Source organism: Vibrio zhugei, from assembly GCF_003716875.1.
GTDB lineage: Bacteria > Pseudomonadota > Gammaproteobacteria > Enterobacterales > Vibrionaceae > Vibrio > Vibrio zhugei.
This window is the reverse complement of the sequence record NZ_CP033077.1, coordinates 57,672-115,342: the sequence shown is the minus strand read 5'-3', so window position 1 is coordinate 115,342 and position 57,671 is coordinate 57,672. Positions and strand designations below refer to the sequence as shown.

At 43.5% G+C, this 57,671-nt stretch carries 47 protein-coding genes and 4 pseudogenes (2 of these 51 cut by a window edge); 18 read left to right on the top strand and 33 right to left on the bottom strand.

Going from position 1 to position 57,671, the window contains the following annotated elements; genetic code table 11:
• The 6 genes from EAE30_RS00580 to EAE30_RS00555 all read right to left on the bottom strand — a co-directional run.
• A protein-coding gene (locus EAE30_RS00580) for an OmpA family protein (RefSeq protein ID WP_164711756.1) crosses the window boundary here: on the bottom strand, nt 1-520 show its 5' portion. 95 nt of this gene lie to the left of the window's left edge; 520 of the gene's 615 nt are visible here — the first part of the coding sequence; the start codon lies at nt 518-520; its stop codon lies off the left edge, out of view.
• Nucleotides 521-693: 173 nt separating this feature from the next.
• Nucleotides 694-1,317, bottom strand: coding sequence for a beta-phosphoglucomutase family hydrolase (locus tag EAE30_RS00575; protein WP_390258628.1), 624 nt, complete (start codon nt 1,315-1,317; stop codon nt 694-696).
• A 69-nt stretch (nt 1,318-1,386) separates the two neighbouring features.
• Nucleotides 1,387-1,932: a GNAT family N-acetyltransferase gene (locus tag EAE30_RS00570; protein ID WP_123014188.1), complete on the bottom strand. Its 546-nt coding sequence runs from the start codon at nt 1,930-1,932 to the stop codon at nt 1,387-1,389.
• A 205-nt stretch (nt 1,933-2,137) separates the two neighbouring features.
• Nucleotides 2,138-2,770, bottom strand: coding sequence for a response regulator (locus tag EAE30_RS00565; protein ID WP_164711755.1), 633 nt, complete (start codon nt 2,768-2,770; stop codon nt 2,138-2,140).
• Nucleotides 2,767-4,485: a nitrate/nitrite two-component system sensor histidine kinase NarQ gene (gene narQ / locus EAE30_RS00560; protein WP_123014186.1), complete on the bottom strand. Its 1,719-nt coding sequence runs from the start codon at nt 4,483-4,485 to the stop codon at nt 2,767-2,769. The genes EAE30_RS00565 and narQ overlap by 4 nt, the downstream gene beginning before the upstream one ends.
• Nucleotides 4,486-4,720: 235 nt before the next feature.
• On the bottom strand, nt 4,721-5,422 hold the full coding sequence (locus EAE30_RS00555; RefSeq protein ID WP_123014185.1) for an SH3 domain-containing protein: 702 nt from the start codon (nt 5,420-5,422) through the stop codon (nt 4,721-4,723).
• A 442-nt stretch (nt 5,423-5,864) separates the two neighbouring features.
• On the opposite strand from EAE30_RS00555, the gene glgC reads away from it, so the two are divergent.
• Nucleotides 5,865-7,082 (top strand): glucose-1-phosphate adenylyltransferase, encoded by a 1,218-nt coding sequence (gene glgC, locus EAE30_RS00550; protein ID WP_123014184.1) that lies wholly within the window; start codon nt 5,865-5,867, stop codon nt 7,080-7,082.
• A gap of 79 nt (nt 7,083-7,161) precedes the next feature.
• Here glgC and EAE30_RS00545 read toward each other — a convergent pair whose 3' ends face one another.
• Nucleotides 7,162-8,085, bottom strand: coding sequence for an AraC family transcriptional regulator (locus EAE30_RS00545; protein WP_123014183.1), 924 nt, complete (start codon nt 8,083-8,085; stop codon nt 7,162-7,164).
• Between the two features lie 180 nt (nt 8,086-8,265).
• On the opposite strand from EAE30_RS00545, the gene EAE30_RS00540 reads away from it, so the two are divergent.
• Nucleotides 8,266-9,414 (top strand): iron-containing alcohol dehydrogenase, encoded by a 1,149-nt coding sequence (locus tag EAE30_RS00540; RefSeq protein ID WP_123014182.1) that lies wholly within the window; start codon nt 8,266-8,268, stop codon nt 9,412-9,414.
• 257 nt (nt 9,415-9,671) lie between these two features.
• The gene (locus EAE30_RS00535; protein ID WP_123014181.1) at nt 9,672-10,127 is read left to right on the top strand and encodes a methylglyoxal synthase; all 456 of its coding nucleotides are present in this window, start codon (nt 9,672-9,674) and stop codon (nt 10,125-10,127) included.
• An 83-nt stretch (nt 10,128-10,210) separates the two neighbouring features.
• On the opposite strand, the gene EAE30_RS00530 is transcribed toward EAE30_RS00535, so the two are convergent.
• The 4 genes from EAE30_RS00530 to helD all read right to left on the bottom strand — a co-directional run bounded on the left by EAE30_RS00530 (nt 10,211) and on the right by helD (nt 15,905).
• Nucleotides 10,211-11,740 carry an RICIN domain-containing protein gene (locus EAE30_RS00530; RefSeq protein ID WP_164711754.1) on the bottom strand — a complete coding sequence of 510 codons (1,530 nt, stop codon included), beginning with the start codon at nt 11,738-11,740 and terminating at the stop codon, nt 10,211-10,213.
• A 71-nt stretch (nt 11,741-11,811) separates the two neighbouring features.
• On the bottom strand, nt 11,812-12,759 hold the full coding sequence (locus EAE30_RS00525; protein WP_123014179.1) for an IS30 family transposase: 948 nt from the start codon (nt 12,757-12,759) through the stop codon (nt 11,812-11,814).
• 455 nt (nt 12,760-13,214) lie between these two features.
• A complete protein-coding gene (gene pncA / locus EAE30_RS00520; RefSeq protein WP_123014178.1) occupies nt 13,215-13,832 on the bottom strand; it encodes a bifunctional nicotinamidase/pyrazinamidase in 618 nt (205 codons plus the stop codon).
• 9 nt (nt 13,833-13,841) lie between these two features.
• Nucleotides 13,842-15,905, bottom strand: coding sequence for a DNA helicase IV (helD, locus tag EAE30_RS00515; protein WP_123014957.1), 2,064 nt, complete (start codon nt 15,903-15,905; stop codon nt 13,842-13,844).
• A gap of 243 nt (nt 15,906-16,148) precedes the next feature.
• Between helD and yccS the strand changes: the two genes are divergently transcribed.
• The 4 genes from yccS to EAE30_RS00500 all read left to right on the top strand — a co-directional run bounded on the left by yccS (nt 16,149) and on the right by EAE30_RS00500 (nt 20,346).
• Entirely contained in the window at nt 16,149-18,347 is a 2,199-nt protein-coding gene (yccS, locus tag EAE30_RS00510) for a YccS family putative transporter (protein WP_123014177.1), read from the top strand.
• A 132-nt stretch (nt 18,348-18,479) separates the two neighbouring features.
• Nucleotides 18,480-18,605, top strand: a complete 126-nt coding sequence (locus tag EAE30_RS19105; RefSeq protein WP_261809193.1) for a hypothetical protein — start codon at nt 18,480-18,482, stop codon at nt 18,603-18,605.
• A 57-nt stretch (nt 18,606-18,662) separates the two neighbouring features.
• Complete coding sequence (locus EAE30_RS00505; RefSeq protein WP_123014176.1) at nt 18,663-18,977, top strand: hypothetical protein; 315 nt, start codon at nt 18,663-18,665, stop codon at nt 18,975-18,977.
• A 148-nt stretch (nt 18,978-19,125) separates the two neighbouring features.
• Nucleotides 19,126-20,346: a hydroxymethylglutaryl-CoA reductase gene (locus tag EAE30_RS00500; RefSeq protein ID WP_123014175.1), complete on the top strand. Its 1,221-nt coding sequence runs from the start codon at nt 19,126-19,128 to the stop codon at nt 20,344-20,346.
• On the opposite strand, the gene modC is transcribed toward EAE30_RS00500, so the two are convergent.
• Genes modC through modA form a run of 3 tightly spaced genes read right to left on the bottom strand, consistent with a single transcriptional unit; the run spans nt 20,343 to nt 22,941 of the window.
• Nucleotides 20,343-21,467, bottom strand: coding sequence for a molybdenum ABC transporter ATP-binding protein ModC (modC, locus tag EAE30_RS00495; RefSeq protein WP_123014174.1), 1,125 nt, complete (start codon nt 21,465-21,467; stop codon nt 20,343-20,345). The two genes, EAE30_RS00500 and modC, sit on opposite strands and share 4 nt — an antisense overlap.
• Complete coding sequence (modB, locus tag EAE30_RS00490) at nt 21,467-22,156, bottom strand: molybdate ABC transporter permease subunit (RefSeq protein WP_123014173.1); 690 nt, start codon at nt 22,154-22,156, stop codon at nt 21,467-21,469. The genes modC and modB overlap by 1 nt, the downstream gene beginning before the upstream one ends.
• Nucleotides 22,157-22,158: 2 nt before the next feature.
• On the bottom strand, nt 22,159-22,941 hold the full coding sequence (gene modA / locus EAE30_RS00485) for a molybdate ABC transporter substrate-binding protein (protein ID WP_123014172.1): 783 nt from the start codon (nt 22,939-22,941) through the stop codon (nt 22,159-22,161).
• 392 nt (nt 22,942-23,333) lie between these two features.
• Here modA and EAE30_RS00480 point away from each other — a divergent pair, with 392 nt between their 5' ends.
• The gene (locus tag EAE30_RS00480) at nt 23,334-23,858 is read left to right on the top strand and encodes a hypothetical protein (RefSeq protein WP_123014171.1); all 525 of its coding nucleotides are present in this window, start codon (nt 23,334-23,336) and stop codon (nt 23,856-23,858) included.
• Here EAE30_RS00480 and luxQ read toward each other — a convergent pair.
• The 3 genes and pseudogenes from luxQ to EAE30_RS00465 form a co-directional block, all read right to left on the bottom strand.
• Complete coding sequence (gene luxQ, locus EAE30_RS00475; protein ID WP_123014170.1) at nt 23,855-26,434, bottom strand: quorum-sensing autoinducer 2 sensor kinase/phosphatase LuxQ; 2,580 nt, start codon at nt 26,432-26,434, stop codon at nt 23,855-23,857. The two genes, EAE30_RS00480 and luxQ, sit on opposite strands and share 4 nt — an antisense overlap.
• A gap of 11 nt (nt 26,435-26,445) precedes the next feature.
• Nucleotides 26,446-27,549, bottom strand: coding sequence for a substrate-binding domain-containing protein (locus EAE30_RS00470; RefSeq protein WP_123014169.1), 1,104 nt, complete (start codon nt 27,547-27,549; stop codon nt 26,446-26,448).
• A 183-nt stretch (nt 27,550-27,732) separates the two neighbouring features.
• Nucleotides 27,733-27,909: pseudogene (locus EAE30_RS00465) on the bottom strand (conjugal transfer protein TraF); the annotation flags it as partial.
• A gap of 313 nt (nt 27,910-28,222) precedes the next feature.
• Here EAE30_RS00465 and tnpA point away from each other — a divergent pair.
• The 5 genes and pseudogenes from tnpA (at nt 28,223) to ltrA (ending at nt 32,645) form a co-directional block, all read left to right on the top strand.
• A pseudogene (tnpA, locus tag EAE30_RS00460) lies at nt 28,223-28,543 on the top strand (IS66 family insertion sequence element accessory protein TnpA).
• A complete protein-coding gene (tnpB, locus tag EAE30_RS00455) occupies nt 28,540-28,893 on the top strand; it encodes an IS66 family insertion sequence element accessory protein TnpB (RefSeq protein WP_164711753.1) in 354 nt (117 codons plus the stop codon). Before tnpA ends, tnpB begins: the two are co-directional and overlap by 4 nt.
• 59 nt (nt 28,894-28,952) lie before the next feature.
• Nucleotides 28,953-29,165 (top strand): annotated as a pseudogene (locus tag EAE30_RS00450) (IS66 family transposase); the annotation flags it as partial.
• A 237-nt stretch (nt 29,166-29,402) separates the two neighbouring features.
• Nucleotides 29,403-30,495 (top strand): IS3 family transposase gene (locus EAE30_RS00445; RefSeq protein ID WP_241967552.1). Its coding sequence is split into 2 segments (ribosomal slippage): nt 29,403-29,657 and nt 29,659-30,495, totalling 1,092 coding nucleotides; the frame shifts between segments, so codons are not numbered across the junction.
• A 677-nt stretch (nt 30,496-31,172) separates the two neighbouring features.
• On the top strand, nt 31,173-32,645 hold the full coding sequence (gene ltrA / locus EAE30_RS00440; protein WP_123014168.1) for a group II intron reverse transcriptase/maturase: 1,473 nt from the start codon (nt 31,173-31,175) through the stop codon (nt 32,643-32,645).
• A gap of 654 nt (nt 32,646-33,299) precedes the next feature.
• Here the strand turns inward: ltrA and EAE30_RS00430 are convergent.
• The 4 genes from EAE30_RS00430 to norR all read right to left on the bottom strand — a co-directional run bounded on the left by EAE30_RS00430 (nt 33,300) and on the right by norR (nt 38,102).
• Entirely contained in the window at nt 33,300-33,599 is a 300-nt protein-coding gene (locus tag EAE30_RS00430) for a nitrate- and nitrite sensing domain-containing protein (protein ID WP_123014167.1), read from the bottom strand.
• A 45-nt stretch (nt 33,600-33,644) separates the two neighbouring features.
• The gene (locus EAE30_RS00425) at nt 33,645-34,034 is read right to left on the bottom strand and encodes a SirB2 family protein (RefSeq protein WP_164711752.1); all 390 of its coding nucleotides are present in this window, start codon (nt 34,032-34,034) and stop codon (nt 33,645-33,647) included.
• Between the two features lie 73 nt (nt 34,035-34,107).
• Nucleotides 34,108-36,435, bottom strand: coding sequence for a nitric-oxide reductase large subunit (locus EAE30_RS00420; protein ID WP_199287024.1), 2,328 nt, complete (start codon nt 36,433-36,435; stop codon nt 34,108-34,110).
• A gap of 116 nt (nt 36,436-36,551) precedes the next feature.
• Nucleotides 36,552-38,102, bottom strand: coding sequence for a nitric oxide reductase transcriptional regulator NorR (gene norR, locus EAE30_RS00415; protein ID WP_123014955.1), 1,551 nt, complete (start codon nt 38,100-38,102; stop codon nt 36,552-36,554).
• Between the two features lie 198 nt (nt 38,103-38,300).
• Here norR and EAE30_RS00410 point away from each other — a divergent pair, with 198 nt between their 5' ends.
• The 4 genes from EAE30_RS00410 to EAE30_RS00395 all read left to right on the top strand — a co-directional run bounded on the left by EAE30_RS00410 (nt 38,301) and on the right by EAE30_RS00395 (nt 44,567).
• Complete coding sequence (locus EAE30_RS00410; RefSeq protein WP_123014165.1) at nt 38,301-39,074, top strand: ferredoxin--NADP reductase; 774 nt, start codon at nt 38,301-38,303, stop codon at nt 39,072-39,074.
• 320 nt (nt 39,075-39,394) lie between these two features.
• Nucleotides 39,395-40,012 carry a TetR/AcrR family transcriptional regulator gene (locus EAE30_RS00405; protein WP_123014164.1) on the top strand — a complete coding sequence of 206 codons (618 nt, stop codon included), beginning with the start codon at nt 39,395-39,397 and terminating at the stop codon, nt 40,010-40,012.
• 62 nt (nt 40,013-40,074) lie between these two features.
• Nucleotides 40,075-41,445: an efflux RND transporter periplasmic adaptor subunit gene (locus EAE30_RS00400; RefSeq protein ID WP_123014163.1), complete on the top strand. Its 1,371-nt coding sequence runs from the start codon at nt 40,075-40,077 to the stop codon at nt 41,443-41,445.
• On the top strand, nt 41,442-44,567 hold the full coding sequence (locus EAE30_RS00395) for an efflux RND transporter permease subunit (RefSeq protein ID WP_123014162.1): 3,126 nt from the start codon (nt 41,442-41,444) through the stop codon (nt 44,565-44,567). Before EAE30_RS00400 ends, EAE30_RS00395 begins: the two co-directional genes overlap by 4 nt.
• A 704-nt stretch (nt 44,568-45,271) precedes the next feature.
• Here EAE30_RS00395 and EAE30_RS00385 read toward each other — a convergent pair.
• The 9 genes and pseudogenes from EAE30_RS00385 to EAE30_RS00340 form a co-directional block, all read right to left on the bottom strand.
• Nucleotides 45,272-45,796: a hypothetical protein gene (locus EAE30_RS00385; RefSeq protein ID WP_123014160.1), complete on the bottom strand. Its 525-nt coding sequence runs from the start codon at nt 45,794-45,796 to the stop codon at nt 45,272-45,274.
• A 4-nt stretch (nt 45,797-45,800) separates the two neighbouring features.
• Nucleotides 45,801-46,265 (bottom strand): annotated as a pseudogene (locus tag EAE30_RS00380) (RNA polymerase sigma factor); the annotation flags it as partial.
• 174 nt (nt 46,266-46,439) lie between these two features.
• Nucleotides 46,440-47,033, bottom strand: coding sequence for a DUF6448 family protein (locus EAE30_RS00375; protein ID WP_123014158.1), 594 nt, complete (start codon nt 47,031-47,033; stop codon nt 46,440-46,442).
• 150 nt (nt 47,034-47,183) lie between these two features.
• Complete coding sequence (locus EAE30_RS00370) at nt 47,184-47,999, bottom strand: GGDEF domain-containing protein (RefSeq protein ID WP_123014157.1); 816 nt, start codon at nt 47,997-47,999, stop codon at nt 47,184-47,186.
• A 253-nt stretch (nt 48,000-48,252) separates the two neighbouring features.
• Nucleotides 48,253-49,419, bottom strand: coding sequence for a methyl-accepting chemotaxis protein (locus tag EAE30_RS00365; RefSeq protein ID WP_123014156.1), 1,167 nt, complete (start codon nt 49,417-49,419; stop codon nt 48,253-48,255).
• 25 nt (nt 49,420-49,444) lie between these two features.
• Nucleotides 49,445-50,176: an EAL domain-containing protein gene (locus EAE30_RS00360; RefSeq protein ID WP_123014155.1), complete on the bottom strand. Its 732-nt coding sequence runs from the start codon at nt 50,174-50,176 to the stop codon at nt 49,445-49,447.
• A gap of 113 nt (nt 50,177-50,289) precedes the next feature.
• Nucleotides 50,290-51,903, bottom strand: coding sequence for an IS1634 family transposase (locus tag EAE30_RS00355; RefSeq protein WP_123014954.1), 1,614 nt, complete (start codon nt 51,901-51,903; stop codon nt 50,290-50,292).
• A 651-nt stretch (nt 51,904-52,554) separates the two neighbouring features.
• Nucleotides 52,555-52,893 carry a TehB family protein gene (locus tag EAE30_RS00345; RefSeq protein ID WP_123014153.1) on the bottom strand — a complete coding sequence of 113 codons (339 nt, stop codon included), beginning with the start codon at nt 52,891-52,893 and terminating at the stop codon, nt 52,555-52,557.
• Between the two features lie 329 nt (nt 52,894-53,222).
• A complete protein-coding gene (locus EAE30_RS00340; RefSeq protein WP_123014152.1) occupies nt 53,223-53,957 on the bottom strand; it encodes a glutamine amidotransferase-related protein in 735 nt (244 codons plus the stop codon).
• 81 nt (nt 53,958-54,038) lie between these two features.
• Between EAE30_RS00340 and EAE30_RS00335 the strand changes: the two genes are divergently transcribed.
• The gene (locus EAE30_RS00335; protein WP_199287023.1) at nt 54,039-54,833 is read left to right on the top strand and encodes an AraC family transcriptional regulator; all 795 of its coding nucleotides are present in this window, start codon (nt 54,039-54,041) and stop codon (nt 54,831-54,833) included.
• Nucleotides 54,834-54,912: 79 nt separating this feature from the next.
• Here EAE30_RS00335 and EAE30_RS00330 read toward each other — a convergent pair whose 3' ends face one another.
• The 3 genes in view from EAE30_RS00330 to norV are tightly spaced (at most 49 nt apart) and all read right to left on the bottom strand, a layout consistent with a single transcriptional unit that may run on beyond the window.
• Nucleotides 54,913-55,467, bottom strand: a complete 555-nt coding sequence (locus EAE30_RS00330) for a class I SAM-dependent methyltransferase (protein ID WP_123014151.1) — start codon at nt 55,465-55,467, stop codon at nt 54,913-54,915.
• Between the two features lie 49 nt (nt 55,468-55,516).
• Nucleotides 55,517-56,659 (bottom strand): NADH:flavorubredoxin reductase NorW, encoded by a 1,143-nt coding sequence (gene norW / locus EAE30_RS00325; protein WP_123014150.1) that lies wholly within the window; start codon nt 56,657-56,659, stop codon nt 55,517-55,519.
• A protein-coding gene (gene norV, locus EAE30_RS00320) for an anaerobic nitric oxide reductase flavorubredoxin (protein WP_123014149.1) crosses the window boundary here: on the bottom strand, nt 56,659-57,671 show its 3' portion. The gene runs 451 nt beyond the window's last position; only the last 1,013 of its 1,464 coding nucleotides appear in the window; the start codon falls outside the window, past its right edge; it ends in the stop codon at nt 56,659-56,661. The genes norW and norV overlap by 1 nt, the downstream gene beginning before the upstream one ends.

Here is a 57,671-nt window from a genome sequence, read left to right as displayed (position 1 = left end):
AACCGCGCGTATAAATCGACGATCTTGCCACGCCATTTCGTTCTAATAAGCGTTGGATACGCTGAGCTCGGCGCTCAGATAAATTATCATTCAGCGCTTCAGTGCCGGTAATATCGGTATGCCCATTGATGACAACCGTGATTGACGGAAAACGGGACAGAAAGACACTCAAGCGAGCAATCCACGGATAGGATCCCATTTCAACCATTGCCGAGTTTAAACGAAAATAGATGGTGTCATTGACTTGCACCATCATCGACGACCCCGGTAAAACATCGTAGGCAATATCATTAGCACGCAAAAAGCCTATCAGTCGGTCGTAGTCAGAGTGGTAAGACAGTGCGACATCAGGTACCTTTTCCGGTTTTTCTGGTTGCCCCCAGTCAGGATTACGGACCGAGCTATTTGTCTGCGGGGCTTGATCCAACTTATCGTTGCGTATCAATTTGCCAAGTCCATCCAATGAACTAACACTACACCCACTCAATAATATCGATAGTATCAAGGCACCATACTTCATGTGATCGCTCATCAATGATTGAATTCTAAAAAGGTTATCGACTGATAAATCATAAACTTTATGTAAATAATCATAGCATTGATTACCCAATGTGGGATGTGCTCAGTCAGGTTGACCGCCATTTTGAGCCCCACTGCGGCGCCCTAGAATGCTCCCACATTGTTGAGGCCGTATCACTCCACGATGTGGGGTTCGGTTTTCGGGACGCGGTGCAGCACTAACCCCTCATCGGTCACCAGTATACAATCCATTCCACCAGCATGAGCGGCTTGCATTCCTAGCAGCGTATCTTCAAACACCACGCACTCTTCAGGTGATAAGTTCAGCTGAGCCGCCGCCGTTAAAAGGGTTTCAGGATGAGGTTTATGCTTGACCACATCCGTCGCAGTGACAAGTGCATCAAGCTTATCGAGTAACCCAGTACGATCCAATATGGCCAAAGCTAAAGTACGTTGACTGCCGGTCCCCACCGCTATCGGTTTACGTCCATAATTGGCCTCTAGTAGCTCATTGGTTGCACTGATGATTCTTGCCTGACTTTCTAATGTGGCAAAGTGATCCATTTTACATTGAGACACGGCTTTGGGATCTAAGTGTAAGTCGTAACGCTGATTAATCACATCAACAATCTTAATACTCGGCATTCCCCCCATACTGTTTAACCATGGGCCATCGTATGGGAAATCAAAGGTTCTCGCGGCATGCTCCCATGCGGCTAAATGAGCCGGCATAGTATCAACCAGCGTGCCATCCATATCAAAAATCAACCCAGCGTAGTCTTCTAAGTTTATTGTCATGTACCTGTTCATCCTTCTTATGAGCCTACCGCATCATTCCATGAAGTATGAGGCAATGCAATTCGCTCTTTATGCAGACATTGGCTCATCGATGGCTTTAGCAAGCTCGTCAGGAGACTCCCAAGTGTACACCCATTCATGGATGATGTTCCCGCAAGGTGAACGCCAATCTCGATCGAAATGGTGACTGCCACCAATATGGTCATAGAAATCCACGGCCTGATGATTTTTTTCCATCACTTCAAGATACACTCCTGACATCGGAAAAAACTGCTTAACCCAAGGTAACGAGTTCTGAATCAATAGCTTGCCCAAGCCTTGTCCGCGATGTGTCGGTGTAATATGAAGAGATTCGATAATCGTCCCTTTTTCAAAGTCATGATTACCAAATAAGCAGATAAAACCAAGCAATTCATGATCGTCCTCAACCAATAAGACATGTTGATTGAAGGGGGGATTAGTGAGGCGAGTCTGCCATATTAGCTGACGGTCTTCATCGACCTCCTGCTCTAGATACTCTTGTCCTAAGATATCGCGATAATATGTTTTCCAGCTCGTCGCATGCAGATGAGCAATGCGCTCGTAGTCTTGATATTGCGCTGTTCTAATGTCCATAGGTACGTCCTAATTACTTCCTGTAATTCATACACCTATTTATCTTATGCAAAACCACCCAAAACTCAAATCTCCACAAGCAATACGGCAGCAATACTGGTCAAAACACCGTTATGCTAGGCAAAGTCAGTTTACGTCAGAATAATATGCTGCTTATTACGATGCTTCCCCCTCGTAATTAAGCAGCACATTGGAGAGCTGCCAGTTACTTACGTTCACCATAGCGCTCTAAATAGAGGATCGTCGCGGCCGTTCTTGAAGGAACTTGGAGTTTTTTCAGCAAGCTTTTCATATGAACCTTGACCGTTGACTCAGAAATAAATAAGCGGTCTGCGATCTGTTTATTACGAAACCCTTTTGCTACTTCGCGTAATATTTGCCCTTCGCGCTCAGTCAACGATTCAAACACATCCGCTTGTTCACGACGGTTACTCAGATACTTCAAAACCACATCACTATAGGATTTATTACCATCCGCTGCATTTTTGAGTAGCTCGACCAGTTGCTCAGGCTCAGTATCTTTAAGCAAATAGCCATCCGCTCCAGCCCTGACCATCGCTTCAATATCTGCCACGTTATCCGATACAGTCAACACAACCACAATGGCACTGCAACCATCAGCCCGTAGAGCTTTCAAGGTATCAAGCCCTGAGAGCCCTTTCATATTCAAATCCAACAGGATCATATCCGGCTCATTAGATTGAGCCAAAGCAATGGCTTCGTCACCACTACTTGCTTCTTCGATAACGTCAAATTCAGGCTCAATGCTTAACAATTGCTGAATTCCCCGACGCATCAATGGATGATCATCCACCAGCATTATTTTGCATTTATTCAAGATAAGTCTCCTTTCTTATTGGCAGGATACGTAATAGACACTTTACATCCTTGATTAGGTTCAGAATCAATATGCAGCTCGCCCCCTAATCGTTGTGCACGCTCGTACATAATATTCATACCATAATGATTGACTTTTGATGGTGGCTCACTAAATCCAATACCATCATCTTCAATGAAGACAGTAATCATTCCATTCTCTTCACCACAATGTATCGCGATAGTCTTCGCCTGTGCATGCTTGATCGCATTGATTGTGACTTCTCGAATCAGTTGCACTAAATGGACCTGTTGCTGTGCACTGAGTTCAAATGACACCAGTAAATTATTGAGTGTAATTTCAGCACTGGTTCTTTCTCTGAGTTGGTTGACAACTTCACTCAGTGCCTGACCGAAGTTACTCTCTTTCAGAGTCAGACGAAACGTGGTGAGTAACTCTCTTAACTGCTTATAAGCATTGGATAAACCCGTATCGATCTCGGCAATCACTGGCGCTGCATTGGTCTGCATGGTATCAAGGTCCGTTGCTGACATTGAGCGCTTTAATAACGACACTTGTATTTTTAAATACGACAACGATTGTGCGAGCGAGTCGTGCAATTCACGCGCGATGGTCGCGCGCTCTTCCAATAGCAAGATCTGCTCCGATTGTTTTTGAGATTTTGCGTAATGAATCGCTTGCTCAAAGATATGCAGAAAGTTCTTAATCAACATCTTATCGGGACACGGCAGTCCTTCTTTCCAACGTAAGTAGCCTAATAACACCCCATCAACACTCAGCTCACGATGCAGCGAATAATCGGCGAACCGTTCCCCCCCATGCAAGGCCAACCCTTGGCCCCCCGCATCAATAATCTGCAACTCGGCACTGCTTACCCCTTCTACAGAGCAAAAATAATCCAAGATAACTTGAAAGTTTTCAACCGTTAACCGTGACGATGAGAGCTCTTGAGAAGAATGATACAACACTTGCAACGATTGATTGGCCATCCGCAAATGGCGGGTTTTTTCGTCTACCGCAATTTCCAGACCTTGATAAAGTTGGCCTAATTCATGGGCCATACCATTGAAGGTCACCATCAACTCACCCAACTCATTTTGAAAACGCGGGGTGAGACCCACATCGAATTTGCCTTCTTTGATTTTTTGACTCGCCTGAGCTAACTGTCTTAAAGGCTTAACAATTTCATTGCGTGTGTAACGCACCACAATTAAACATACCAAGATAACGCCACTTAAACACAAAGCCGCCACCCAGGCTAATGTCGTCAGTTTCTGCTCGTTGTAATGCTGTAATTTATACTCAAATTGTTCTATGTAACGAATATAAGGATCGACCTGCTCAGTCAAAGACACATTATGCTGTCGAATCAGTGTGTTTTTAATCGCCTTCCAGTCCAAAACGAGCTGACGGTAGTAGGCGCGAATATTGTCTGGAATCCACCATTTATCTAAGCGCCGCATTGTTTTGCCATATAACGTATGTTCAAAGTCCTCAATATGCTGCAAGGTATGAACATCGTTGGTTTTTACATCAATGGTAATACGATAGATTTGCGTACGTAATGAACTAGAGGCATTAATCATTTCTGCATCATTGAGAGATGATGCTAAGGTAAAAATAGAATAGCCAATAATAATCAAACTAAAGATGATGATTAAGGACATCCATTTTACAATAAAGCGGGTTACGGTGTGCTCCATCGGACGTAACAAATACCTCTCCTTAACTTTCTACTGAACAAGCCTAATACGCAGCATGACGGTCTACCTAACACTTTAGAATAGTATGATATAGATAGGCAATAATGGGTGGGTATAACAGAAATTAACACTGAAAAAAAAGGTTTTGTGATACAACACCAGTTATAGTCGCCAAATCTGCAACAAGCGGTCTGCCACACAGCCCATGATATTCGATCATGTCCATGCGGCGACTTTACCTAAACACTCACAATGACGGCTCTTTCGAGCGAAAAGTTTGACCATTGGAGGCATCTAAATAAATTTTATTGACGCGCCCTAACCCACCGCAGTACACAAAATAAATGTCTTTCCCTTCATAATATACAGACTTCACCCATCCACCTGTTTCTTCAAAGTCTTCTGGTTTACATTGCTTAGACGTCAGCAATGTATTGGTCACTTTAAAGAACATATCTTCATATTTTCCCAAATCATCTGAGCTATGGATATAATCGAGCACCGTTTTCTTGCGTTCTTTGGGAGTAATCACTGGTTTTTCCACGACCAGTCCCTGTAGCGGAATCCATTTTGCTTTAGGATCCTCTCCTTGCTTGTATACAAAGTACTCGGTTATCCGTCCCCATCCCGCACTTTTCTCTAATAAACTGACCTTATCGCCACGATATAATTGCCCCTCGATAAACGCCTGCTCATCGGGCTGACTGCGGATCGGTAGCGTTTTTGACGACACATAATAGTCCATCACTGGTTTAGAGGGCGGTGCCGTCGTCGCCGTCGTTTGCTCAACACGCGCCTTTGTCGGAGTAGCTGGCGGTGGCGTTTTCCCCAACAAAGCATTCAAACCAAGAACATCCCCATGGCTTGGTGCATAATAGAATAAGTAATAGCCAGCGCCCGCTGCTGTGATGCCCAAAAGCAGTAATACCAGCATGAGTAACTTTTTCATCCGGATTGATGCTCCAAACCCAAAAAACAGATGGTGAATACCATGAGTATTAGCAAGAATGCTGCCACTGTCTAAAAATAACGCTCAATATCACTCACACCTGCATAACTTTGTGAGAATAATCTCACTCTCCTTTCATGACGTCTTCTATCAACTATACTCAACAGGAAAAGGTATTTACATTGTAAATGCGATTGGTCTTAAGATTGGCTTATTTGGACTTGATCACAGAAGCACATTGAACGTTTCATCGTAAACTTCGATTGAATTTCTAATTTTGATAAAGCAATAACTTTTCTGAAAAACTCATCGTTTTGATTAGCATCATTTGATATAACTAAACTCCCACATCGCATTTTTATGCTGCGTGACGACGCCATTGCCTTCATCGCGAATGATGGCTTATTTGGGCAATATAGTCGATTTTTCATGGAGAAACTCAATGCAGGAAACTCTTACAGTCGTGTTAGCGGGAGGTGTCGGCTCTCGGCTCTCACCACTTACTGATGATCGAGCAAAACCCGCGGTACCCTTTGGCGGTAAATATCGCATCATCGACTTTACCCTTACCAACTGCTTGCACTCTGGTTTGCGCCAAATCTTAGTGTTAACTCAATATAAATCTCATTCCCTACAAAAACATTTACGTGACGGATGGTCCATTTTCAATCCTGAACTGCACGAATATGTCACCGTGGTACCACCACAGCAACGTAAAGGTGGCAAATGGTACGAAGGCACAGCGGATGCGTTATTTCATAATATGTGGCTATTGTCGCGCAGTGATGCACAATACGTGGTTGTGTTATCGGGCGATCATATCTATCGGATGGATTATGATGCCATGCTTCAGCAACATAAAGAGAGTCAGGCAGGACTGACAGTGGCCTGCATGGATGTCGCTCGCTCTGAAGCAAGCGCATTTGGCATTATTGCTGTCGATGACGACAATGTCGTGACGTCTTTTATTGAAAAACCCATCGACCCGCCTTCAATCCCCGGTCAACCCGATCGTAGCTTAGTCTCCATGGGGGTTTACATATTCAGCATGGATGTTCTCAAATCCGCGCTGCACCAAGATGCGGATAAGCTTAATTCTGAACATGATTTTGGTAAGAATATTATTCCGCAATTGATCCCCACCAATTCCGTATATGCGTATCGTTTTGGCGAACAAGGTAAAGGCCGAGTAAAACGCGACTGTTACTGGCGAGATGTGGGCACCATTGATTCTTACTATGATGCCAATATGGACTTATTAGAACCCGTGCCACCGTTGAATCTTTATCAGAAAAACTGGCCGATTCGCACTTACGAGCCGCAGTACCCACCCGCGCGTACCGTCTCATCGGCGACGGGGAACGAAGGCATTTTTATTAACTCGATGATTGCGAACGGTGTGGTCAATTCAGGAGGATCCGTTCACCATAGTGTGATCTCTTCAAACGTGCGTATCAATGATGGCGCGACCGTGATCGACAGCATTCTGTTTGAGGATGTGACCATCGGTGAAGGTTGCCAAATACAAAACTGTATTATCGATAAACATGTGAAGGTTCCTGATCATACGAAAATTGGCTTTGATCGAAAAACTGACGCCGAACGTTTTCATGTTTCAGATAAAGGTGTCGTCGTCATACCGGAAAGCTATCAGTTTTAATTTTAGCGTTTTGATTTAACGACGTTCCCTCATCATTCGTACCCGAGCAATAAGGCTCTGGGTACGATGATCACCGTGTTTACACGGGCTTCGCCGCCACACTGCTCACCGAGTCACTCAGCCCAACATGCCCCTTCGGCGTTTGATTAAAGTGCCGCTTAAATTCTCGGCTAAACTGAGAGGGACTCACATAGCCGACTTTCATCGCCGCTTCAGTAACGCGTACCCCTTCCACTTGAATCAATTGCTTGGCTTTATTCAAACGCACCTTTTTCAAATACTGTAAAGGCGATTCCATCGTGACCGCTCGAAATGCATGGTGAAACGCTGAGATACTCATATTCGACACTTCCGATAAGGCCTGAACGGACAATGGCTCATTATAGTGGCTATGGATCTTTGCGAGCGCTTTCGCAATTCGCGCATAGTGTCCTTCGTAGCGAGCCAGTTCAACCAAGACGTGTCCTTCCGTGCCAGTTAAGACACAAAAGAGAATGTCTTCAATTAACGACTGTCCTAGCACCTTCGCTTCTATAGGATGCAATAAAGCATGCATCATCCGCTGACAACTATTAAGCATGCGCTCATTCATTCTTACCGATTGAACGCCACACTGGCCTTTTTTCTGAGTCGGATATTCCATACCATGCTCATCTAACTGACTCACTAAACGCATCAATAGCGTATGCTCAATATGAATACTTAACCCCAGGATAGGTTCTTCTGGCGTCGCCAGAGATTCACATTCCAAGGGCATGGGCACTCCAGCGACCAGATAGTCATTGGCCCCATATGTCACGCGATGTTCGTTACCAATCGTAATCGTTTTGTAACCTTGACCAAGAATAATGATCCCAGATTCATAGACGAATGGGGTCTTGTTTGTCGAGTGCGTGGAGCGATAAAACCGAACCCCCGGCACTTCGGTATTCACCCCTCCCTCAAGATCATGTAACTGGTTTTGCTCTACGTAACGCTGCATTAAGCTCACTAAATCGCTCATCCGCTCACTTCTCCGCTGTAAAAAATCGATGCAATTTTGTAGAAATAGACAATAAAAATGGACAAATAGCGCTATTAAAATACATTAATCAACACTATTATGCACTCATAATATAACACAAGGTCGTTCAGACCTCGGTGAGACAATATCTTCCTTTCACTGAAACACTAGGAGCATGTCATGCAATTTTCTTATTCAAACCCAACACAAATTCATTTTGGACAGGGCCAAATTCAAACCATCGCCCAACAAATCCCACTCGATAGCAAAGTGTTAGTGATTTACGGTGGTGGCTCTATCAAGAAAAACGGTGTTTATGACCAAGTGGCCGAAGCGCTAAAAGAACATACATGGAAAGAGTTTTCAGGTGTTGAACCGAACCCAACGAAAGAAACCTTAGATAACGCCATCCAGATGGCTAAAGAACACAACATTAACTTCATTTTGGCCGTGGGTGGTGGTTCTGTTATCGATGGTTCTAAATTTGTCTCAGCCGCTGCCTGCTATGAAGGCGATAGCTGGGATATTATGATTGGTAAGCATACTGTAACGACTGCGCTACCGATTGGTGCTATTTTGACACTGCCTGCGACGGGTTCAGAATCCAACTCTGGCGCAGTAATTACCAAACGAGCGACGAATGACAAACTGCCATTCCATTCTAAAGCCGTACAACCTCTGTTCGCGGTTCTGGACCCAGAGGTAATGAAAACCTTACCGGAACGTCAACTGATCAACGGTATCGTCGATGCTTGGGTACACACTTGTGAGCAGTATTTAACCACGCCAACCTCAGCAAGAGTACAAGAAGGTTATGCCGAAACGCTACTGCGCACTCTGCTTGACCTTGGTCAGCGTTACGACAACCGTGACAACGACGAATGGCGCGCAAACTTAATGTGGTCGGCAAACCAAGCGCTGAATGGTCTGATTGGTACTGGTGTACCGCAAGATTGGGCAACCCATATGATTGGTCATGAGTTTACCGCACTATGGCAAGTTGACCACGGTCGTTCACTCGCTATCGTGCAACCATGGTTGCTACGTAACCAAATGGATGTAAAACGTGCGAAATTAGAACAAATGGGTCGCAACGTATTTGGTTTAGAAACCGGAGACGATTTGGCTGAGCGTACGATTCAAGCCATCGAAGCCTTCTACCACAGCCTTAACGTGGACACCCAATTTGCCGACCATGGCATGACACAGCCAGAAGCCGTCGACACGGTGGTTGGACAATTAGAAAAACACGGTATGACAGCATTAGGTGAACACAACGCCATTACGCTCACTCAGTCCCGTGAAATTTTAGAAAACGCCTTGGTTTAAGCAAACCACTCATGCAATGGGCACATCGTGTGCCCATTGCATTCATCCCCCCTCGTTCCTACCCATTCTTAACGATATTAACGCGTTATATCACTGATTTTTCCTATCAAATCCGCTACAATTTTCCGGATTAAATCGCAACCAACCTATGGTGCCAGCGCCGAGCTCTGCGTCTACTCAATAAGTGGACAATGTATCTGCATGTCATCTTAATATTGATGTTCGTTAGACCATAAAAATCAAATAGGAATTGAATTATGCACAAAACCACTCGCGTCATGAGTGCTCATAAGCACGTTGCCTTAGTGGCACACGATAACTATAAAACTGAATTATTGCGTTGGGTGGAAGAAAATAAACCCACGTTACAACAGCATTTTTTGTACGCGACCGGCACCACTGGAACCATGCTCAGTAAAGCAACTGGATTAGCCATTAAAAGTAAAATCAGTGGCCCAATGGGCGGTGACCAACAAGTCGGTGCGATGATCGCTGAGGGTAAAATCGATGTATTAATTTTCTTTTGGGATCCATTGAATGCGGTTCCTCATGATCCAGACGTCAAAGCCCTACTCCGTATTGCCAGTGTCTGGAATATCCCAGTTGCGACAAACAGAGCCAGTGCCACATTTATCTTTAACTCTGAATTAATCAACCAAGAAGTCGCGATCGAAATTCCCGATTATAAAGCGTATCTAGACGAGCGCGTCTAAATAAATCGACGTTCGCTCGCCAGACCTTACATAAAAAAGGCTCTTTGAATAAGAGCCTTTTATATCGAGTCACTAAACAATCATTATTGTGGACCCGTTTGACTATCAATCACACTACCGAGACTGTTCGGGTTTTGCAGTGCGTAGGGATAAAGATTGATATCTTGAAATACGCGATCACCACTGTCACGATGCGTATTCTGCGCTGACGATCCAACATAGGTATTACCCGAGGCTTGAATAAACCCTTCCCCTTCACGCCAATGTGGGCTTAACGCGTTTTCAAAATAATTATTTTCTACCAATGCTTGAGCTCCATGCGATACGCTGATGGAGAAATAAGTAATGTTTTTATAGTAATTATTAAAGATGTGCGCACGCGTATTCGGCCCGTACAATTTCGGGTTTCGACCGGCTGCATTGTCCCAGAAATTATGATGGAACGTCACCTGAGTATTTTTTACCAGATTGGTATACCAATGATGGTTCGCACACACTTGATTATTTTGTCCAAAGAAACGGTTCCAACTCACCGTTACGTTTTTACTGTTATCAAAGTCAATATGCCCATCACTGATGTTTCTAAACGATACATGGTCAATCCACACATGCGTACTGTTATCCACCAGCACCCCTTTCCCTGCCTCAACCAGCGCCGGGTTCACATCAAAGATGTTGAGGTTTTTGATAATCACATTCTTCGCGTTGTACACGACAAATGTGCCCCCTCGTAAACTGGAGTTCTTATTGCCGCCGATGACCGATTTATTGGACTTCACCATAATTCGAGTATCATTACGCTGAACCGTAAATGTTTGGTTGGTGTCACTATCCAGAGATGTACATGACGTATTGCCGACCGGAAGGCGGTACCAAAGCTTACCCGGATCATTCCACATGGCACAGTCTAGGCGACACGCTTGTACCGGACGTGGCGCAGTACGACAATCGATGGTTTTATTGGCGGGTATTTTAATCACTCGGCGACCATCCGTTCCCAATTCTCGTACAAGCGCGTCACACGTTTGCACTGTCACTTCCGGGCCGCCTTGCCCGCCAGTTGTGGTACTCAATCCGTCATTCCCTGGTTGATTGGCAAATCCTATTACGCCATTGGAGCCGCCACTGCCCGAACCACATTGCCCATCGACAGGGTTAAAATACCAACGCTGCGAACTTAAATTTGCATCATCATTTTGATAAACATTCGCACCGTTCTGACTCCCAGCCACGGTCAACGATTTAGCCGATACTTTACTTACAATTTTAAACGCCCCATCACTTTGAGGTTTCAATTCCCAACGCTGGGTATCGCCATTCCAATCATCATACGTATCAACATTGGCTCCGTTAGCCGTACAACTATTATAAACTTCGACCAATTTATTATTATAAACGGATTTCATTTCCCAATAGCCATCAGATTGTTTCGTAACAACAAATTTCTGGTTATTCGGTTTCCAATTTTCATAAGTAATCACATTTGGTGTCGCACTGGTATCATTGGTATTCACATCCAGAGCATGATTAGACCCTTTATTAATAATGTAATACGTTCCCCCAGAATTGGGCATTTGCGTACAATTCGCGGCCAACGTCGATGCGCTAGTCACAGCGAAAGTCACAGCAATGGTATATTTTAATACCCCCCGAATTCAACTGCGAAGTGCGACACTCTCCAATATCAAGAAGCTAAAGCCATCTCCTCAAATATAATGGCTGCCTGCTTGAAGCCTAAACACTTTCTCGGACGGTAATTTATCCGCGATAAAGCGAACTCTATATCGATGTCCGTCACTGTCGTTAGATCGGTTCCTTTCTTCACATATTGCCTTAAAAGACCGTTCGCATTCTCATTAGCACCACGCTCCCAAGAACTGTACGGATGAGCAAAGTACACATCAGCCTTTAATTCTTTTGCGATGGTTTCATGACCTGCAAACTCTCGCCCGTTATCTGCCGTAATGGTATGGACATGTTTCTTATAGGGCTTCAGTAGCTCTATTGTCGCTTTGGTGACATCATCCGCTGACTTAGATGGCACTTTCTTTACCACGTAAAATCGAGTCTTACGCTCTAAAATAGTCACCATTGCACCTGTACCATGCTTACCTAGCACAGTGTCGATTTCCCAGTCACCAAACCGCTCCTTACTGTCAACGATGCTTGGTCTATCATCAATCGAAACGGTATTTTTTATCGCTGGAGCTTTCTCTTGTTTACCTCGGCGATACCGCTTATGACCTTGTCTCAAGTGACGATATAACTTACCGCCCAAGCGTTTATCTTGAGCAACAAAGCGATAGATCCACTCATGACTGACAGATGCACCAATTTTCGTTAATACATTAGAAATCTGCTCTGGACTCCAATCTGTTTCTAAAAGAAGGCGGATAAAATCGACACGTTCCTTTGGTATTCGGTATTTACGTGCTGTTTTGCGCTTTTTGGTAGACGACATCTGGGCTTCGTTAGGGCAATAATGCTCTCCCTTCCGACCGCGTTTAAGCTCACGGTATACCGTCGAGCGGTGGCACTGAACTGTTTTAGCTATTTCAGGAACCGAAATTCCCCGTTCCAAAAGAGCAGAAATCTGGTATCTTCTGCCTTCGGTCAACTGTTGATAATTCATGGTAGTACTGCTTGTTTCTTTGGCGAGAAGAGCGTACCACTTTCAGCAGTTGGCTTCCTCTTCTACATATTTCCATGAATGTCGCACTTATTATCTGAAATCGGGCCTTACTTTGTTGGTTAATATCATAATGATTCCTATTCATTTCCATCCATATGAAAGCTTAGTATTCGTTGCCGATTAATAAGCATTTGATACTATTTTTCTGTATCAATGAATCATTGTAAGAAAACTATTTAACAATGCGCTGGCATAAGAATAAATTCGCTGCATTGCTCCCAACAAATAGTCAGCGATATTCAGAAATATTCATTTTCCTCCTATTCGATAATAAAAAACCATTATGGCGACTTTATCTCGATAATAGAGAATGCATCAGGCGATAAAAAGCCCATCTGACGGGTAAGCCAGATGGGCTTTTTAGTGCAATATTCGATGTGTTAGACGATAAACATTTAATTAAGGAGCTGTGAAGAAGTGATTAACTGACACCCCGCGGCTTTCATTTCAGCGCACGCTTTATCACAATCATCAGGCTGCATATTCACACCACGACAAGCATCGACCACGACCCACGTATTAAATCCAAGATCCACCGCGTCCAACGCGGTAAATTTGACGCAATAATCGGTCGCCAACCCAGTGATGTAGACATCGGTAATTCCCTGACTGGTGAGGTAATCAGCCAGACCTGTTTTTCCTAAGCGTTGATTATCGAAAAAGCCACTGTAGCTATCGACTTTGGGCTGTGTCCCTTTATGAACCACGTGGGTGATGGCATCGACATTGAGCCCTTCAATAAATTCGCTCCCGACACTGTACTGTACACAGTGATCCGGCCACATAATCTGTTGAATACCATCAAGATCAATGAAGCTACCGATATCCGTGTCATGAGTCGAGGCAAAACTACCATGGCCACTCGGATGCCAATCTTTGGTGGCAACCACATGTTCAAATTGTGGAATTAATTGATTGACCACCGGAATGATCTCATTGCCTTCTGCCACCGGTAACGCCCCAGTGGGAGAAAAATCATTTTGTATATCGACCAATATCAGCGCACGTTTCATTTCACTTCCTTATTTTTTATTCACAACCGGATAATCGCCGGTAATAAGCTCTTGAACAAAACTCGACCCCACACCGTTATGTGTGACCCAAACTTTGTCTTTCGCTCGCGTCAATGCCACATAGAAAAGTCGACGTTCTTCGGCAAACGGATACTCATCACCATGGTGATTGAGGGCATTGTCTAAATGCACATTTTTACTTTTCATTGGGAACTGAGTTTCATCAACTCCCACGACAATCACGTAGTCGGCCTCTTTCCCTTTGCTTGCATGACACGTCATGAAATGTAATTTTAAGGATAGATATTGATTTTGCCAGTCTTTGAGTAATTCAGGTTCGTGATAATGATTACGGCCTAAGAATAATACGGTTTTCAACCCATCGGCTTTGCGATTAAGTTGAGCGAGTACTTTCTCAATTTGACTGGTTGGCATCACATACACCGCTTTTTGTTTTTGTGATTTTTTACTGATTAACGGTTTCGGTATCTGGTTGGGGTTTTTCTGAATAAAAGCATTCGCAACCGCCCCAATTTGCTCATTAAAGCGATACGTTGTATCTAAGTAATGCACCGTCGAGTTAGGGAAATGGTCTTGGAACTGAGTGGTTAAATTGACGTTAGACCCGGTAAACTGATATATCGCTTGCCAATCGTCGCCTACTGCAAAAAGGTTGCAGGCTTGTGGACGTTGCTCACACAGTGCTTGCAACAAATCCAATCTTGCCGGAGAGATGTCTTGATACTCATCGACCATAATAAATTGCCATGCAGACGTGTATTTCGACTGATTCACATACTGAGTGGCACGGTTGATCATTAAGTTAAAATCGACCTGCCCTGACTCTTTGAGCATACGCTGCCACTCTTGATAACATGGCCAGCACAGATTGAGTTCACTGTTTAGGCGCGTGTAATCTGGATGATCAATTAAGCGTTCTTGAATCGTTTTTTTCTTCAATCCCATCTGACACAAGTTATCCAACTGTGATTCCAACCAAGCAATCAGCTTTGGGTTTTCCACTTGGCTGCCCAATTCATCATCCCCGGTCAAATAAGCAATCGGCCACTTAGACAGGTGTTTTTGCCAACGCTTAAAGTTGGTCGGTGTCATCCAATGACGTTTTAACCAGTCGATGCACCATGCGTGCTTCAGGTTAGGCTCGGCGGCCACAGGTGACAGCGTCACATCCTGTCCATCCACCTGTTTGAGAATGGTTAAACCAAGCTGATGGAAGGTATTGACCTGAACGCCACGGGCACGCTCACCAATACGTTGTTCAATGCGCTCCTGCATTTCTAAGGCCGCTTGTTTGCCAAAGGCAACCAGCAAAATATCCTCAGGGCGCGCTAAGCCACTGGCCAAGAGGTAGGCAATACGCGCCACCAGCACGCTCGTTTTCCCCGAGCCTGCACCAGCCAAGACTAAATTGTGGTCATCATTCAGCAAGACTGCTTTTTGCTGTGACTCGTTCAAAGGGGAAGATTCAATCTGTTCAAATAACGATTGCCATTGCGGCTTTTCCTGTTCAATCCACTCATCATTACGTTGGGCGAGCTGCGCTGAAGGTTCAACCAACCAAGGCATCATCTTCTGCATGGCCTGAGGAGCTCGTTGTTCGATTTCTTCCAACGTGATTTTCATGGCAGTCATGTCGTCATGCACTCTGCCAGCCCATTGGGTGATGAGAGAATGGGGTAAGAAAGACGACAGAGATAAAATGGATGACAGCTCTTGATGCCATTGGGGCACATAGTCGCTTAACTGCTGACATTGCTCGTGATGCCAAGCTTGATAGGCCGCCACCGCCTGCTCAGCCCAGTCACGACATTGTGGCCAAGGCAGACCTTGTACTAACCAAGAACGCTGCTCTCCATTACGTTCGTGTGCATAAAACTGTAGCGATCCCCACCATAGACCGTGATGCACTTTGACACACCCATTCCAAACTTGAAAAGGAATGTGTTCCTCCTCTTTTACGGAGGATAAAACGATGTGGTTTTTGTCTAACACAACTTCATAATATTCGTTGGTGATTAAAAATTGTGCTGTCTTAGATGCGCGCAGCTCCATGGGTGTCAACTCGTTGATTAAATTCGCGCTCATCATAGCGTAATCCCCATGTGGTTTGAAAACTTACTGTTAATATTTACCGCTCCCCTTTTGCTTCATCGTGACATTTTCCAGTAAACGCGCCCCAGCATCGCGATGTGATAAAGAGAAAAACACGATTTATTTGAGCGAACCCCCTCGTTACTCTATCACTTCTGGTACACTGTACGCTGACTATCAATGATAACGAAAAACAGAGATACAGTGATAAATATCAATCGTCTACGACTTTATTGGGCCAATAAAACGCTCAACTATTCCGCGTTAATTCTGATCACCTTACTCGGTGTGGTCATTCCATGTTGGTATTATCAATTAAATACCTTTGTCACACCTTTAATTTTAGGCGTGATCGCAGCGGCATTATCCGAGCGGGACGATAATTTTACAGGTCGACTCACTGCGATCCTGTTGACCTTAGTGTGTTTCGCCATCGCTGCCTTTTCAATTGAGTTATTATTCAACCGACCGCTTTGGTTTGGTATTGGCCTGTGCATATCAACGTTTGGCTTTACCATGCTCGGCTCGTTTGGCTCACGTTATGCCAGTATTGCTTTTGCGTCGTTGTTGCTCGCCGTCTACACCATGATTGGTGGAGCTCAGCCTCACAGTATTTGGTTCCAGCCGATTTTACTGTTAACCGGCGCAACCTGGTACTTCTTGGTGTCAATGATTTGGTATATGTTTTGGCCGATGCAAGTGATTCAGCACAACCTTGCGACGGTTTTCAACCAACTCGCTGTCTACCTCGACTCGAAAGCGGTCATGTTTCATCCTATTGCCGGTTACTCACCTCAGCCTCATCGCATCAATGAAGCGCAACTGAATGCGGCAACGGTCGCCTCGTTAAACCAATGTAAAGCGTTGTTTTTAACGCGAGCCAAGCGCGGTCATGTGGATAGCGCAAGCGATCGGTTTTTACGTATCTACTTTTTAGCGCAGGATATTCACGAGCGTGCCAGTTCGACCCACTATCGCTATCAGGAGCTGTCTGAGCATTTTTCACGCAGTGATATCTTATTCCGCTTTCGTTATTTATTGGAAAGCCAAGCGGCCGCCTGTCGTAAGGTGGCTGAATGTATTCGCTTGGGTCAAGATTACGAACACAATGGCGAGTCGCTCTCTGCGTTAGATGAATTACAATCGTCCATTACCTATCTCAAGCAGCAACAGAATAATGAGCAACGCTCACTCATCGCCCAGCTTGGTTACCTGTTTACCAACCTAGTGACCGTAGAAAAACTGCTGCACAATATTGGCTCGCCCTTTACCAACTCGCTCGATGAAGACACACTGCACGATACCGAACCGAGAACCTTCAAAACAATGTGGGCCAATTTGAAAGCCAATATGACGCCAGACTCAATGCTCTTTCGTCACGCCATTAGAATGTCTATCGCCTTAACACTGGGATATATCATTCAGCAGAGTTTTGACTTAAATCTTGGCTATTGGATTTTACTGACGACACTGTTTGTGTGTCAGCCCAACTACGTCGCCACTCGTCAAAAGATCATTTCACGTATCATTGGCACCATTGTTGGCCTGATCATTGGGACGATGTTACTGACCTTATTCCCCTCTCAAGAAAGTCAGTTGGCTTTTATCGTTATTGCCGGAGTCATGTTTTTCGCATTTCGTATTAATAATTATGGGTACGCCACAGGCTTTATTACCTTACTCGTGCTGTTCTGTTTCAGTCAGCTCGGACAAGGCTTTGCCGTCATTTTACCGCGCCTTATTGATACACTCATTGGCTGTGTCTTGGCGGTGACGGCGGTGGCGACGATCCTCCCTGATTGGCATTCAAAGCGCTTACATAAGGTGATGGCCGATGCGATTGAGAGCAATAAACATTATTTAGATCAAATCATTGGCCAATACCGTATCGGTAAAAAAGACACACTCAATTATCGAATTGCTCGTCGCAATGCCCATAACCAAGATGCCGCGCTTTCCGCTGCCGTGAACAACATGTTGGCAGAGCCGGGTCGTTTTCGCACCACGACCGATGAAAGCTTTCGCTTTTTGACTTTAAACCATGCATTACTGAGCTATATTTCGACACTTGGCGCGCACCGCACCCGTATTAGTGACCATGTACACACCTTGATTCTTAATGCGCACTCGTTGATTCATCAACATTTGGATGTGCTCTATCAACAATTGTTTAATCATTGTGAGCAAAGTGATATTACGCTCATCGATGATCTCGGCTTAGAGCAAAAGCTCGCGGAATGGCGAGACGAAGACGATGATAATGCACGCATGGTCTTGCAACAGTTACACCTCGTGTATCGTATGCTCCCAGAACTGCATTCTCTGGCTGACAAGCTTGCAGTACGAGTACAACATCCAGACCAATCGTCTTCTTTGTCATCACCTTTCGGCAAACACACTTAACGGTGAATTAGCGGAGCTTTTACAAAAATCGGACATTGATATTTCTTATCGTCGTAGTATCTACCCATAAAGTATAGGTGAATCGGAGATGGGACGATGTCCAGCACACAGTTTGAACATATCAAGGATCAGATGAAACAGCTGACACCTCAGCAACTTAAAGATTTACAAGGCATGATCAATTATCGATTAGACGATACACAACGAGATTTGTTGACCGAGGAAGAGCGACACCTCATCACAAGTTTGTTTCGTTAATCAGCTTGTATAACTGACCAACATTGGTTAAACTTTGTTCAACTAAGGTGGTGTAATATGGCAATTTCAGGTATCGGTTCGAATGGCTATGATATTATTCAGCGTTCACAACAGATGGCCGACAATGCCGCTCAAGCTATTCAGCAATCGCAGGCTAAGGATCCAATAAACGATCCGATGGCGTTTAACAAAGTCGATTTGTCTGAGCAGGGTAAAGCTCAAGCTGAGCAATCCATGAGAGACGAACCCACTCCCTCTCAAACGGATGCGCTGGTTGAACTCAATCAAGCTCAGAACTATAACCGAGCAGGCGTCTCTGTCGTTCAAAAAGAAAGAGACATGTTAGGCAGTATGCTCGATTTACGTGTTTAATACCTCATATCCATCGCGATTTGATAGGCGCCCGCCTCAGGGGCGCCTTTTTTATTCTCTGCAGAGACTGGTCGCGCCACCATATTACAAGTTGTGTTTGTGGTAAGCATTAGTACAATGCAGCGACAATGACTCACTGAACCTCTTCATGACTGATAATTTTTCGCATTTCTACCATCGCACTCGTTCTGCCCATGCCACTCAAGAGAGACGCTCGCCTGCTCTACCGGCAAGTGGGCGCTTGACACCCGAGTTAGTTAATAAACGTTGGCAACACTTTGCTTTGCCTGAAGCACAAGCCGCCCTGCTCGATCCTATCACCGAAGAAACCATGCATTCTTACACTAAGAACATCGAGCATTTCATTGGAACGGTCAAACTCCCAGTTGGCATCGCTGGACCAATACTTGTTAATGGTCAACACGCACAAGCAGAATTTTGTATTCCGCTCGCCACCACAGAAGCTGCGTTGGTGTCTTCCTACCACCGAGGCTGTCGCTTGATTACCGCGGCAGGCGGCGCTAGCACCCTAGTATTACAGGAAGGGGTCACCAGAACGCCTGGGTTTGCCTTTGCCTGCTTAGCGGATGCCGCAAGATTTATTGGTTGGGTGTCTGAACACGTCGCTGACTTAAAATCGGTCGCCGAAAGCACCACTCAACACGGACAATTACAAGACATCGAAGTGGAGATGGAAGGCAACCATGTGTATCTGGTTTTTCAGTTCTTTACCGAAGATGCCAGCGGACAAAATATGGTGACCATCGCGACACAGGCCGCGTTCGATTACGTCATGCAACACAGTCCTGTTGAGCCTCGTCAGGCCTTCTTAGACGCCAACTTATCAGGAGATAAAAAAGCCAACAGCCATGTAATGCGTCATGTGCGTGGTAAAAAAGTGACCGCAGAGGTTCATATCGCTGAATCGTTAATCCAACGCTATTTGCATACCACCAGCGACGCTATGATTGAATTTGGCTTGATGGCAAACAACGGCGGACAACTGAATGGCACCATTGGAACGAATGCCCACTATGCCAATGCGCTTGCCGCCTTTTACATTGCCTGCGGACAAGATGCCGCGTGTGTGGCAGAATCCGCAGTGGGTATCACACGTTTTGAGCGCTCAATACATGGCGGGTTGTGTGCGAGTGTGACATTGCCTAATATCATGGTCGGGACGGTCGGCGGAGGCACACAACTGCCTTCACAAAAAGCCTGCCTCGAGCTACTCGGGCTCAACGGAAGTGGGCATGCAAGAGCATTAGCCGAAGTGTTAGCCGCCGTGTGTCTCGCCGGTGAGCTGTCGATTGTAGGGGCGTTCTGCGCCGGTCATTTTACTCGTGCTCACCATAAGCTGGCGCGTTAAGCGCCTAAATGGATAACATCGCTTTGAGTCATACTCACGCCTTTGATCTGTGCATACAAGGATTGACCGACGGTCAGTCGCAATTCTTGCCAAGCCCATTCGGTAATCATGGCCCACAGCTCACACTGCTCCCCGAGCCGCAGTGTCAGTTCCACATAACGGCCGCCGTGATCATTATGTAAATGACGGATGGCCGTAATGGTGGCAGGGAGAATGTTACGAATCGACGTGTTCTTCGGTTTATCCAACACAACAGACACATCCGTGGCGCGAATTTGCACGCGCACGGCCTCTCCGACAGCCCCCGCATAGTGTTGCACCCATAAAGGAATGTGCTGATTCAAACGCAGTTCCGTCAGTCCATACGATTGCCATTGCTGATGCACGCGCCCACTGAATAATGAACTGCGTTCGCTCATATCAAGCCATGGCCGCATGGTTTCCGAGCTCCATACCTGTTCAACCGCCCCCGCTTCAAGCACCCGCCCTTGCTCAATTAAGATCAGATAATTCGCCAAACGCAGCAACTCATCCAAACTGTGCGTCACATACACAATGGGGATATGAATGCGTTCAGCCAGTTGCTCTAAAAACGGCATGACTTCTCGCTTTCTCGGCAGGTCCAATGAGGCCAGAGGTTCATCCATCAGTAAAATGTCAGGCTCTGACAATAATGCGCGGCCAATGGCAACACGCTGTTTCTCTCCCCCAGATAACGCCGTCGGATAACGTGCTAACAGTGGTTCTAACTCCAGTAACTCGAGTACCGATTGCCACATGTCAGAGCGGGGATGCTTGGTTTTCATCCCATAACGCAAGTTCCCTTGTACCGTGTAATGAGGAAATAAGCGCGCCTCTTGAAATACATAGCCGACTTTACGTTGTTCAACAGGAAGATTCACGCCCTGCTCATGATGGAACAACACGCGGTCATTCAGACAAATGACCCCACTATCAGGTTGAGATAGACCACTAATGGCATTGATGACTGAGGTTTTCCCAGCCCCTGAGCGGCCAAATAACACGGTAATGCCCTTGGCCGGAATGTGCATGTCCATCGCTAACGATGTATCACCTAATTGCTGTTCGAATTGTACTTGCAGTCCTGTTTTTACTGTCATCAGCGATGCCCTAACTTCGATGCCATTGAGCGACTACACCATTCTGAGGCCAGCAGCGAAACCAACGCGATCGCCACTGACACCATACACAATCGAGCGGCGCTCATTTCAGCGCCGGGGGTTTCCAGAAAATTATACATTGCCAAGGGAATGGTCTGGGTTTCGCCTGGGATATTTGAAACAAAACTGATCGTCGCGCCAAACTCCCCCAAACTGCGGGCAAACGACAACATTGTGCCAGTAATCAGGCCTGGCACAATCAGCGGCAGCGTGATGGTCACAAACACTTTTAAAGGCGACGCTCCTAAAGTGCGAGCGGCTTGCTCGAGTTTAATATCGACGCTTTCAATGCTTAAGCGAATCGAACGCACCATGAGCGGTAAAGCCACCACTGAACACGCAAGAACCGCGCCGCGCCAACTAAAACTGAAACTGACACCAAACGTACTCAGCCAATGTCCAATGAGTCCTTGTTTTCCCATGGTCACCAGTAATAGATACCCGACAGCAACAGGGGGTAAAACCATGGGTAAGTGAATGATGCTGTCCACAATGCCTTTACCACGAAACTCGGTGCGCGCTAGCGTCCAGCCCAAGATAATACCAATCGGGAGCAGCCAAAGTACGGTTGTCCCAGCCACTTTAAGGCTTAACATGATTGCTGTCATTTCACTGCTGGTGAGCCCCATAATCACGGTGTCTCCGTGAAGCTCGAACTGCCCAAATCGGTATTAAAGCCGTATTTCTCGAGTACATGCTTCGCAGGTTCTGAGCGCAGATACGCAGTAAATGCCGCCACCGGCGTCGAATCCGTCACCTGCACCAAAGGATAATAAATAGGATCATGACGAGCGGAAGCAAAGGTATGAGTAATCTTGACAAGATCCGTTTGCAAAGCATCCGTTTTATAGACAATGCCATAAGGCGCTTCTGCGCGCTCGACCAGCGCTAAGGCGAGACGAACATTATTGGTTTGTGCTAGGCGTGCTTTGACCGTATTCCATACGCCAAGACTTTGCAGTGTTTCACGAGCATAGATGCCTGCAGGCACAGCTTGGGTATTGCCCACCGCCATACGCTGCCCATCAAGACGCTCGCGCCAAGCCTGTGCGTTGGTGACATCAAAATGTCGCGGCTTAGCATCACTGGGTTCAATCAGCACCAATTCATTACTGACCAATAGATTGACGTGTTTTGCCGAAACTCGGCCATTATCCACGAGATAACGTACCCACTTTTCGTTGGCAGAAAGAAACACATCGGCGGGAGCACCATGCTCTATTTGACGAGCCAGCGCAGAAGACGAGCCAAACACGGGCACAACGTGGCGATCGGGGTGCTGCTGTTGATAATTAGACACCAATTCTTGCACTGCATTGGTCATTGAGGACGCGGCATAAAAATGAATCGTTGACTGTGCATACACGGCATGGGTAAAAAAGAGTGAACAAAATACAACGAGCAATTTTTTCATTAAGGGATCTCACTTCGATAAAGGCTATGCGTTAGTACGCAGTCACGACAGTTTACCTACGGCAAAATGTGGAAAACGTGATTCACATCATTACATCATGTCTCAATAAAGTTTCAAGTAAAAACCAGAATAGTTAGAGTGTCTTATACTTATCAGTGATTCATTGACTGGTATTAATACCATCGATCGATTGTTAAATACCAAGACGGGACGATTATCAATCGTCTAGACTCAATAGTTAGACACTAAGCCTGACACTGATACCAATAAAAAATCGGCTTAATATTCAGGTTATAGATAAACTACAAGACAAAAACACGAGTATCTTAGATACTATCAGTTACTTGGCATATATTCGTTATTACTATGTACAATCAGGATAGACATTGATCATGCTACAAAAAACAACGTTCGTCGTAGCCACGGCCCTCGCGCTTTTCTTACCGACTACCGCGCTTGCGAATAACTTTGAATATAACTATTTAGAAGTCCGGACCACCGTTAGCCCACAATCATCAGGCATCGAATTAAGTAACTATTTCACTGAAAATTCACACTTTATTTTACGCGGTGACTCTCGTTTTAGCAGCGATTGGGATCTGGCTGGTGGGGTGGGTTTTAATGGCCCCTTTGGCAATTTTGTCGATATTTATGGGCAGGCTTTAATCCATCAAATTCGTGAACAAGGATTTAGCGATAGCAAAGACTCCACCGATATTGAAATCAGCTTAGGGGCACGTGCTTGGTTGGCGCCTCAGTTGGAAGGCGCTATCCGATTAGGTAAGCTTGCTGAACACTCGATATTTATCGTAGGGCTGCGCTTTCACTCCACCGATCAGCTCTCAATAGCCGTAGAAAGTCGCAATGCCGGGATTTGGGGGCCTCAATTAGGTCTTGGGGTGCGATTTACCTATTAATGTGTCGATGATGGGGTGCGCTGTACATACTTTGTTTTAAAGTGACGCAGCGCTCGATATAAATTGAGTTCTTTAATGGGCTTGACTAACACGTACTCGGCCCCTGCCGCGATGAAAGCATCTCGGGTATCCCCCATGCCATCGGCAGTACAGGCATACACTACCACGGGTAATTGTAATTCTTGCTTAATACGCTGAGTGGCTTCAACCCCGCCTAAATGCGGTAATTGGTTATCCATCAACACTAAATCATAATGCTGGTTTTTTAGCTTTTCAATCGCTTGAATGCCATTAGTCACCCAATCGGTGTGAATATTGTATTTCTCACAAAATGTCCGAGCAATAAACGCATTGGTATGATTATCTTCGACTAGGAGTACCTCAATGGGATGCTCAAATAAGGCAAAGTCGATCTCATCAGGCGCCACCACCGGTAAAGAATGAGCATGTGAAATCACCGTTAATGGAATGAATAACGAAAATTGCGTGCCTTCATTCATGGCAGAGGTCACCTTTATCTCTCCATCGAGCATGTCTAGTAAGTTTTTCACAATAGACAATCCCAGACCACTGCCGCCGTACTCACGGGTATTGGGCGCCCCGACCTGCATAAAGGGTTCAAACACCACGTTTAAATCGTCTTCATTGATGCCAATCCCAGTGTCGCGCACATCGACACTCAAGTAGGTAGATTCGGGACTTTCATGCACACGCATATCGACATCAATACGGCCTTCATGAGTGAACTTAGTCGAATTATTAAGAAGGTTAAAAAGAATTTGGTTAATCCGAACTTGGTCATTGCGCACGTACATCGTGTCAGGAATGTTGCTCGTCACATTCAAGCTCAAGTGTTTTTCACGACACAACGGCTGATAGATTTGCTCGATGGTCATCGCTAAATCCGCTAAACGAAATTCCGTCGGTTTCAGTGTGAACTTACCTTGCTCAATACGAGAAAAATCAAGAATATCGCTTAATACGGCCAGTAAATGCTCACCACTACTGCACAAAACCTTCACTTGTTCGATCTGTTCTTTGGTTTTCACCGTACGCTGCAATAACTGTGAAACCCCGATAATCCCATTAAGTGGCGTGCGTAATTCATGGCTCATTTGTGCTAAAAAGTCCGCACGTAAGCGCGCTGACTCTTCCGCTTCTTTACGTGCTAGGCGACTTTGTTTTTCTGCTTCTAGAATCGTTGTGATGTCATGCCCCTGCGCGATTACAGAAGTAATTTCATCATTAACGGTGATCGGAGATAGGTTCCACCGAAACATTTTATCTCCGAGCTTGGTCAATACAGACTCCGTTTGTAACCCTTGGGTCGTATCTCGAACCATGGTCTGTAGCTGCTCAGCTAACGCGGTATACAATGTTTTACCATTTTCGTATTGGTTTAAGCACTCATCTCGCGCTGAAGGGTTCATTTTGATTAACGAACCATCGGCCGACCACAACAACATGGGAGACGTGGTGTAGTTAAACAAATCTTCGAATTGTTTTTCTTGATCGGCTAAACGAGAAAAGGTTTGTTCCAATGTGCGGCCAAAATGATCAAACTCATATATCACGGAACCAGGGAAGGATTTGTCGTCCCCTTGATTCGCGACTTGATGGGTGTATGACATTAAGCGGCTTATTTCACATTCAATACGCCGTTGCAACCACCAACGAGTAACAAAAGCAACAATAGCCATGGCAACCAGTGCGAACGCCATCCAAAAGTAATAACTGTTTCTTAATGATAAAGCGTTGTGGTTATTTTGTACCGAGTAGACTTTCAAATAGGTCGAGACTCCTTCGACCATTAATGTCGCACTACTGACCATATACTGGTTGTAGATGCCTTGATCTTGTTTCGAATCAATAATGTCCGTCGCTTGATACGCCTCGCGTCCACTCAAAGTCGATGCCAAAACATGCTTTCCGGCCGTCATGATAAGGCTTTCAGAATTGCTGCCATCGCGCATGGTTTCAAGCAAGGCATAGTTGTTATTTAATACAATACCGGCATAAAGAAACCCACTGACCTGCCCTGTTTCTTGATCCACCATCGGTGAGCGCCGCATCAACAAATACATGGTTTTTAACTGTGAGGGAGACGCAACAAGGTGCCAATTACTGTTAAACGCCACTCGGTTGATGATTTTCGATAGACTCTTGCCAACAATGCCATAAAACTGTGCGTTGCCGTCATCCCACACCAAGCCGTTCGTGGTGGTGATAAAACGAATATCTGGGGTATTGGTAATCTCAAGTTGATCGACACGATTAAAATATTGATCAATGGCTCTTAATTGATGGTTCTCGATCAAACTCACTAAGCTTTGACTTTGCGCGCTACTATCTTGGTGAATTTGTAGGGTAGACAAGCGATAATCAAACAAACTCTGCACTAAATTGCTCGTTTGCCGAGACGTTCGTTTGACTTCCTGAGACATAATACGACTACTGATTTGATAACTTTGAAACAACACACTCAAAATTAACACGCCAAGCACAATGATAATCGCGTAACTGACAAAGTTCGCGATGTGCTTTTTCGGTTTAATTATCTTTTCTTGCTGCATCATATCGTCAGATCTCAACGGTCAGAGTAGCGAAAAGCTTGCTTCTCTAACTGACGAATACGCTCTGGACTGTCTTCTTTGGTCACCAGTTGAAACTGGCCAGAGTAGACAGTAGGGACAGGTTTGCCTTCTAAATCCAGTTTGATGGCTTCGGCCATAGCCACCCCGGTATCGTCGTTCATGCGCATGACTGTCGCATCCAACTTACCCGCGAGAATCGCGTTTAACTCAGCCGTACCACCGCCCCATCCATTAAGCTTAATGTGCTGCTTGCCACGCTTTTCTAACGCTTTCATTGCCCCTAAGGCAATATCAGTAGAGCACGCGTAAATAAATTGGATATTCGAATCCGTGTCCAAAATGTGCATCGTGGCATCGTAGCCACCTTGTTCCGTGGCATCAGTATAATACGAGTCCATTAACTGGTAATTGCCGCGTTGATGCATCTGTTCAATAAACGTATCACCTCGTGCTGCACTGATGTAGCCTTCTGAATAATACAACATGGCATAGCGACTGTCCGTCGGCTCGACTTGGCTGAAATAATCCGCAAGACGCTTCGTTCCCATCTCATGGTCAAAGCCAACATACATCATTGGCTGATGATCCTTCCAGGCTTTCACCGGTGTCGTGATATTTTGCAACATGATCTTGGTTGCCGAAGACTGAAGTACATGTTCAATAAACTTGCGATGCCGTACCGTATTGAGCGTGAAAATTAAATATTGAGACTTATCTTTCAGTGCTTCCATTAAAGATAAACTTTGTTGGCGAGCATCGACATTGGGCCGAGTGAACACTTGATTAATGGTGTAACGAATTCCAAGCTCTTCCATACGTAATTCAAACGCCTTGATATTACGTACCCAGTAATCAGAGACTTGGCTACCCGGATAAATAACAGAAATGGTGACTGGCTTTTGCTGTGGCCGATTCAATGGCACCGCCGGTTGATGAACCATATCACTCAAGCTCTGGGTCAGTGTTTGCTGTTCAGGGTTCAGTTCGAGATATTCTTGGTAGTGCCAGTATCCTTTGAGACTTTGTGATGCATCAGTAGGCAAGCTCATCACAACACTCAAGCCACATACTAAAAGGGAAGAAATAATTTTAATCATGTCACTCTCGTCTCACGCCAAAAATACAAAGTACCACCGACTCTTCTCAGCAGACTTCCTATTCCTAGATATATGGAATCAAAACAGCGTAACGATTATGAAACATAAGGAAAACAAATGATAGTACGGATAGTAAAAAAGCGTCACTACCCGCACTAAATTTTTGATGTATGAAAGCGTGCGTTAGAAAGTAAAGGCTAAATTGGCAGCAACCCCCATTTGCTGGGCATTGGCATAGCTGCCCCCGATATCCAAACTCACGACATCTCCGGGACTAATACCGATCCCTGCAGTGACGGCGTTATCCATATTATCCTGCAAATCGATGGCGTAACCTGCACGCAATTGTGCCCATCCCCATTAACCTTGATAATAATCATGACAAAAATAAAGATTTTTTTATTTTTTATAATATAATTCATATGGTTACAATGTAAAAACCCATTAATTATATTGTAATAAAAAAAGATCATAATTTTTAACCCCCTTAAATCTTGACATGAGGGTAAATTTACGAATCATCCAGAACAAGCATATCTGGCACTTCGCCTAGATGGTTAACGGTTAGAACATGGCTGCCCAAACTGTCTTTTATAAGCGCGTCATAAACCCCACATTCTAATCAATCTCGGTACGCCCTAAGATCAAACCTCAAACTACAAGGAGATCTGAAATGGCAAAGCGGCGTACCGACCAAGAATGGCAAACTCTGTTCGAGCAATACGAATCCAGTCAACTCTCTCAGCGTGTGTTCTGCGAGCGCCATGATCTGAGTCTTTCGACCTTCTAAACAAAGCGTCAACAATTGCAGTGCTCTGGCCAATCCCGAACTGGTAGCTTTATCAAAGCTGAAATCGTCGAAAAAACGACACGCTACCAGATGACTCAAACACCGATTGCCAACATGACATTATTTATTAATGACGTTGAACTCAGCATCCCCCAGGGAACACCTGCCTCGTATCTGGCAGAGTTAATCGAAGCACTGTCATGAAACGAATGCTGATTGCTCCGAATGTTTACCTGTATCGGGAGTTTGTGGATTTTAGAAAGTCCATCAATGGTCTGGCGGCGATTATTGAATCTGAAACCGAATTACCATTAGGAAGCGGTGCGCTGTTCCTGTTTACCAATAAACAACGCGACAAAATCAAAGTCTTGTATTGGGATAAAACAGGCTTCGCTCTGTGGTATAAGCGGCTGGAAAAAGCCAAATTCAAATGGCCCACTCAAGAGAAAAAGCAGGTATACACCCTGACTCAATTTGACCTAGACAGACTGTTATCTGGCTTCACTATAATCGGCCATAAGCCGATAAAAATAGACAGTTTTACAATGAGTTAATCTCGATAAAAGTCAGTTATACCAAGCCTTGGAGTGGTATTTTTAGTATAATAAATGCCATGAAAAAGACGCCTGATATAAACCCAGAAAGCCAAGACATCGCCGAGCTTCAAGCTATGGTGAAAGCGTTGATGTCTGAACAAAAAGGCTGGCAAGAAAAGGAGGCTCAATGGCAACAAGAGCGCCAATCCTTAATTGATCAATTTAAGCTCGCTCTTGACCGCCAGTTCGCTAAACGCTCGGAAGCGTTAAAACCTTATAATGAAGCGCAGGTGTAGGAGAGGAATAAAGTTTCATACTAAACAGTCAAGCAAACCTGCTCGATACGTTTAAGATTAAACATGATCAAAAATAAAGATTCATACTGATTGCTACCACCAAGTCCGAATCAAGCTACAACTGAGTATTAAAGTATCATACTCGCTTGGTGAGAAGTGGCCCCCGATTTTCGGACATGACTTTAAGTGATTGATCTGTTTTGATAGTACCCAAAAATACTGGAGCAGATTATGACTAGAAAACGTAGAAACCACTCTCCTGAGTTTAAAGCTAAGGTGGCATTAGCTGCTGCTAGAGGTGATAAAACTGTCGCTGAGTTAGCACAGAAGTACAACCTGCACCCCAACCAAATCTCAACATGGAAGAAAGAGTTGCTTGAAAATGCAGCCATGATCTTTGCCTCTGAAAGTCAGTTGGGCAAAGACAATTCCGAAGAAGTGGACAAACTCCACGCCAAGATCGGTCAGTTGACCATGGAAAATGATTTTTTGGCGAAAGTGTTCGCTGGATAAATCCACCAAACTACCAATAAAGCGCCAGTGTGAGCTTCTCAATATTGCTCGGTCTACAGCTTACTATCAGCCCATTGGACTCTCTGCTGAGGAGATTGAATTGCGCCGTATGATTGACGAAATTCACCTTCAGTATCCGTTTATGGGCAGTAGGCGTATTCGAACCGAGCTGGCTAAAAAGGGACATAACGTCAATCGCAAGCGTATCGTTCGGATCATGCGTGATATGGGCATTGGAGCGATTTACCCCAAACCGAAAACGACACTGGCGAATAAAGCACACAAGGTCTACCCCTACCTGTTACGTGATATCGAAGTCACTTACCCAAACCAAGCTTGGGCTATTGATATCACGTACATCCCTATGGCTAAAGGGTTCTTGTACTTGGTTGCCATTATCGACTGGTATAGCCGCAAAGTGTTGTCCTGGCGGTTATCTAACACTATGGATACTAGCTTTTGTATCGAAGCTCTTGAAGAAGCGCTTCAACACTATGGGCCGCCTGATATCTTCAACTCAGATCAAGGCAGTCAGTTTACCAGTACTGAGTTCACACAGAAGTTAATCGATCATAACGTACGGATCAGCATGGATGGAAAAGGCCGCTGGATCGACAATGTTTTCATCGAGCGATTATGGCGAAGTCTGAAATATGAGGAGGTTTATTTAAAAGCTTATACCACGCCACGTGAAGCCGAACTTGAAATCGGCCACTACATGGTGTTTTATAATGAGGAGCGTAACCATCAAGGACTCAATGACCTCACCCCTGATGAAGCCTACTTCGGCAGGCAGAGATACGCGGCATGAGCTGGATCAACCACTTAAGGAATGAGCTTATGTGTCCAACCATTGGGGTCCACTTCTGTGATCACATAAAGTATCATACTCGTTGTAACTCATTTCTGGACGTGCGACGTGAAGTCGTATGAAGCGCTGTTCACCGCTCAACGAGTGAACCATCTGTATCACCAGATGAACCTAGGAGCCTGAATAAAGCAGCGGCTCTGACAATGTAATGAAGATTGGTCATATACCGATCGGGATTGAAATCGTGAGAGAACGATCCTCCTGATAACCACGGAATCGGGTAAGTGCTAGGTAGTCAGTATGATGAACATAAGTGAATCCGTGTAAGGTGCGTTATGTGATGAAGCAGCGGAAGTGGTTGATACGCTGTAGCCAAAAGGCAATGAGAGCAGGAAAGAGGTTGTCCAGTACTCTTTCGTGATCAATAAAGCTCTCCGCACCATAGCGGGCATCTACCCTGACATTGCGCAACATACGGAACACGGTAAGCCTGTATTACTCCCTATGGGAAAGCCTCTGTGGCCGATAGTAATGCAGGTAGAGGATGTTGGAAAAAGCGAAGGCTGCATTGTAACGATGCAGATACAGATTCATATCTGATCACGAAAGTGAGCTGACTTCCGACTGGTCTTCCGTTGCAAGAGAATTTGAAGAACTTTATTCAAGGAGAAACGCAAATGATAATTTCAAAAGAGATTAGTGCCTCTCCTGACAGTGTTCAATGGCAATCCATAAACTGGAAAGCTGTCGAAGCGCGTGTTTTAAAGCTTCAGATGCGTATTGCAAAGGCAACGAGAGATGGTAAACACGGCAAAGCGAAAGCATTGCAGTGGATACTGACTCACTCGCATTCGGCAAAACTTCTTGCTGTTAAGCGAGTATCACAAAACAAAGGCAGTAAAACGCCTGGAATAGACGGCGTTATCTGGAATACAGATACGCGCCGCATGAAAGCAGTCAATCAATTGAGCAGAAAAGCTTATCAAGCCAAACCGCTCAAGCGTATCTACATCCCCAAGAAAAACGGCAAGCTCAGACCACTGGGTATCCCGTGTATGTTCGATAGAGCGCAGCAAGCGCTTCATCTTCTTGCTCTGGAGCCAGTATCAGAAACACGTGCCGACCCTAACAGCTATGGATTCAGACCAAACCGCAGCACTGCCGATGCAATCGCACAGTGCTTCAAATGTCTGGCACTAAAGAAGTCAGCTCAGTGGGTACTTGAGGGAGATATCAAAGCCTGTTTCGACAAGATCGGGCATCAATGGCTTATGAATAACATTGCCGTAGATAAACGTATGTTAGAACAATGGCTAAAATCTGGCTTTATGGACAAAGGGTTGTTTTATCACTCTGACGAGGGGACACCGCAAGGTGGGGTCATATCCCCAACCTTGATGCTAATGACTCTTGCAGGGCTTGAGCAACGCATAAAGTCTACCGCACTCAAAAAGGGTGCAAGAGCCAACTTTATTGGATACGCAGACGATTTCGTCGTCACCTGTGCTTCAAAAGAAGTGCTGGAGAACGATATCAAACCGTTGATTGCCGAGTTCTTAGCAGAAAGGGGCTTAACACTATCCGAAGAGAAAACGCATATTACCCATATCAGTAATGGTTTTGACTTCCTAGGTTTTAACCATAGAAAGTACAAAGGGAAATTGCTCATCAAACCGAGCAAATCCAACACGCTACTGTTCTTGCGTAACTTGCGCGAACTCATCAAAAAGCACACAACCATCCCTGTTAACGATCTAATCAAGTTGATAAATCCGAAACTTAGGGGCTGGTCGAATTACTATCGACACTGCGTTGCTAAAAAGGTATTCGGATATGTAGGTCATAAGCTATTCCATGCGTTATGGCACTGGGCTAAAAGGCGTCATCCAACAAAGTCTACAAATTGGATTACCCACAAATATTTCCTTAACCGGAAAGGCCAATGGCAATTTCACGGTTGGCAGAAGATCATGGATATGGATTGCCAATTCAATCTCTTCCAAATAGCCAAAGTGCCTATAGAGAGACACGTGAAAATCCGAAGTGCAGCAACACCATTTGACCCTCAATACCGAGATTACTTGGCAAAGAGAAAGTCTAAAAGGCAAGCTCGTAACTCTTGGCTCGTTCCTGCTCTAACTGCTTTATAAGTTGCTGGGTATCATACGATGCCTTTGTGGAGGCTTGAGCCGTATGCAGTGAAAGTTGCACGTACGGTTCTTAGGGGGACGACACTTGGTAACAAGTGTCGTCTACCCGACAAAAATGAGTTTGGGGTGTTGGCAGCGATCTACCCTTCGGATAAGTTTTCATATCCCAAAATAACGAACGGCACCTCTTTCTGAGATGCCGGCCGTGGAAGATTTGGACAAAAGTTGGCATCTGCCATCGAATTTTCATAACATCGTCTGCATATTTAATCATAACCTGCATTTACGTGTCAGTTTCTGGACAATAAGCAACAAGCAATAAAACTTCATGTGTTATACCTTAATGTGCCTCATTTGATTGAACAGTTTCTGCAATTGCTTGGTTTAAATAACTTTCTATGAGACCGTGAATTTTCATTGTCTGTAGTTTGGTAGCTAGTTCAGTAACTAAGTAGTCGTAGTCTTGGTGTATGTATGGATGCACCTTGATCTTTTCTAGGGTTCGTTGTAATTCGGGCTCAATCTGTAGCGGAACAAAGTCGGGAGCTGGTTGCTTAGCGGGAAGTTGTTTGCGCCAGGAGTTAATCTGGGTGGCACAGATCCGTAGTGCTTTAGTGACCTGACCGATCCGATACTCTTCAAGTAGCTCAAGGGCTAAGCGGCGGAGTTCAAAAGAGCACCTGTACTTTTTCTCTGACTCTTTAGTGTACTGATAAATTTCAACCCGTTTGAGCCAACAAAACCTGATGTCGCCCCGCGCTCTTTTTGTAGTTCGTGCACAACCCGGCTTCCAACTATAGAAAGCTCAACCAATGGCTGAATCTGCTCTACAACTCTCTTGTTGTTAAGGACTTGATTTAACTGATAACCTGAAAAAAGTACTACTCCAAGCATCGGTAGCGATATCAATAGAAGCAACTTCATTCTAAAGCTAAGGTTGTGAATTGTTTTCAAGATTATATTTCCTTCGTCGATAGCCAAAATACGTATAAGGATCAGTTAAATTCCAAGCAAGCCTGGATTTTTGCTTACTGCAAGACTGAAAATGGCAATTAGCCAGCCTAAGGAAGCTGCGAAATAGAATAATCGGCTGTTAGGGCTTGAGGATTTGTTCATAGCCATGAGTCCACACAAAATGTAAAAAAAAATGGCTATTAGTTTGTAGGTCAACCACGGTGCTGCCTGAGTAAACGGAGTAAAGCCGGTTATAAATATCAAAGCGATACCGCTGGTAAGCAGTAAAGAGTCATTGATATGGGGGACTCGCTTCAACAGTATTGGGACTTCAGGCACTTGCTGAAGTCGGTAATATTTTAGAAAACGATATATATACAGGAGGACGCTGATCAATACTGTTAATAAATGAAACTGCTTTATTTCAAGATACATTTGAGCTCCTTGACGGTCTGAATCAGGGATCCAAAGCCCGGAACATAATGTCCGGACTTTGTTGTTAGTAGTACTAAGCAGTGACTTCTTTGTCTGTTGCTTTACCCCTTGCACTGAAGAAGAGCTTGGCAAAAAAGGCTGCAAGTAACAGTCCACCCATACCAAAGAGAACATCTCCCGGAACACGTAACCAGACAAACATTTCTACTAGTTCACTGTGAATGACTTCCGGCGAGCGGGCATACCAATAACCGTGGTCAATAACGGCAAAGAACTGGATAATGCCAACCGGCAGAAGAGACATAAATATCATTCCTGCCAAACCTACATTCAGTGACCAGAATGTCCATTTAAGCAGTTTATCGTCCCAGGCATTTGTGTCTCCGGTAAGACCTCGAAGACAGGTCAACATTAGGCCTATACCCAGCATTCCATATACGCCCATAAAAGCGCCATGTGCGTGAGTAGCTGTGGTATTCAGCCCCTGAATAAAGTACAGAGCAACTGGCGGGTTAATCAGGAAGCCAAGAACACCTGCGCCCACAAGGTTCCACAGTGCAGTCGCAACAAAGAACATGATTGCCCACTTGTAGCGAACCATCCATTGTGTTGCCTTCTGCATCCTATAAGTTCCTACTGCCTCAAAACCGATGAGCGCCAGTGGAACAACCTCAAGAGCAGAGAAGATAGAGCCCCATGCTATGACCGAAGTTGGTGTCCCTGTGAAGTACAGATGATGTAAAGTGCCAAGCAAACCACCTGTCAGGAATACAACGGTCGCGAACAGAACTGCACTATTCGCTGACTGCGCTCTAACCAGGCCAAGACGCACAAACATAAGTGCAATTACGGATGTTGCGAAGGTTTCAAAGAAGCCTTCTACCCACAGGTGAACGACCCACCAACGCCAGTACTCAGCGATTGCCAGGTTAGTATGCTTACCCTGGAACAAGCCAGCACCGTAGAACAGGCCGATAGCGACGCATGATGCATACAGAACCCAGATAACCGGCTTCATTTCACCATCTTTCGTTAGTGCCGGCTTAATCGCTGCGGTAACCAGAGCCAACCAAATAAGCAAGCCGACGAGGAGTAAGATCTGCCAGATACGTCCAAGGTCAATGTATTCCTGGCCCTGGTGTCCAACCCAGTAACTAAGATCAATGTCAAAGTACTGTTGAACCGCAGCCCATTCACCCGCCATAGAACCGAGTACAACGATAACCAGTGCGACCCAGAGCACATTTACCCCCAAACGCTGGAATTTAGGTTCGTAGCCAGAAAGAGCCGGAGCAATATATAATCCGGTTCCAAGCCAGGCTGTTGCTATCCAGAACACGGCCAATTGAGTATGCCAGGTACGGGTAACCGAGTAAGGCAAGATTTCTGCCAGAGGGATGCCATAAAACTCCTGACCTTCAACTGCATAGTGAGCAGTAATACCGCCAAGAAGAACCTGAAGCAGAAACAGCCCAACTGCTGTAATAAAATACTTGGTTAACGCTTTTTGAGAGGGTGTTGGTTTAAATCCAAATAGAGGATCTTCTTTTGGCATCTCAGGTAAATCATGCTCTTTCAGACTTGCGTGATACCAGGCAAGAGCACCTACACCAGCGATAAGAACAACAACACTTAAAATTGACCAGACGATATTATCAGAGGTCGGAGTGTTGCCGACGACTGGGTCAAATGGCCAGTTATTTGTGTAAGTATAGTTTTCTCCCGGACGCTCAGTTACTGCTGCCCACGCTCCCCAAAAGAAAAACGCAGTCAGTTTCTCGCGGTTCTCTTCTGAAGCAATGGTATTTTCCTTCATTGCATAGGCTTCGCGAGTCGGCTGGAAGTCAGGATTGTTGCCGAACAGGTTTACATAATAATCCTGTAGCTGTTTAACCGCTTCCGCACGCAAATCCGAGATGATGAGCTGTCCATCCTCGGGTTGAAACCTATTTGGTCGGATATCATCGCGAAGCAAACTTTCCAGCTTGGCTTTGTCTGCCTCACTTAGCTGCGAAAGAGGTTGTGAGAAATGTGTTTTCGCAGCGAGATCCAACCAGATTTCTGATTCACGATGTACCCAGTCGGCCGTCCAGTCAGGTGCAACATAAGAGCCGTGCCCCCAAATTGAGCCAAGCTGATGGCCACCCATGGTTCTCCAGACAAGTTGTCCGTCTTGAATGTCATCTTCGGTATAGATAGTTTCACCGCTCTCCGAAAGAACGGCGTTCGGTATTGGAGGGGCTTGTCGATAAATTTCACTTCCCAGGCTTAACAGAATAGCGAACGATACAACGCACATATTATCAAAGCAATCAGGGAAAACTTTTGTTTTGTCATGTTCTAGTCCTTTGCTGTTGTTAGAGACTTCCCACTGTCTATAACAACTATCATGCCAGAACATAACTTATTGATACTTATTGATTAAAAACCACTAGCTATCATATTGACAATAACAAGTCATTGTCAATGCGATAATTAACTGTCTTAATGATAACTCTGTAATTCTATGTCTAACTGCTATTTTAAGTTTAAACGCTTCATCAACCTGTGTAGGTTTGGTGAATTAACTTTGAGTTGCTTTGCCGTTGCGCTTAGATTTTTGTCATTTTCTAGGTAGGCACTTTGCACCAATTGTGTCTGAAAATTATCGACGGCTTCTTTCAATCCCAAATGGCGGTATTCACTCATAATAGTTTGACTAGAATCTTCTGTTACATAGCCTGTGGATTGAGCCGCTACCACTTCGCCCGAGAAATTGAAATGGTGCGGTAACAGGGTAATCTGCTCTGACTGATTTTCAGATTTAGCGATTACTGAAGCTCTGTTTATCGCATGTTCCAGCTCACGAACATTCCCGGGCCAAGTGTAGTTCTGAATTACATTCAAAGTCGTCGCATCGAGATTAATATTCGTGACACCTAACTTATGCGCGCATCGTTCTGCAAAAAAACCGGCCAAGAGTACTATATCTTTTTCGCGCTCGCGTAACGGTGGCACAAATAGCGGAAAAACACTCAAACGATGATATAGATCTGATCTGAAGTTACCTTCTTTAACTTCCTCATGCATCACCCTATTCGTAGCAGCAATGATTCGGACGTTTACCTTGATATTTTTATCCTCACCCACCCGCTGTATGTCACCATATTGAAGGGCTCGAAGCAGTTTGGCCTGTAACGGAAGCGACAGCTCACCAATTTCATCCAAAAACAGTGTTCCTTGATCCGCTAATTCAAATTTGCCTTTGCGGTTACTTATTGCACCGGTAAAGGCCCCTTTAATATGCCCAAACAACTCACTTTCCGCGACAGACTCCGGTAGTGCTGCGCAATTCAGATAGACAAGTGGGTTGTCCGAGCGCCCAGAATGGCTATGAAGCGCATGCGCCACCAATTCTTTACCTACGCCTGTTTCACCCATAACCAGTACAGAGAGGTCGGTATCTGCGACCGCATCAATCTGAGATTTTAGCTCCAGCATTGAACGAGATTGACCAATAATTTCTCCTTGCTGGCTTAAATTTCGGGAACGTCTTGGTGTGTTCACCTCGACTCCCGCGGTTCTCTCTAACTGTTCCATCAATAGCGCAGTATTCAGACTGCTGGCTGCCAGAGCACTAACAATACGGAGATCGTCATTTTTAAAACTATCAAACTGAGTGGGATCAAAGGCATCAATGGTCACCGCTCCAATCAGGCGATCTTCCAGCATAAGAGGCAGCCCTATACAGGAATGAACTTTAAGCTCTTCATCATGGTTTGGGATAAGGCCATCATAAGGATCAGGCAAATCACTGTCTGAAGGGAAGCGAACTACATCCCCCGCCCGTGCAATTGCTTCAAGGCGGGGGTGCTGTTCAATATCAAAACGGCGCCCAAGGACATCTTCACTCAATCCATTTATTGCAAGAGGAACAAACTGTTGATCACGAAAAAGCAACAAAGCAGAGGCGTCGCACTTAAGTGTCTGCCGGATAGTAGAAAGTAACCGATCAAATCTGTCCTGATCTGAAATACCAGAGGTAATATCCAGTGCTACTTGTATCCATTCTTTTCCTACTTGTTCCATAACCATAACTCTTCCTCACACAGATTACTCATATGACAACAACTTTATCACAATGATAAGCATTGTGAATTATCAAAGTGATAACAAATAAGTCATCAGAACATTAATTTATTGATATTTAAGTAAAATAAAACTTGGCATTAATGCTGCTATGTGATCAGTACAACATATATTGATTAGTATGAAGGGAGAAAAGCAATGAACAACGAAATAGCAACGCTTACTTCAGCCCGAGTCACCAATAGGCAAGACTGGAATGAATCACTGTTTTCACTGACAGTGCATTCTCCGGGCACTAAATATAAAGCAGGGCAATTTACCAAGCTAGGGATGTTTGATGACAAAGGTGAGTTAATTCGAAGAGCATACTCAATAATTAATCATCCCGACGAACATGAGAAAACAGGCGATCTCGAATTCTTAATAGTAACCGATCCAGAAGGAAGTCTATCTCCCTTACTTCATTCACTCAGGACGGGAGATGACGTGTTAATTGGTCTGGAAGGTGCGGGTTTTATGACACTAGATGAAATTCCATTGGATGCCAGGGACCTATGGTTGGTATCGAGTGGAACCGCCATAGGTCCGTTTCTTGCGATGTTAAATGACCGCAAAATCGGATATCGATTTAACCATCTGGTTCTAGTTCACGCAGTCAGACATGCTAGTGACTTAGTTTATCAGAAAGAAATTAACCAACTGCTACAACAATATCCGGGGAAATTTAAATATGTGCCAATTGTTTCTAGAGAGCAAACATCCGGAGCTTTATCTGGAAGAATTCCGCAATTACTCAAGAGCGGAGAACTCGAAAATACCGCCTGCCTGCAACTCAATAAGAAAGAAAGCTTTATTTACTTATGTGGAAATCCTGAAATGGTTAAAGATACCAGCAACAGTTTAAAGTTAATGGGACTTCAAAAGCATCTTCGCAAAAAGACAGGTCAGTTTAGCTCGGAAAACTACTGGTAAGGAGTAACGTGAATGAAGTTTGTTATTTTTGTCATAAAGTACGGTATTGGCTTAGGTGGGCTTTTCTTTGGCTCTGCAACTCTAGATTATCTACCGTCTTTGATTTATCAGCTAATCCTGGAGCTGGGAATGTTTTGATATCTACGTTTTCCTATCTCCTAAAAATACGAACTATCTATATGATTCGAAGTACTTTTTCTTTATTACTCTGATCTCAAGATACTCACTACCCAAACATAAGCTATGCAGACATTTAAGGTAGACATTGTTAATGCAAAGAAATAAGATAGTAATCAATTACTATCTTTTAGGGCGTACTCATGCCAAGATCTAACAACTTAACCTCTATCGAAAGAAAAAAACGAACGGTAAAAACAGTTATTGAACTGTGTCAGGAGATAGAACCTGCTTCTATTACAACTGCAATCATCGCTAAAAGAATGGGGGTTACTCAGGGGGCTCTTTTTCGTCATTTCCCATCAAAAGATGCTATATGGGAAGAAGTTACTCTATGGGTATCGCAACAAGTCCTTGCCCTATTAGATCAAAAACTAACCGGAGCAGCTCAGCCATTGACTAATTTGGAATCAATGTATTTAGCTCATATAAAATTTATCTCACAGTATCCTGGCATCCCGAGGTTGATTTTTAGCCAGCTTCATAAATTGCAAACCTCTCCAGCTCAAAAAACTATCGGGTCGTTAATGGAAACTTATCAAGAGCGGGTAAAACAACAAATATTAAGAGGCATTAAGTTGGGAGTAATAGAACCAAACGTAAATATCAACTCTGCTGCTTCGATGTTTTTGGGAACAATCCAGGGAACGGTGGTGAAGTCATTCATTCAAACTGAAGACGCTTTATCGGCTAAATCAGCCAAAAGTATGTTCGAGATCTACCGTCGGGGTATTGAGCTCAATAGTCATAATGAAGCATAAAGCGCGTTCATATTCATATGAAATAAACAGGCCGCAACTTGAAAATCACCGGGAGCAATCAAATGAGATTTTGGAACAAAGCCAACAGTAAATCATTGATTATATTACTAGGAGTAATAATTGGAGCAGGTCTTTTTATCATAGCAAAAATGACCCAAAAAGGTCCGGAACACGACCCTTTGCTAAGCCCTCCTGTCTTTGCTTCTGCGATAAAAGTCACCCCTGCTAACTTTCTTCTACAAGCTAAGGGATTTGGCATATCCCAGTCAGCGGAAACCTGGAAAGCGATAGCCAACGTAGCGGGTCGTGTTGTATCTATTAATCCCGAATTGGAGAGTGGGGTGATCTTAAAAAAGGGAACGGAACTATTGAAACTGGACCCTAGTCGATATCAACTTGTTATTTCTGAGATCAAGGCAGATATCGCTTCCCTATCGGCGGAGCTGACACAATTGAATACTGAGTACAGTAATACGGAGGCATTATTATCATTAGCAAAAGAGAGGCTTCGCCTTTCAGAGAAAGAGCTTTCTAGGTTTGAGAAGCTAGCAAAAAAAGAGGTGATCTCTATATCTAAGAAAGACGAAACTCTTAGAACGACGTTAGCTCAGCGCCAGGAAGTACGGTCTCTTGAAAATCAAATGGCCTTATTTCCCTCACGATTCGAAAATCTGAAATCAAAACGACTTCGTGCCCTATCAAAACTCGATCAAGCACAGCTAAACCTAAAAGACACCGTCTTTCTGGCTCCATATGACTTAAGAATAAAAATAGTTAATGTTGAGCAACATCAATATGTAGGTATAGGGCAGTTACTTTTTTCAGCCGACAATATCAGTAAAGCAGAGGTAGAAGCACAAATCCCTTTATCCGTACTTCGGCGTCTTATGGGAGCTTCCTTTATTGATAAGGAACAAACTACAGAAGATTTGGATATATCCAGACGATTTAATTTCAGCTCTATTAAGAGTGAGGTATTTCTGGTGGGCTCACAAAATACCAAATGGCCGGCATCCGTGCAGCGCGTGGCTAGCGGACTTGATCAGAAGACTCGTGCGGGTCGAGTTGTCGTTTCTGTGAGTGAACCGTATCGTGGAGCTAACCTTCCAGTTCGACCTGCTTTACAGCCTGATATGTATGTCGAAGTGACTCTTTCAATATTAAGCCCTGATCCTCTTTTGGCCATACCTGTTTCCTCCGTTCATCAAGGCAGTGTATACCTTGTTGACGCTGACAATAAGTTACAAAGAAGAAAAGTTGAGGTGAGTTTTGTTCAAAGGGATTTAGCGGTTATCTCTTCAGGATTAAAACCAGGTGAAATCATTATAACCGACGATCTATTGATGGCTGTGAACGGTATGAGTGTGGCTCAAAGAAGAAATTCAGAACTTGAAGGCTGGGTTAAGAAAACATCTCTTGGGGAATCACTATGATTAAATGGTTTGCCAATCATCCAACGGCATCAAATTTATTATTGATATTGATGATTGCTATCGGTCTCTTTTCTGCTCCGAAGTTAAAAAGAGAAACCTTTCCTGATTATCGACCAGTAGAGGTTAGCATTGAGGTGGTTTATAGAGGAGCAAGTGCGGCTGACGTAGAAGATGCAATATGCAGGAAAGTTCAGGATGTTTTAAAAGGTGTCGATTTTCTTGATGAGTCTACCTGTACTGCTCAAGACAATATTGCCAAAACCGTTGCCAAAATGCTGCCCGATGGTGACCCTATCCGCTTTCTCAGTGATATTGACACTGAAGTACGGGCTATTTCTGACATGCCAGCTCAATCTGAAGAACCAATTATAAGAGAGCTGCACAGAAGTGACCTGGTAGCCGCTGTCGCTGTTAGTGGCGACCTTCCAGTTATTCAGTTAGAGAATTATGCCCTACGCTTAGAAGATCGCCTGATGTCACTTCCTGGTGTTGCCAGTGTATCTATTCACGGTATATCACAACGCCAGTGGCAGATTGAGATACCCCGGGGAGTATTGGCTCAATACAACTTGACGGTGAAATCACTCTCCCGATTGCTGGCTCGCCAGAGTATCGACATGCCGCTGGGAACGCTGGAAACACAGAACAGTGATATTCAGCTACGATTTACTGAACAACGAAAATCCTTAAGGGAACTAAAGAATTTAGTCGTTGTGTCTTCCCCTGATAGGGGAGGAGAAGTGACTCTGGGTGAGATTGCGAAACTCACAGAGACAGGAGAAAAACCCGAAACCAAAGTACTGGTTAATGGTCAAAGAGCCGTTGTTTTGGAAGTGAGTAAATCTTTACGTGACGATGCACTTGATGTAATGGCTGAACTCTCTGACATGGTAGAAAATGAGCATAAGAGACTGGATGGCATTCAATTGTCTATTACTCAGGATATGACGAGTATTGTTCGAGATCGATTAAGGATGTTAATTGAGAACGGCATCATGGGTCTGATTTTGGTTGTTCTTGTCATGAGTCTATTCTTCAAACCACGTCTTGCCATATGGGCGGTACTGGGTCTGCCCAGTGCATTTATGGGAGCATTTTTTGTCATGAGCATGACGGGATTGACCCTGAATATGATCACCTTAGTTGCGCTACTGATGTCAATAGGTATCGTGATGGATGACGCGATAGTCATCACTGATAATATTGTCTCCGGCAGGGATGAAAAGCTCACTCCCGCAGAGATCGTTGCTAAGGGGGCAACTCAGGTTTTTCCTGGTGTCATGTCCTCTTTTCTTACTACCATCTCTGTTTTTCTACCTTTATCATTTCTTGCCGGTGAACTAGGGGCGGTATTAGAAGTACTACCCGTTGTCTTACTTGCTGCACTTTCAGCTAGTCTGATAGAAGCTTTTTTAATACTGCCCCATCACCTTAAGGGCAGCTTACAGGAAGCAGACAAGAAGGATTCCAAGTTTCGCCAACATGTGGATGCAAAATTTGAATCTTTTAAGGAACGTGTTGGTAAACTAACCGATAGAACTATTGAGTTTCGTTATGCCGCTCTGGCTATTGTTATTGTTATTTTGCTTGGTTCGGTAGGTTTTATTGCTGGCGGTCATGTTAGTAAGGAAGCCATGCCTGATATGGATGGTGATACATTGGAAGCCAGAATTCTAATGCCTCAAGGTACGCCATTACTCAAAACCGAAGCTGCTGCCAGAAAGGTTGAAAATACGATCTGGAAAATAAATGACCAACTAAGCTCAGAGAATGCAAAAGAGTTGGTAAAGCTAACCCAAGTGCGATTTAACTATAATCCTAGTGCCCGAGAAACCGGAGCCCATGTCGCAACGATTATCGTAGATTTACTTTCCGCAGAAGAACGAAGTATCACGCTAGATGAGCTAACTAATATATGGAAGGAAAAGATTGGTGATATACCGGGCTTGGTTAGCCTGAATATTCAGGAGCCAGGATTTGGTCCTTCGGGAATCCCTTTAGAAATTCGCCTTCAGGGTGAGAACCTGACCACATTAAAGTTGGCGGCTGAAAACCTCTCAAACTACCTGGAAGGTTATGTTGCTGTTTATAACATTCTTGATGACCTAAGGCCGGGTAAACCACAACGAATTTTTGAGATCGCTGATGGGGCTCTTAGTATGGGGTTAACGAGTGATGAAATTGCTTCTCAGTTACGTGCAGCGTTCCTTGGTGATATTGCCGATACGCAGCGAGTTGGACTTCAGGATATTGATATTTTGGTCAGGCAAATCGATAAGGAACGTATTAGTCTGGATGACCTGGTGAACCAGACAATATTGTTACCGGATGGACGTTACGTTCCTCTGGAGGAACTCGTTAACATAAAAGCCCAGAGAGAATGGGCGACGATAACCCGAGTGAACGGCAAGAGAACGGTGACTGTTCAAGCCGAGGTGGACGCTAAAGCATCCAGCGCTCAAAATATTGTCAATGATATCAAGCTTAAATGGCTCAATGATTTCCAAATGGAGTATCCGGAGATTGAAGTTTCTTTCGAGGGACAGGTAGCGAACTCAGCGGAAACCGGAGGCTCAATAGGACAAGGACTTCTCATTGGCCTTATTGGGATATTTGTCATTCTTTCATTCCAGTTTGGTAGTTATTCAGAATCTATCATCGTGATGCTATCTATCCCACTAGCTTTTATTGGTGCGATATGGGGCCATGTATTTATGGGCTGGTATATCTCGTCACCATCGCTCATAGGAGCAGCATCTTTGGCAGGGATTGTCGTTAACAACGCAATTTTGTTGATTCAGTTTATCAATGAGCACCGTGCTAAAGGGCTTTCCGCAGCTTCCGCTGCTGGTCATGCAAGCAGAGACCGATTGAGAGCTATTTTGATCTCATCGACAACAACGATTGTTGGCTTATTACCATTGCTGGCTGAAACAAGCACCCAATCAGCGGCAATAAAACCATTGGCTATTTCAGTTGTTTTTGGCTTACTCACTTCGACAATACTAATTCTCTTTGTTATTCCTGCTATTTATGTAATCTTTGATGACAGAGGTTGGATAAAGCACAGCGACAACAGGAATAGTTCAGAATGGAATGTTGCACAACAGGAAGGCAAATAAAAGTCGTTTAATAACAGAAATGATAGGCTTCATCAAATTCTGGTTAGGTCTGTCAAACCATTTTCGACAAGCCGATTTTCATCTTTGCATAGATTTACATTGGTAGAGATTACTGGAGTTATCGGGGAGTTAAATTGGGAGTGTTAAATTATAACAAAAAAGTGTTCGTGTATGATAATAGGCAGGTCCAAATGTTTAATGAAGAATGTCCCCTTTGCGGAAGTCTGAACCTTTCAATTACGATAATAAAACCTGTGTGGGGAAGTGAAGAAAAAGAGGTGCATGTTGTTTGCAATGATTGTGCTTGCAACGCTCCTTATTACTCTTGGAAGCTATTACAGAAAGAGAATAAAGCTGAAAAGGGCATTGACTGATACGCTCTCACTAAAATAAATCAAATCATAAGAGACTACCAGTGTGCAACACTTTAAATAAAAAATGACTACAGCAAATTTTATTTAAAATTTCGCTGTAGTCAATATAATTGACAGCCTAAATAAGAAATACCCTAAGAAAAAAGACCTGTAAATAATTCTGTGTAACTGCCATTGGTTACAAGTATTCAGCTAATCGGTCTTCGAACATAATCATAAAGCGGTTCAGCGATTGTTGAAAATTGCAATTATGCAATACTTAAATTTTTTACGCTAACCACTTGAACATCAAAAATGCAAAAATATAATATCTCAGCTAGCTAACTACTCTCATGCAAGTCTCCATTTCGCAACTGATTCAAATCCTATTATATTTCCAAGGAATGCTCCTATTATCCAGAATAGGGAACTAATGACAAAAACGTCTTTTCCAAAAATAGTAAACAACATGAAGCAAACAACGCTATATCCAAGAAAAAATGCAGACTTCAACTTACTGAGCGATCGAATTTCATTTTTTTTCAAAACAACAGCACTAACTGATGCTCCAATAGTTACGAAAAATAGACCACAAAAAAGATGAAATACAATACCTGAGCCAATAGCATGAAGACTATGAAAAAGAAAAGTCTCTTGCCCTATTCCAAATTGAGGACAAAGTGTAAGTGACATTAGACCAGCGCTCATACAGACAACAAGCATTTTTGCGTAGATTTGCCAGACTGAAGGGCACAAGTCTTTTTCTACTATTTGCAGAATAGCATCATCGAGTCGCGGGTTCGGAGATATAGGTTTTGTCTTTAGAAAAGCTACGAAATCTCTGAGCGTATTTCTCTCGTCATCGTTCATATTCATACAGTTATCCTTTATCTCTCATAAGAGATCGTAATTTTTTGATTGCTCTGCTTACAATCTGTCGAGAATTTGCCGTAGAGGTCTGCGTTTGCTCTGCAATTTCTCTAAATGTTAAGCCCTCATTGAAGCGAAGCGACAACACATTCCGCTGGTTGCTGGTCAAACAAGAGAGCTGGTCAACAGCTAATTCGTTGTAGTTAGGAGTATCAATATCACTATTGCTAAACTTCAAATGTTCAGTGTAAGAATCAACGTGTTTTTTATACGTTTCATGTTTTCTTGCATGATCTATTACAGCATTTCTTGCAATAGTAAATACCCAGGATAGAAAAGGAAACTCTTCGTGATACTTTTCCTTAGATGTGTGTAGCTTAATGAACACAGTTTGAAATACTTCTTCGGCCTCTTTCTCATTTTTTAATTTATTAAGGATAAAACCAAATATACGGCCTTTATGCCTTTGATATAGAGTCTGAAATGCTGATAAGTCACCTTAAGCATAAGCCAGCATTAGCTTCTCGTCTGTCACGTTTCTAGTCTCTCCAGCAAATTAATAATTGGGTTTTATTCCAGCATTAATAATATATGCCAGCAACAAAATATACTGTTGCCGGCCTTAAGTTATAGTTAGGCATTTAGGGGGTTAGTGTTCATCGTGGTGAGCTGCACCACCTTTAATTAGACCATGCAAACCTTCAACATAGTGAGTAAACTCAACATAACTTGCAATATATTCACGTCCCTCTTCTACGCTATTATCTGCCTGTTTCTGGTTGTTAGAAGCATGAGAAAAGCGCTCTCGAATACCACTTTCCATCGCTTTAGTTAATATTTTTACGAGCTTATCTACAGAGCCAGAATCCAATGCTTTGTCTGCAAGAGCAACCGCTGGGTCAATATCGACACCAGGTTTCAAACCTGTGTATGGAGCATCTTCTCCAGCTCGATGAATGCGAACAAGTGTTTCATAGAAGTACATATCCGCAAGTTCTTTTGACTGTGATGATTTGTCTCTGACTTTTAATGTTTTTTCGAATGCTTGTGTTATGTTTTGTTCTTCTGTCGGCTCAACCCACTTTAATAGTGGTGTCACATCGCCTTTGTCAAGTGCAACCTGAGCTGTTTTGATCACTGGTCCTTCCATTGTGTCACAGTGAGCAAAAGCAGCGTGTGAGGACGTAAGCATTGCTACAGAAATAGCAGTATAAGTTAATGTCTTTTTTAGTTTAGTTTGCATGAACAACATTCTCCTCGTATTAGATGTTTAGCGTTGTTATCTAATAGAACGGATGTGAAGCTCTAAGTGTGACAGAAAATTTATTTTTCTTTTAATTAATATTGCTCAATTCTATTTCGACCATTATCTTTTGCCTTGTATAAAGCAATATCACTTCGCTGTTGTATCATTAGCCGTTGCAGATGTGAGCCCTATGCTCGTTGTGATACGCAGATTCGTACTATTTGTTGGAATTTCAAGTAGTTCTATAGCCTTGCGAATCCGCTCTGCAATTTCCAGCGCATCCAGAGCACTAGTGGCAGGAAGTGCCAGGTAAAACTCTTCGCCTCCTACACGCCCAAAGATGTCCTCATCCCTTATCATACCTGACACACTCTGAGCGAATAACTTGATAACAAGATCTCCGGTTTGGTGTCCAAATTGGTCGTTTACCTTCTTGAAAAAATCAATATCGAAAAGCAGTAATGAGAGAGGCAAACTCTTTCGTTGAGCAAGGTTAAAGGCCTTCTTAAAATTATCAAGAAACGCTCGTCTGTTAAATACTCCAGTCAACTCATCTGTTGTTGACTGAACCCTTAACTTTTCCTGAAGTTCAATGATTTCAGTGATGTCCCTAATAAACACATAAATGATAGTTTCTCCATTCAGTTCTATGACGTTCGGACTAAAGTGAACATGAATGGGCTTTCCCTGTTTAGTTAGCCCTTTTACATGAATACCCTTGCCGATTAGGGGACCATGGCCGCGATTAACCTGAAATTTTCTAAAAGCTGTGTCTGCCCTTTCTCTTAATTCATGAACCGGTAGAACATCGTGAACATACTTGCCAAGAACCTCTCCCTCAGAGTATCCGAAAATGTCCTCTGCACTCTGATTCCACAAAGTAATATTCCCTTCAAAGTCAGTTACAATCACTGCATCAGTAGCGTTTTTGACAATGGCCTCGTAAACTCTGGTGTCTGTCACTTCTAACTCTCTTTATCTGTCTAGCGTTGGAAAAATATATTCATTATCAACAAGTGTAGTAGAAGAACCAAACTGCCAACCTCAAACAAACACTCACCCTGAGGGCTATTTTTGCTTTATCTTCACAGAGCCTTTGGAGGCTACATCTGATTTTAAAAGCTTATTTACTTTACCATCCGCTTGAGCTGAACGAGCCTTCTTGTCCTGTATAATGTTGAACTCAACAAACTTTATTATTTTCAATCAAATAGCCTTAACGTGTCTTAAATGTGCCCAATTGCTGAACGATTTGTTCAGTAACATTTCTCAATCTATAACCCTGCTTTTCTAACTCTTCACAATCTTTGGCATTTGATCCAGACAGAGACTTAAGCGCCTCAACTTCAAGTGAAACATCACTAACAAGCCTACTAATTTGGTGAATATCAACACTGTCTGTGTTGTTTTCATTACTAATAAGGTTCAGGATACCATCAATGCTACTACAGGTAGCGAGAAGCTCCTCTTGGCCTGCTTGCGTATGTGCAGATACTGATTCGATAGCTCCTGACTGCAATTTCATTTGCTCTCCAGCTTCAAGTACCGCAGTTGAGATACCAGCAATGATGCCGTTGATTTCATCAAGACTACTCTGAGTAGACGCTGCCAGATTTCTCACTTCATCAGCTACAACTGCAAAACCACGACCGTGTTCACCTGCTCTCGCAGCTTCAATTGCTGCATTCAGTGCTAGTAGGTTTGTCTGATCAGCTAGATTACTAATTACTGCAATAACTTGCCCTATAGAGCTTGTTTGCTCAGAAAGCGCGGTAAACTTACTCTGTAGCTCATCATTACTGGTAATATATTGACTGAGCTCCTGTATCATCTCCCCCATGGTTTCATTCGAGCGAATGATCCCATCTCTGGTGCTTTCAACCTGCTGCCGAGTCTCTTCTCCTTTATTCTGGAGTGCTGCCGATGTGTTATCTAGTACGTTAACCAACTGAGTAATCTCACTCACCCGTGTATCTTGCTCACCGATACGTGCAGAAATACTTTGGACCTTCCCCTTAAGATGGTCAGCAATACCATCTGAAGCACTTGCCTGTTTCTGGATATCTGTAAGTGCTAGTCTGACTTCTTCTCGAAAGCGATTTATCACCTCCAAAACCTTACCGAATTCACTGTTGTAAGTGCTATCTATATCACAAGGTACTGACAAATCTCTTTGTTCAAAGGTTTTCATGTATAAAGCTACATTCTTAAGCGAATCTACCCCCCATATTTTTTCATCAATGTCATGTATAACCAAAAAGAAAGTTACAACATATTGCAGTACTTGTGACACTGTTGATTCGGTAAAAAATAAGGCATTAATAAATAGAAATATAGCACCTAACCAGTGAATGGTTCTCATTCTTAAAAATAAAGATTTCATTTTAACCTCGGTTCAAAATTTAATGTTAATATTGCTGAATAAGAGTTTTAGGTTTTGAGAATAGAAAACCCTGCTGCATATTTACGCCAGCCCAATAGGTAAACTCAGATTGCTCTTGATTTTCTATTCCTTCAGCAACAACCAAACATCCTTTTGAGGTACATAAGCTGATAATTTCTTTATAGATACTGGTTTCCCAAAGGTTATCCGGAACATTTTTGATTAACTCTAAGTCCAACTTAATGTAATCAAAATCTATTCTACTTAACCTAAGCAAGTTAGAGTGACCGGAGCCAAAGTCATCCATTGCAACCTTAATGCCTTTACTTTGTAGAAACCTTATATTTTCCTCTATTGATTTATCTAAAAACTCATCTTCACAGATCTCTAAAACCAACTTTTTTATATTATTTTCTGATAGTCTGGATAGATATTTATCCCATAGCTTTTTAAACAATGTGTTGTCAGCAACTATCTTCCCAGACACATTAATCCATACTTTCTTACTTACATTGTTATAATGTTCATTCCCTATGAGCATGTCGATAACTTGCTGACCTGTAATATCAAGAAACAACTCAATATTTCCTTTTAAGTGGTTAATTATATCTTGTGTGGGAATTATTTCTTTATTATTAACTTTAAATGCCCTAGTCAATAATTCACTGCCATACACCTCTTTAGTGTTGGCATTTATAATATCTTGCGAGTACCAAACCAAGTTAATTGATTGATTGTTATAGTATAGACTATACATAATTACATTCACTTTTTTAATAATGAGTAGACTATATCTTCATCAGATAGTCTTAATAATATTTCATCTAAAAATCCAATTAATTGATAATTATCCGAGATTCCGCAGCCAATTTAGGAATAAACTGCTTCATACAGTACACCAAGAAGCTTAAGCAGCCGAGTCTGATGCTCTTGAACACCCGTTATGAAGCTTTGGCCGCCAAATTCGAGTGTGTCGATACCTTCGAATTTTAAGAATACCCAACGTGCCGTCGGTTTAGTTGTCGTCTTGTTCTTTACCATGCTAGGAAAGAATTCCTCGGTCTTAGTGAGACTCTCTCGGATTTTGTGCTCTAAGCTCGCGTAAACGAGTAGGCTCAGCGTCATGATCATCAGTAGTGCCTCGATTCGCTGAGGTTTCTTCAGGAAAATTGATGATGTTAAGAACTCAGGGCTTTTCAAAAAGCGAAAGCCGCGCTCGACCTTTTGCTGAGACTTGTAATGTTCAAGCAATGCAGCCATTGTTAGGTCGGTGTTGTCAGTATCGTTGGTGGCGAGAATAAACATACCTACTTTAAGCTTGGCCAGTTTCACCTTTTCTAGATCGGTATAAGGCGTAGCATCTATCAAATAGTGGTATCCCGTTGGCTTTTCATCTTTCTTCGGCCGACCACGACCTGAATAAATTGGCTCTTTAACGATGGTTGATTGCGCGAAGCCAAGCAAATGACACTGGCTGGCGAAGTCGCTCATTGCTTGCTCGGCATCCACTGCGCAAGCAAACTGCTTTTTCTTTAGTTGTCCCAGCGCTTTCAGCTCTTTGGTGATATTTTTGTCTAAGTTCTTATAAAACGTTACCTGTTCTCGCTTGGTTGCTTGTTCACTATGAATCAACAGCCACTTCTGAGATACCGAGCCATAATCAGCGTCAACCCAACAACCCGAGTAGCCATTGCCGATATGGCTCAGCTGCTCGGGCTCAAGGTTCATTAAGGCCTCTTTGGCTGATTTAATGGTCATTGGAACACGCGTAATAAACTTCTGTTGTTGCTCATCCAGTGAACGAATGCTCTCTTCGGTGTACAAAGCGGCATCGGCGATGAAGTAGCGACTGTTTTGAGCTGCCTTCAGGCAATGAATATGCCGTTTAGTGACCTCTGAGAATGCCTTAGCATCGTTGGTGTTGCCACTAAGCGCTTGCATGTAAACAGGCAGGCCAGCTTGGTTTTCGCAAATCAACTCAAGGACCACTTGATTTAGCTCTGGACGGTGGTCTCGGCTGTAGCCTTTTACCAGCTTGATGGCATTAAGATCTTCGTCCTGGGCGTATTCACCATCGACATGGAAGCTAGTGATATCAAGGTGGACAGAGTCTGTTTTAAGTCCTAGCTTATCAACGACATGCTCTGCTATCGCTTGATAAAGTGCGGAGACATCTGCTTCATATAAAGCATCTAACGTGCGTCCGAGTACATCGTCCGTTAAATGGTGAGCTTCAATATCTTTAGCAAGCAACTTGGCAACAGGCTTCGTCTCGAAGAAGTCAGAAAACATATGCAGCGTTCTGCTGTGAAAGCCAAGACCATTGAGAATCATCGCCAAGACCGCATCGCCATGTGAAACGTTGTGATCCGAGTACTTGGGAATGATGCGATCAATAATACCAGGTAAACCGATTTCATGGCAGAAAGCAGCGATCAGCCCTAAGTGATCTAGGCGTTTAATGACAGGTTGAGCAGCAGACATAATAAAGTGACCGTTAAATAACAGTAATAGATCAAAACTGGGGATCGCGGTCAAGAGGTCTGTCGCACTAACATTTGTAAACGATCACTGGATCACATTGTTTTAATTCTGAAATTGGCTGCGGAATGACGGATTATAATTAGTGTTTAACAGTCCAGATTTTTCATCAAAGGCCATATCTATATGAAGATTGTCTATCTCATTACAAAAATCATGTAGTTCATCATACCCGTCAATTAATCTCTGTTTTTGGTTTGATGTCAAAGACATATCATGAGCAATTGGAAGTAAAAATGAGTTTTCCAGTTCCAAATGAATTTTTTTAACGCCCTATATAGTCTTTTTATTCTTACAATTATGTACTGTTTTGCATAAGATTTAGACTGTATGGTTTCCTTAAGTTTTTTTATTTCCAGCTCTAATTGAGCGTGTTGCACTGTTAGTGTCTTAACCCAACCATGTTTTCTATCATGTGATTGATAATCTAAATTTTCATTTGGATTTTTTTTATTTGCTAACATAGCGAAATTAAAACCCCATCCTTATTTTTAATTATTTGTAAAATAATAATTTATTGTTAGAGAGTATCAAGTGAGGTATTTTAACCTCACTTGACACTCAAATTATTATCTCTGGTTAAATATGTAGTAGCTACGATTTAGTGTTGTACATTTTTTGATTCTTTTTATCAGAGTCAGACCAGAAATTAATATTAAACTGTGCATCATTGCTTAGCTCGATACGATGCCAATACTGCGGTGGGCTTGTTGCAAAACTACCCGCAGGGATGACAACTTTGACTTCCGGATCAACTGCTTCTGCATCAGCAAACCCATAGTAGGTTACAACTCCTTCCATCACACAAAGTTGGCCAAAAACCCCCTCTGCGGTATTATGATGAGAAAGCAATGCATCTGGCACATTTTCTTTGGTAAAGAATGGAGTAGATCTTTGGATAGTCCAATTCTTAGGAATTCTTTGGTGGCTCATAGTTGTTCTCCTGTATATATTCGGCTTTTAGGTAATTGATAACTTCCGTTCAATCTGCAAATCCCATTCATACAAAGCAACTCTGTGAATGTTGTTTTTGCATACTTCGTAACCTTCTTAACTTAATCCACTGTAATGTCACTTTTATAAAAGCATAATACGTGCCAAAATCACAAAGCCCTTAATATCAATGAGTTACATGATATCGCATTTTAATTGTTATCATTGCGACAACATTGAGGTGCTATCATTATGATAATAATATTATCCACATGACAATACGCGATATAACAAAAAGCCAGATGTATCCTGTAAACCCGTTAATAGTATTAAGAATCCCCGGACATTCTTTTCAAATACTCCGATACCAAATTATCCATAAAGTAAGTCAATAGCTGATGCATGCGATTCGTGGAAAAGTTCACCATGCTAGATTCAGGATCTACATATCGATATGTATCATGCTTGGCAAGTGTGTCCATGCTGTGTTCTATCAACCCTGAATAGCCTGATTCAACAAACTCAAGGTGACACTGAAACCCATATACAAACTCGGAGTATCGAATAATTTGCCTGGGACAACCTTCACTATATGCGAGGACTTTGGCTGATTCTGTCAGACCTGGCATGTCATTGTGCCAATGCCCGACAATTTCAGTTGGCTCAAATGAATTAAATAATGGGTCTTCAACTCCGTCAGTTGTTAAGTGGATCGGAAAATAGCCTATTTCCAAGTGAGGACTTGCTTCATAATGAGCTCCTAATGCCTGTCCTATAAGTTGGGCCCCAAGACATATTCCTATTACCGCTTTTCTATTCTCAATAGCGTTTCGGATTAGTTCCTGCTCTTTTAAGGAATCGAAGTAAGAGCATTCTTTAATAGTAGTTGATGGGCTTTGAGGACCACCTAAAACAATCAAGCAGTCAAAATCCAACTCACTTGTCGGTAAGGCTTCACCTAAATAAGTTCGCGAGTGTGAACTCCGATAGTTACGTTCATGTAGCCAATGTTCAAAATACCCAACACCTTCAAAAGCTTCATGTATGACGAAGTGAAACTTCATAACCGCTCCGGTTTATCTATAAAGCCCATTATGATATGCTCGAATTCATATGGCTTGATAAGGATAGATAGACAAGTAACCATGCTAAACCGCCATGCTATATCAGCCAATGAGATGATGGTTGCTAACCCTAACTCTCCTGCTTTGGTCAAAACAATCGAAATGCCAAAAGGTTATCTCGATACCAAGCACTTTCACCCTTGGCATCAAGTCATATTCCCGGTTGAGGGACTACTTCAAACTAAATCGGGTCAGCATCAATACCTTGTTCCTCATACTTCAGCCTTGTTTATTCCTGCTCCTCTTACGCATGAATCAATTGCTTTGTCGGACACGATCTTTGTTGGAATATATATCAATCCGAAATTTTGCAAAAAATACGAAAAGCAGATTCGTACTATCGCTTTGACACCATTTTTCAGAGAGTTATTGAAAGAGGTACGTAGGAGTTGCCTTAGCGTTGAAAACCAGAATGAATTGCAGAATTTATTGAGTGTACTGCACGATCAAATACTCAGAAATGACATAGTGACATTTAAGCTGTTGCTGCCACAAGACAAACGTTTAAAGGTTATTTTTGATAAACTCACTAAAACGCCAGCGTTAGATTGGTCATTAAAAACTTGGGGGGAGTACGTTGGGGCCTCTGAGCGAACGCTATCAAGGCTTTTTGTTAAAGAGTTTAATACTTCCTTCCCTCTTTGGAGACAGCACCTAAGGCTAGTTTTCTCATTGTCCTTGCTCAATGAAGATATACCAGTACAGGCTATCGCTGACAAAATAGGGTATAAAAACGACTCTTCTTATATAAAAGCATTTAAATCCTATTTCAATACAACGCCACAACAGTTTAAAAGAAATAAAATTGAGCTTTAAAAGAGAAAGCAGGCTCAGTTCGTGATAAAAAATCATAATTGCCGCCTAGTAAATAAAGACAGCAATTATAATCAGTTACCTACATTGCTTTAAAAGTTAGAATATAGTGGTCTGGGCAACCATCTGCATCAAAGTCCATGACTTCAAATCCAGCCTCGCCGACTTCTTCAATGGCTAGCTGTGGTGAAACACGTGCATTACTCCCTTTAAAATCGACGATAACAAACTTGGTATTGAGAACTGTCTGTGATCGCATTTTTTGTAAAAAGGCAACTCGCTCAGGAATGAAACGGTATGTGTTTGCCATAAACACGATGTCAACACCCAGTGGAATGCAAGGATTATCCGGTTGAGACAAAACGACTTGTATATTGTCAAATACCTCATCAGAAAATCGATTTTGCATATAAGCCACCATATTAGGCTCACTATCAATTGAGTAGACTTGTCCGTTCTTGACTATTTGGGAGAAAATACTCGAAAAATAGCCAGTTCCGGCTCCTACATCGGCAATTGTTTCATTATCTTTTAGATCAAGACAGCGAGTTATATGACTGGTCCTTTGCCATTCCTCGCGGTTCTCACTATCAAAGACCTCTTTTAATCTTTCTGGTTCTGAAAAACTAATTCCCATAATTATTGTCTACTTGCTGTATATATTTACTTGAATTCTGAAAACTTTGCTATTTTTCAGTCTGAAGTTCACGTAGCAGCGGAAAAGCCTTACTCACGTTATCTTGTGTAACAACAAAGCCAGAAAGTCTCTCTTTGTTGTCGTAGGCTTTCGCCATAATGCCATCTTTAGCGATAGTCACCTGCCAGCTAGCAACATCGTCACAGGTACCACCTAACTGAACCGGATAGTGAGGAGTTTTCACTTTAGTCATCATAGGCGGAAGAGTTAGTTCACCCGTACCGGAAAGCAATTGGCTGGTCAATACATTCGCACTCAGTACGATAGGCTGTAGAAATGCCACCACTTTTCCTTCAATCTCTGAGCAATCACCAAGCGCATAGATGTCATCAATCGTCGTTTCCAGATGCTTATTAACTACTATGCCTCGATTCACCTCTGCTCCGGCTTTTTGAGCCAGTTCGGTGCTGGGGACTAATCCAGCGGCGGAGATAACGCAGTCTGTCTGGTATTGCAACCCTTTATTCGTCGTTACAGTCAGACCGCTCTCGTTATGCTTAAGGGAAGTGGCATAATCCATAAACTCAATACGAACTCCGTCATTGCGTAGCTGCTTTTCAAGAGCTGTTGCGACAAAGTCAGGCATTAGATTAGTCATCAAGTGATTACCCGGCTCCAGAATCGTTACCAGCTTATCACTGGACGCAAGATCCATCGCTAACTCAGTTCCGATAAGGCCACCACCCATAATTAGAATGCGTTTAGCATCAGTAATACTTCGTTCAGAGGTACGATATTCGTCTAGGCTATTGAGCGTAATAACTTCGCTAGCCGCATCTCCACTTAATACCGGGACAAACGTTCTGGCACCGGTTGCCAGAACTAGTTTGGAGTAACGGTAACAGGCACCATTGGCAATAATATTGTGAGCCTTAGCATCTATCTCATCTACTCTGGTATTGGCAAACAGCTCGATTTTATGCTGCGCCGCAAACTCTTTCCCCGCCATAGATATGAGCTCATCAGCAGTCTGGCTGCGAGTAAACACATGGCTGAGATCCGGTTTGTTGTACTCATCACCATTGTCGACTGTGAATAGCTGTATCGGAATATCGCTGTTTTTACGACGCAGTGTTTTTACCAGTTGGTAAGCGGCAAAGCCGCTTCCAATAATAATCAGAGGCGCTTCCATCAGGCTGCCTCCTGGCCATCTTTTGAGTGCTCAACAAAAACCTCTTTGCCAAGATTACACTCTGGGCAAAGGAAGTAATCCGGTACGTCACCCCATGCTGTACCAGGCTCTACACCTTGGTTTGGTTCACCAATAGTAGGATCGTAAACCCAGTTACAAACAGTGCAAATCATGCATTGACAATCTGCCGGATGCTCTTCACTTTCAGAAGGGGCTGCAATTTCAGTTGGTGAGGATATTGGTTTTGCTTCTGCCAGTGTTTCACTGTTTAAAGCCCACTGTTTAGCGATCTGACGGCCATGTTCGCGACATTCACGCACTGCCTTACCATCTGGACGCCATTTTGTTTTCAGGCTTAATGCTGTTTCGAATCCGGCATCGGTTAAGCGGGCATGGATGCGATCAACAGCGCCACCATTCCAGCCATAGCTACCAAAGGCAGCGGCCTTCTTATTTTTAAACCTCAGACCGGTAATCTCTTCGAGCATGCCTGCAATCTTTGGCATCATCACGTTATTCATTGTGGATGAACCAACGAATATCCCTTTAGATCGGAATACGTTTGCCAAAATTTCATTTTTATCGTGTTTAGAAACGTTAAATACTTTTACTGCAACTTTTGGGTCGACATCATGGATGCCCTGAGCAATAGCATCAGCCATCATACGCGTGTTATTAGACATAGAGTCGTAGAAAATAGTGATTCGATCTTCCTGATAATTATTTGCCCACTCAAGATACTGATGTACGATCTGAGTCGGGTTGTCGCGCCAGACAATACCGTGAGATGTTGCAATCATATCCACCGGAACATTAAAGCTCAGAACCTCATTGATCTTTGCCGTTACCAGGCTGCTGAATGGAGTCAGAATATTGGAGTAGTAACGAAGGCACTGATCCATCAGTTCATTCTGTTCGACCTCATCATTAAACAGGTGCTCGTCGCAATAGTGCTGACCAAAAGCATCATTACTGAACAGTACTGCATCGCCGGTCATATAGGTCATCATGC

Bases quoted from the DNA above. Each gene is read 5' to 3' on its own strand.
- EAE30_RS00505 (WP_123014176.1), top strand. From the start codon at position 18,663: ATGGCAATTTCAGGTATCGGTTCGAATGGCTATGATATTATTCAGCGT.
- tnpB (WP_164711753.1), top strand. From the start codon at position 28,540: ATGAAACGAATGCTGATTGCTCCGAATGTTTACCTGTATCGGGAGTTT.
- EAE30_RS00385 (WP_123014160.1), bottom strand. From the start codon at position 45,796: ATGAATATGAACGATGACGAGAGAAATACGCTCAGAGATTTCGTAGCT.
- norR (WP_123014955.1), bottom strand. From the start codon at position 38,102: ATGGAACAAGTAGGAAAAGAATGGATACAAGTAGCACTGGATATTACC.
- EAE30_RS00410 (WP_123014165.1), top strand. From the start codon at position 38,301: ATGAACAACGAAATAGCAACGCTTACTTCAGCCCGAGTCACCAATAGG.
- EAE30_RS00395 (WP_123014162.1), top strand. From the start codon at position 41,442: ATGATTAAATGGTTTGCCAATCATCCAACGGCATCAAATTTATTATTG.
- EAE30_RS00420 (WP_199287024.1), bottom strand. From the start codon at position 36,435: ATGTTCTGGCATGATAGTTGTTATAGACAGTGGGAAGTCTCTAACAAC.
- EAE30_RS00480 (WP_123014171.1), top strand. From the start codon at position 23,334: ATGCTACAAAAAACAACGTTCGTCGTAGCCACGGCCCTCGCGCTTTTC.
- EAE30_RS00355 (WP_123014954.1), bottom strand. From the start codon at position 51,903: ATGTCTGCTGCTCAACCTGTCATTAAACGCCTAGATCACTTAGGGCTG.
- EAE30_RS00340 (WP_123014152.1), bottom strand. From the start codon at position 53,957: ATGAAGTTTCACTTCGTCATACATGAAGCTTTTGAAGGTGTTGGGTAT.
- EAE30_RS00365 (WP_123014156.1), bottom strand. From the start codon at position 49,419: ATGAAATCTTTATTTTTAAGAATGAGAACCATTCACTGGTTAGGTGCT.
- EAE30_RS19105 (WP_261809193.1), top strand. From the start codon at position 18,480: ATGAAACAGCTGACACCTCAGCAACTTAAAGATTTACAAGGCATGATC.
- modA (WP_123014172.1), bottom strand. From the start codon at position 22,941: ATGAAAAAATTGCTCGTTGTATTTTGTTCACTCTTTTTTACCCATGCC.
- pncA (WP_123014178.1), bottom strand. From the start codon at position 13,832: ATGAAACGTGCGCTGATATTGGTCGATATACAAAATGATTTTTCTCCC.
- EAE30_RS00545 (WP_123014183.1), bottom strand. From the start codon at position 8,085: ATGAGCGATTTAGTGAGCTTAATGCAGCGTTACGTAGAGCAAAACCAG.
- luxQ (WP_123014170.1), bottom strand. From the start codon at position 26,434: ATGATGCAGCAAGAAAAGATAATTAAACCGAAAAAGCACATCGCGAAC.
- glgC (WP_123014184.1), top strand. From the start codon at position 5,865: ATGCAGGAAACTCTTACAGTCGTGTTAGCGGGAGGTGTCGGCTCTCGG.
- EAE30_RS00335 (WP_199287023.1), top strand. From the start codon at position 54,039: ATGCTAAACCGCCATGCTATATCAGCCAATGAGATGATGGTTGCTAAC.
- norW (WP_123014150.1), bottom strand. From the start codon at position 56,659: ATGGAAGCGCCTCTGATTATTATTGGAAGCGGCTTTGCCGCTTACCAA.
- helD (WP_123014957.1), bottom strand. From the start codon at position 15,905: ATGGAGCTGCGCGCATCTAAGACAGCACAATTTTTAATCACCAACGAA.
- modC (WP_123014174.1), bottom strand. From the start codon at position 21,467: ATGACAGTAAAAACAGGACTGCAAGTACAATTCGAACAGCAATTAGGT.
- EAE30_RS00360 (WP_123014155.1), bottom strand. From the start codon at position 50,176: ATGTATAGTCTATACTATAACAATCAATCAATTAACTTGGTTTGGTAC.
- EAE30_RS00575 (WP_390258628.1), bottom strand. From the start codon at position 1,317: ATGACAATAAACTTAGAAGACTACGCTGGGTTGATTTTTGATATGGAT.
- EAE30_RS00540 (WP_123014182.1), top strand. From the start codon at position 8,266: ATGCAATTTTCTTATTCAAACCCAACACAAATTCATTTTGGACAGGGC.
- EAE30_RS00525 (WP_123014179.1), bottom strand. From the start codon at position 12,759: ATGAATTATCAACAGTTGACCGAAGGCAGAAGATACCAGATTTCTGCT.
- EAE30_RS00555 (WP_123014185.1), bottom strand. From the start codon at position 5,422: ATGAAAAAGTTACTCATGCTGGTATTACTGCTTTTGGGCATCACAGCA.
- EAE30_RS00400 (WP_123014163.1), top strand. From the start codon at position 40,075: ATGAGATTTTGGAACAAAGCCAACAGTAAATCATTGATTATATTACTA.
- EAE30_RS00425 (WP_164711752.1), bottom strand. From the start codon at position 34,034: ATGTATCTTGAAATAAAGCAGTTTCATTTATTAACAGTATTGATCAGC.
- EAE30_RS00330 (WP_123014151.1), bottom strand. From the start codon at position 55,467: ATGGGAATTAGTTTTTCAGAACCAGAAAGATTAAAAGAGGTCTTTGAT.
- EAE30_RS00500 (WP_123014175.1), top strand. From the start codon at position 19,126: ATGACTGATAATTTTTCGCATTTCTACCATCGCACTCGTTCTGCCCAT.
- EAE30_RS00570 (WP_123014188.1), bottom strand. From the start codon at position 1,932: ATGGACATTAGAACAGCGCAATATCAAGACTACGAGCGCATTGCTCAT.
- modB (WP_123014173.1), bottom strand. From the start codon at position 22,156: ATGGGGCTCACCAGCAGTGAAATGACAGCAATCATGTTAAGCCTTAAA.
- EAE30_RS00345 (WP_123014153.1), bottom strand. From the start codon at position 52,893: ATGAGCCACCAAAGAATTCCTAAGAATTGGACTATCCAAAGATCTACT.
- EAE30_RS00470 (WP_123014169.1), bottom strand. From the start codon at position 27,549: ATGATTAAAATTATTTCTTCCCTTTTAGTATGTGGCTTGAGTGTTGTG.
- EAE30_RS00405 (WP_123014164.1), top strand. From the start codon at position 39,395: ATGCCAAGATCTAACAACTTAACCTCTATCGAAAGAAAAAAACGAACG.
- ltrA (WP_123014168.1), top strand. From the start codon at position 31,173: ATGATAATTTCAAAAGAGATTAGTGCCTCTCCTGACAGTGTTCAATGG.
- EAE30_RS00535 (WP_123014181.1), top strand. From the start codon at position 9,672: ATGCACAAAACCACTCGCGTCATGAGTGCTCATAAGCACGTTGCCTTA.
- EAE30_RS00375 (WP_123014158.1), bottom strand. From the start codon at position 47,033: ATGCAAACTAAACTAAAAAAGACATTAACTTATACTGCTATTTCTGTA.